Origin of the sequence: Oceanobacter sp. 3_MG-2023 (assembly GCF_030688925.1) — a bacterium.
Lineage (GTDB): Bacteria > Pseudomonadota > Gammaproteobacteria > Pseudomonadales > Oceanobacteraceae > Oceanobacter.
In genome coordinates, this window is record NZ_JAUYVX010000008.1 from 57,672 (window position 1) to 115,342 (window position 57,671).

Annotated in this window: 50 protein-coding genes and 1 CRISPR repeat array (2 of these 51 cut by a window edge); of the genes, 32 read left to right on the top strand and 18 right to left on the bottom strand. The window is 54.7% G+C overall.

Annotated elements, in window-relative coordinates; all coding sequences use genetic code 11:
• Positions 1–700 carry the 3' portion of a multidrug effflux MFS transporter gene (locus tag Q8W32_RS08955; protein ID WP_303433550.1) on the top strand. It extends 491 nt beyond the left edge of the window, so only the last 700 of its 1,191 coding nucleotides appear in the window; its start codon lies off the left edge, out of view; its stop codon occupies positions 698–700.
• A 76-nt stretch (positions 701–776) separates the two neighbouring features.
• On the opposite strand, the gene Q8W32_RS08960 is transcribed toward Q8W32_RS08955, so the two are convergent.
• The 4 genes from Q8W32_RS08960 to Q8W32_RS08975 form a co-directional block, all read right to left on the bottom strand.
• Complete coding sequence (locus tag Q8W32_RS08960) at positions 777–1,700, bottom strand: carbon-nitrogen hydrolase family protein (RefSeq protein WP_305414603.1); 924 nt, start codon at positions 1,698–1,700, stop codon at positions 777–779.
• Positions 1,697–2,302, bottom strand: coding sequence for a GNAT family N-acetyltransferase (locus Q8W32_RS08965; protein WP_303433547.1), 606 nt, complete (start codon positions 2,300–2,302; stop codon positions 1,697–1,699). The genes Q8W32_RS08960 and Q8W32_RS08965 overlap by 4 nt, the downstream gene beginning before the upstream one ends.
• A 189-nt stretch (positions 2,303–2,491) precedes the next feature.
• Positions 2,492–2,962 (bottom strand): MarR family winged helix-turn-helix transcriptional regulator, encoded by a 471-nt coding sequence (locus Q8W32_RS08970; protein ID WP_303433545.1) that lies wholly within the window; start codon positions 2,960–2,962, stop codon positions 2,492–2,494.
• A gap of 216 nt (positions 2,963–3,178) precedes the next feature.
• Positions 3,179–4,231, bottom strand: a complete 1,053-nt coding sequence (locus tag Q8W32_RS08975) for a TRAP transporter substrate-binding protein (protein WP_305414605.1) — start codon at positions 4,229–4,231, stop codon at positions 3,179–3,181.
• 285 nt (positions 4,232–4,516) lie between these two features.
• Here Q8W32_RS08975 and Q8W32_RS08980 point away from each other — a divergent pair, with 285 nt between their 5' ends.
• The 4 genes from Q8W32_RS08980 (at position 4,517) to Q8W32_RS08995 (ending at position 9,873) form a co-directional block, all read left to right on the top strand.
• Entirely contained in the window at positions 4,517–5,281 is a 765-nt protein-coding gene (locus Q8W32_RS08980; protein WP_305414607.1) for a crotonase/enoyl-CoA hydratase family protein, read from the top strand.
• 63 nt (positions 5,282–5,344) lie between these two features.
• Positions 5,345–6,124 (top strand): 3-hydroxyacyl-CoA dehydrogenase, encoded by a 780-nt coding sequence (locus Q8W32_RS08985; RefSeq protein ID WP_303433540.1) that lies wholly within the window; start codon positions 5,345–5,347, stop codon positions 6,122–6,124.
• 11 nt (positions 6,125–6,135) lie between these two features.
• Positions 6,136–7,914 carry an acyl-CoA dehydrogenase gene (locus tag Q8W32_RS08990; RefSeq protein WP_305414608.1) on the top strand — a complete coding sequence of 593 codons (1,779 nt, stop codon included), beginning with the start codon at positions 6,136–6,138 and terminating at the stop codon, positions 7,912–7,914.
• An 81-nt stretch (positions 7,915–7,995) separates the two neighbouring features.
• On the top strand, positions 7,996–9,873 hold the full coding sequence (locus Q8W32_RS08995) for a feruloyl-CoA synthase (RefSeq protein ID WP_305414609.1): 1,878 nt from the start codon (positions 7,996–7,998) through the stop codon (positions 9,871–9,873).
• A gap of 274 nt (positions 9,874–10,147) precedes the next feature.
• Here the strand turns inward: Q8W32_RS08995 and Q8W32_RS09000 are convergent, their stop codons facing one another.
• The 3 genes from Q8W32_RS09000 to Q8W32_RS09010 all read right to left on the bottom strand — a co-directional run bounded on the left by Q8W32_RS09000 (position 10,148) and on the right by Q8W32_RS09010 (position 13,245).
• On the bottom strand, positions 10,148–11,536 hold the full coding sequence (locus Q8W32_RS09000) for a TRAP transporter large permease subunit (RefSeq protein WP_303433535.1): 1,389 nt from the start codon (positions 11,534–11,536) through the stop codon (positions 10,148–10,150).
• Positions 11,526–12,077 carry a TRAP transporter small permease subunit gene (locus Q8W32_RS09005; RefSeq protein WP_303433533.1) on the bottom strand — a complete coding sequence of 184 codons (552 nt, stop codon included), beginning with the start codon at positions 12,075–12,077 and terminating at the stop codon, positions 11,526–11,528. The genes Q8W32_RS09000 and Q8W32_RS09005 overlap by 11 nt, the downstream gene beginning before the upstream one ends.
• A gap of 118 nt (positions 12,078–12,195) precedes the next feature.
• The gene (locus Q8W32_RS09010) at positions 12,196–13,245 is read right to left on the bottom strand and encodes a TRAP transporter substrate-binding protein (protein ID WP_303433530.1); all 1,050 of its coding nucleotides are present in this window, start codon (positions 13,243–13,245) and stop codon (positions 12,196–12,198) included.
• Positions 13,246–13,615: 370 nt separating this feature from the next.
• Between Q8W32_RS09010 and Q8W32_RS09015 the strand changes: the two genes are divergently transcribed.
• Positions 13,616–17,113, top strand: coding sequence for a PAS domain-containing hybrid sensor histidine kinase/response regulator (locus Q8W32_RS09015; protein WP_305414610.1), 3,498 nt, complete (start codon positions 13,616–13,618; stop codon positions 17,111–17,113).
• A 58-nt stretch (positions 17,114–17,171) separates the two neighbouring features.
• On the opposite strand, the gene Q8W32_RS09020 is transcribed toward Q8W32_RS09015, so the two are convergent.
• Positions 17,172–17,786 carry a response regulator transcription factor gene (locus Q8W32_RS09020; protein ID WP_305414611.1) on the bottom strand — a complete coding sequence of 205 codons (615 nt, stop codon included), beginning with the start codon at positions 17,784–17,786 and terminating at the stop codon, positions 17,172–17,174.
• A 439-nt stretch (positions 17,787–18,225) separates the two neighbouring features.
• On the opposite strand from Q8W32_RS09020, the gene Q8W32_RS09025 reads away from it, so the two are divergent.
• The 9 genes from Q8W32_RS09025 (at position 18,226) to cas2e (ending at position 27,949) form a co-directional block, all read left to right on the top strand.
• Positions 18,226–19,320, top strand: a complete 1,095-nt coding sequence (locus Q8W32_RS09025) for a DcaP family trimeric outer membrane transporter (protein WP_303434120.1) — start codon at positions 18,226–18,228, stop codon at positions 19,318–19,320.
• Between the two features lie 308 nt (positions 19,321–19,628).
• Positions 19,629–22,256 carry a CRISPR-associated helicase Cas3' gene (gene cas3 / locus Q8W32_RS09030; RefSeq protein WP_305414612.1) on the top strand — a complete coding sequence of 876 codons (2,628 nt, stop codon included), beginning with the start codon at positions 19,629–19,631 and terminating at the stop codon, positions 22,254–22,256.
• A gap of 2 nt (positions 22,257–22,258) precedes the next feature.
• Positions 22,259–23,782 (top strand): type I-E CRISPR-associated protein Cse1/CasA, encoded by a 1,524-nt coding sequence (gene casA, locus Q8W32_RS09035; protein ID WP_305414614.1) that lies wholly within the window; start codon positions 22,259–22,261, stop codon positions 23,780–23,782.
• 13 nt (positions 23,783–23,795) lie between these two features.
• A complete protein-coding gene (gene casB, locus Q8W32_RS09040) occupies positions 23,796–24,353 on the top strand; it encodes a type I-E CRISPR-associated protein Cse2/CasB (RefSeq protein ID WP_305414615.1) in 558 nt (185 codons plus the stop codon).
• The gene (gene cas6e / locus Q8W32_RS09045) at positions 24,346–24,993 is read left to right on the top strand and encodes a type I-E CRISPR-associated protein Cas6/Cse3/CasE (RefSeq protein WP_305414617.1); all 648 of its coding nucleotides are present in this window, start codon (positions 24,346–24,348) and stop codon (positions 24,991–24,993) included. Before casB ends, cas6e begins: the two co-directional genes overlap by 8 nt.
• A 21-nt stretch (positions 24,994–25,014) precedes the next feature.
• On the top strand, positions 25,015–26,049 hold the full coding sequence (gene cas7e, locus Q8W32_RS09050) for a type I-E CRISPR-associated protein Cas7/Cse4/CasC (RefSeq protein WP_305414618.1): 1,035 nt from the start codon (positions 25,015–25,017) through the stop codon (positions 26,047–26,049).
• 12 nt (positions 26,050–26,061) lie between these two features.
• Positions 26,062–26,811 (top strand): type I-E CRISPR-associated protein Cas5/CasD, encoded by a 750-nt coding sequence (cas5e, locus tag Q8W32_RS09055; protein WP_305414619.1) that lies wholly within the window; start codon positions 26,062–26,064, stop codon positions 26,809–26,811.
• Positions 26,812–27,687, top strand: coding sequence for a type I-E CRISPR-associated endonuclease Cas1e (gene cas1e / locus Q8W32_RS09060; RefSeq protein WP_305414620.1), 876 nt, complete (start codon positions 26,812–26,814; stop codon positions 27,685–27,687).
• A 25-nt stretch (positions 27,688–27,712) separates the two neighbouring features.
• Complete coding sequence (cas2e, locus tag Q8W32_RS09065) at positions 27,713–27,949, top strand: type I-E CRISPR-associated endoribonuclease Cas2e (protein ID WP_305414621.1); 237 nt, start codon at positions 27,713–27,715, stop codon at positions 27,947–27,949.
• Positions 27,950–28,007: 58 nt separating this feature from the next.
• Positions 28,008–31,206: a CRISPR direct-repeat array (repeat unit 28 nt; unit sequence GTCGTCCCCACGCCCGTGGGGGTGTTTC).
• Positions 31,207–31,316: 110 nt separating this feature from the next.
• Here cas2e and Q8W32_RS09070 read toward each other — a convergent pair.
• Together Q8W32_RS09070 and Q8W32_RS09075 are read right to left on the bottom strand one after the other, a co-directional pair.
• On the bottom strand, positions 31,317–32,762 hold the full coding sequence (locus Q8W32_RS09070) for a gamma-aminobutyraldehyde dehydrogenase (RefSeq protein ID WP_305414623.1): 1,446 nt from the start codon (positions 32,760–32,762) through the stop codon (positions 31,317–31,319).
• 21 nt (positions 32,763–32,783) lie between these two features.
• Positions 32,784–33,701, bottom strand: coding sequence for a LysR family transcriptional regulator (locus tag Q8W32_RS09075; RefSeq protein WP_303434122.1), 918 nt, complete (start codon positions 33,699–33,701; stop codon positions 32,784–32,786).
• Between the two features lie 432 nt (positions 33,702–34,133).
• On the opposite strand from Q8W32_RS09075, the gene Q8W32_RS09080 reads away from it, so the two are divergent.
• The 9 genes from Q8W32_RS09080 to Q8W32_RS09120 all read left to right on the top strand — a co-directional run bounded on the left by Q8W32_RS09080 (position 34,134) and on the right by Q8W32_RS09120 (position 42,309).
• A complete protein-coding gene (locus tag Q8W32_RS09080) occupies positions 34,134–35,267 on the top strand; it encodes an ABC transporter substrate-binding protein (RefSeq protein WP_303434123.1) in 1,134 nt (377 codons plus the stop codon).
• A gap of 87 nt (positions 35,268–35,354) precedes the next feature.
• The gene (locus tag Q8W32_RS09085) at positions 35,355–36,404 is read left to right on the top strand and encodes an ABC transporter ATP-binding protein (RefSeq protein ID WP_305414624.1); all 1,050 of its coding nucleotides are present in this window, start codon (positions 35,355–35,357) and stop codon (positions 36,402–36,404) included.
• A 1-nt stretch (position 36,405) separates the two neighbouring features.
• On the top strand, positions 36,406–37,374 hold the full coding sequence (locus tag Q8W32_RS09090; RefSeq protein WP_305414625.1) for an ABC transporter permease: 969 nt from the start codon (positions 36,406–36,408) through the stop codon (positions 37,372–37,374).
• Entirely contained in the window at positions 37,364–38,173 is an 810-nt protein-coding gene (locus tag Q8W32_RS09095; RefSeq protein WP_303434125.1) for an ABC transporter permease, read from the top strand. Before Q8W32_RS09090 ends, Q8W32_RS09095 begins: the two co-directional genes overlap by 11 nt.
• Before the next feature lie 84 nt (positions 38,174–38,257).
• Positions 38,258–39,694, top strand: coding sequence for a gamma-aminobutyraldehyde dehydrogenase (locus Q8W32_RS09100; RefSeq protein WP_305414627.1), 1,437 nt, complete (start codon positions 38,258–38,260; stop codon positions 39,692–39,694).
• 377 nt (positions 39,695–40,071) lie between these two features.
• Entirely contained in the window at positions 40,072–40,719 is a 648-nt protein-coding gene (locus Q8W32_RS09105; RefSeq protein ID WP_305414629.1) for a cysteine hydrolase family protein, read from the top strand.
• A gap of 45 nt (positions 40,720–40,764) precedes the next feature.
• Positions 40,765–41,667, top strand: a complete 903-nt coding sequence (gene rarD / locus Q8W32_RS09110) for an EamA family transporter RarD (protein ID WP_303434129.1) — start codon at positions 40,765–40,767, stop codon at positions 41,665–41,667.
• A 131-nt stretch (positions 41,668–41,798) separates the two neighbouring features.
• Positions 41,799–42,053 carry a type II toxin-antitoxin system Phd/YefM family antitoxin gene (locus Q8W32_RS09115; protein ID WP_303434130.1) on the top strand — a complete coding sequence of 85 codons (255 nt, stop codon included), beginning with the start codon at positions 41,799–41,801 and terminating at the stop codon, positions 42,051–42,053.
• A complete protein-coding gene (locus tag Q8W32_RS09120; protein ID WP_305414631.1) occupies positions 42,046–42,309 on the top strand; it encodes a Txe/YoeB family addiction module toxin in 264 nt (87 codons plus the stop codon). Before Q8W32_RS09115 ends, Q8W32_RS09120 begins: the two co-directional genes overlap by 8 nt.
• Before the next feature lie 156 nt (positions 42,310–42,465).
• Here the strand turns inward: Q8W32_RS09120 and Q8W32_RS09125 are convergent, their stop codons facing one another.
• Both Q8W32_RS09125 and Q8W32_RS09130 read right to left on the bottom strand, forming a co-directional pair.
• Positions 42,466–43,803, bottom strand: a complete 1,338-nt coding sequence (locus Q8W32_RS09125) for an aminotransferase (protein WP_305414633.1) — start codon at positions 43,801–43,803, stop codon at positions 42,466–42,468.
• Positions 43,804–44,003: 200 nt separating this feature from the next.
• Positions 44,004–45,464, bottom strand: a complete 1,461-nt coding sequence (locus tag Q8W32_RS09130; protein WP_303434133.1) for an NAD-dependent succinate-semialdehyde dehydrogenase — start codon at positions 45,462–45,464, stop codon at positions 44,004–44,006.
• Between the two features lie 300 nt (positions 45,465–45,764).
• Between Q8W32_RS09130 and Q8W32_RS09135 the strand changes: the two genes are divergently transcribed.
• The gene (locus Q8W32_RS09135) at positions 45,765–47,045 is read left to right on the top strand and encodes an FAD-binding oxidoreductase (protein ID WP_305414634.1); all 1,281 of its coding nucleotides are present in this window, start codon (positions 45,765–45,767) and stop codon (positions 47,043–47,045) included.
• Between the two features lie 48 nt (positions 47,046–47,093).
• Here Q8W32_RS09135 and Q8W32_RS09140 read toward each other — a convergent pair whose 3' ends face one another.
• On the bottom strand, positions 47,094–47,315 hold the full coding sequence (locus Q8W32_RS09140; protein ID WP_303434135.1) for a hypothetical protein: 222 nt from the start codon (positions 47,313–47,315) through the stop codon (positions 47,094–47,096).
• A 295-nt stretch (positions 47,316–47,610) separates the two neighbouring features.
• On the opposite strand from Q8W32_RS09140, the gene Q8W32_RS09145 reads away from it, so the two are divergent.
• From Q8W32_RS09145 to Q8W32_RS09160, 4 genes are all read left to right on the top strand, one after another.
• Complete coding sequence (locus Q8W32_RS09145; protein WP_303434136.1) at positions 47,611–48,990, top strand: NAD(P)-binding domain-containing protein; 1,380 nt, start codon at positions 47,611–47,613, stop codon at positions 48,988–48,990.
• Between the two features lie 113 nt (positions 48,991–49,103).
• Positions 49,104–49,451 carry a cupin domain-containing protein gene (locus tag Q8W32_RS09150; protein WP_303434137.1) on the top strand — a complete coding sequence of 116 codons (348 nt, stop codon included), beginning with the start codon at positions 49,104–49,106 and terminating at the stop codon, positions 49,449–49,451.
• Between the two features lie 398 nt (positions 49,452–49,849).
• Positions 49,850–50,941: a BMP family ABC transporter substrate-binding protein gene (locus Q8W32_RS09155; protein WP_370693324.1), complete on the top strand. Its 1,092-nt coding sequence runs from the start codon at positions 49,850–49,852 to the stop codon at positions 50,939–50,941.
• A 147-nt stretch (positions 50,942–51,088) separates the two neighbouring features.
• Positions 51,089–52,048, top strand: coding sequence for an isopenicillin N synthase family oxygenase (locus Q8W32_RS09160; protein ID WP_305414635.1), 960 nt, complete (start codon positions 51,089–51,091; stop codon positions 52,046–52,048).
• Between the two features lie 72 nt (positions 52,049–52,120).
• Here Q8W32_RS09160 and alc read toward each other — a convergent pair whose 3' ends face one another.
• Both alc and puuE read right to left on the bottom strand, forming a co-directional pair.
• Positions 52,121–53,110 carry an allantoicase gene (alc, locus tag Q8W32_RS09165; RefSeq protein WP_303434139.1) on the bottom strand — a complete coding sequence of 330 codons (990 nt, stop codon included), beginning with the start codon at positions 53,108–53,110 and terminating at the stop codon, positions 52,121–52,123.
• An 11-nt stretch (positions 53,111–53,121) separates the two neighbouring features.
• Positions 53,122–54,036 (bottom strand): allantoinase PuuE, encoded by a 915-nt coding sequence (gene puuE / locus Q8W32_RS09170; protein WP_303434140.1) that lies wholly within the window; start codon positions 54,034–54,036, stop codon positions 53,122–53,124.
• A gap of 245 nt (positions 54,037–54,281) precedes the next feature.
• Here puuE and Q8W32_RS09175 point away from each other — a divergent pair, with 245 nt between their 5' ends.
• A complete protein-coding gene (locus Q8W32_RS09175; RefSeq protein WP_305414637.1) occupies positions 54,282–55,004 on the top strand; it encodes a GntR family transcriptional regulator in 723 nt (240 codons plus the stop codon).
• A gap of 33 nt (positions 55,005–55,037) precedes the next feature.
• Complete coding sequence (locus tag Q8W32_RS09180) at positions 55,038–55,535, top strand: ureidoglycolate lyase (RefSeq protein WP_303434142.1); 498 nt, start codon at positions 55,038–55,040, stop codon at positions 55,533–55,535.
• 111 nt (positions 55,536–55,646) lie between these two features.
• Here Q8W32_RS09180 and Q8W32_RS09185 read toward each other — a convergent pair whose 3' ends face one another.
• On the bottom strand, positions 55,647–56,240 hold the full coding sequence (locus tag Q8W32_RS09185; protein WP_305414639.1) for a HugZ family protein: 594 nt from the start codon (positions 56,238–56,240) through the stop codon (positions 55,647–55,649).
• A 128-nt stretch (positions 56,241–56,368) separates the two neighbouring features.
• Between Q8W32_RS09185 and Q8W32_RS09190 the strand changes: the two genes are divergently transcribed.
• Positions 56,369–56,533, top strand: coding sequence for a hypothetical protein (locus tag Q8W32_RS09190; RefSeq protein ID WP_305414641.1), 165 nt, complete (start codon positions 56,369–56,371; stop codon positions 56,531–56,533).
• 6 nt (positions 56,534–56,539) lie between these two features.
• Here the strand turns inward: Q8W32_RS09190 and Q8W32_RS09195 are convergent, their stop codons facing one another.
• Positions 56,540–57,148 (bottom strand): Fic family protein, encoded by a 609-nt coding sequence (locus Q8W32_RS09195; RefSeq protein ID WP_305414642.1) that lies wholly within the window; start codon positions 57,146–57,148, stop codon positions 56,540–56,542.
• Positions 57,149–57,220: 72 nt separating this feature from the next.
• Positions 57,221–57,671, bottom strand: partial view of a prolyl aminopeptidase gene (pip, locus tag Q8W32_RS09200; protein WP_305414643.1) — the 3' end only. 518 nt of this gene lie beyond the right edge of the window; only the last 451 of its 969 coding nucleotides appear in the window; its start codon lies beyond the right edge, outside the window — the gene reads right to left on this strand; it ends in the stop codon at positions 57,221–57,223.

A 57,671-nucleotide genomic window follows, 5' to 3' on the forward strand; every position in this document is an offset into this window, starting at 1 on the left:
GCATGCCATTTTCGGCTTTTTGCTGGTGTATGCCCTGTTGTTGATTGCGCTGTTTTATTACCGCTTGCCGGAAACCCGCAAAGTCCGTACCGGAGGTAATCCGCTGCGTAACTACTGGCAGGTGCTGGGTGATCCGCGGGTCTGGGGGTTTATCGCCTCAACCTGTGGCGCATACGCTGGCATGCTGTCGTTTGTCACCTCATCCCCGGGTATTTTTATGGGCTATTTTGGTTTGACTGAAACCGTTTATCCCCTCGTATTTGGCTGTGTGGTGTTCACCATGCTGTCGATGAGCAAGGTCAATCTGCACTTGTTGAAACGGCTTGATCCACCGGTGCTGATTGGTATCGGACAGAAAATCCAGATCACCATGGCGCTGCTGATGATCGGCTATGTGTTCCTGTTCGACCAACTGTCGGTCTGGCTGTTAACCTTGATGCTGATGCTGTATGTCGGCAGTCATGGCTTTGTGGTCGCCAATGCAACCTCGTCCATCACCGAATTTTTCCCTCACCTGGCCGGTACCGCCACAGCGCTGGTGGGTGCCATGGGTTTTGCCAGTGGAGGGATTGCCGGGTCGGTGGTCAGCAGCTTCTCGGACGGCTCACCCAAGGCGATGATTTGCATGATGCTGGCGGCGGCGTTGTTCGGCTTTACCGTGCGTACCCTGGCGTCACCCAAAACATCGGTTGCCGGATAATCACCGCATCTAGCCCCAGACGAGACCCTGAAGCGGACTACGCACCAGGGTCGCAGCCGTTATCTGTCTTGCCGGCTTATTCCGTTGGCTTATCGGCAAGAGGCGGAGTCACAAACGGGTATTGCCCATCCCAGTCGCGATAGTTGAACACCTGGCCCGCCTTGCGCACATGGGCCAGTTCAGCCAGATCCAGGTCGGCATAACACCAGCCCGGCTGGTTGGTGGGTAAGCGGGTGATGATGCCGTCATCCGGAAAACCATAATCCACCGGTGAGTAAATACCGGCAGCACCGTAGTTCACATCAATTGCCGGAGACCAGGCCGCCTCACCCACCGTGGGGGACTGCAACACAAAGCACTGGTTTTCCAACGCCCGTGCCCGACAGCTCAACTGTACCCGGTGGTACCCTGCCAGTGTATCGGTGCAGGAAGGCACCAGAATCAGATCGGCCCCCTGGGCCACTTGCTGATGGGCAAACAGCGGGAATTCACTGTCGTAACAGATATTGATCGCCAGTCGGCCAAAGGGTGTATCAAAAACACGCAACTCATCCCCTGCCGAGATGCCCCATTGCTCGCGTTCAAAACGGGTCATTTGCAGCTTGTCCTGCCAGTGCACTTCACCCGAGGGGTAACACAGATAACAGCGGTTAACGTATTGTTCCCAGCCCGCCACCGTTGCCAGCCCAACCGGGAAGGTGCCAGCAGCGATCACCACCTGGTGTTGCTTTGCCAGCCGCACAAATTCGGCCACAAATGGCACTCGTAGCCCTTGCAGCTCGATCAGTTGCTGCTTCAGTGACTGGTACACCGCCGGAGGAAACAGCGAGGTCAGTTCCAGCGATACATATTCTGGCAGCAGCAGTACTTTCGCACCGTCCTCGGCGGCTTCTGCCACCAAAGCCGATATTTTTTTTTGCCAGTCGGCAAAACTGGCCAGAAAGCCAACCTCGTAGGCGGCGGTTGCAACGCGCAAGGTAGTCGCAGTGTTTGTAGTCACAGTGATTTCATCCAGAACATCATGGGGTGGGCACTGGCGGCATCCTGATCAATATCCTGCCAGTCGTAATGCGTTATCAGATCCGGGCATGGCCGGTAGCCAAAGTGCTGCCAGACCTTATCCAACGGCCGATAGTCGGCCGGTTTCAGCGGGTGCTGCGGTGGTCGTACCACGGCGCAAAAACACAGGGCATCAAAGCTGCCCTGACCTCGTGCGTGCTTTTCCCGTCCGGCAAAAAATCCGCGATAGATTCCTTGTCCACGGTAAGCGGGTAACAACACCGATTCAGCACAATAAAACAGCCGGGAGGTATTCATACCGGCCCGTTCAAACGGCTGTCGGAAGGCAGCGTCTTCATAACCCATGGGGATGCCGGTTGAAGCACCAACAACCTGTTGACCCGGCGGCAAACAATCATCAATGGCCAGGATCGCCATTGCCGCACCAGAACCGGTATAGGTCTGCAGATACTGCCGCTCGTATGCAGCAGAACCCTGGTACAGATAGGGATATTCCCGAAATACTTGTATGCGTAATCGTGCCAGATCGTCAATCCAGGCTTGCAGCTCAACGCCGCTGACGTACAACAGGGAAACGGACATGCCACCCTCTTCGTCTGTTTTGTGAGTCTGTTCAGTATCGATAACGAGAGCGCTACCCGGCTTTACAGCCATCGCCCTTCGCGGTGATGTCCAGACTGACAAAGCCGTTGGTGCATATCAATTAAAAGGTCTTTTTCATCCGCGTGCCATGACGCAAGTCCGTTCCTTTCCGCAACGATGGGATGAACATCAGGTATTGTCGTGAGAGTCCGGCTGACACAGACGGGCGAGCATATCGATCAGCAGGTCTTTTTCACCGGCTTCCAGTCGCGCTTCCAGCGCACGTTCCTGCTCTTTCACCCGGTTTTCAATGGTCTGATAAAAACGTTCGCCGTGTTCGGTCAGATAAAGTGCATAGGAACGGCGATCATTCAGGGATGGACGGCGCTCGACCAGATCCATTTTTTCCAGTTTGTCGACCGCTGCTACCATGGCCGAACGATCATTACCCAATGCCTGGGCAATGGCAGTCTGGGTGCGGCCAGGATTACGCGTTACCAGCACCAGTACTCCAAACAGGCCGGGGCTGATACCCAGATCGGTGCAGGCTTCCGCAAAGCGGTTAAAAAAAACCAGCTGGGTGCGACGCAGGCGATAACCAATCAGATCGTGCAAAATACCAAAATCGAGAGAATCAGAAGATGAGCCAGAAGTTGCCATAAGATGCCTGGTGTCGGAACAGCCCAGAGGCTGCGGAGTAAAAAATAATCACAGCCGCCAGTATAGCAAACAACAATTGTTCTCCGGGCAATTGTTGTTTGTTAAACCGTTCTCAAACCACACATCATTTACCCGAAACTGACGGCTGCCCCTGCCCCTATCCCTACCCTAAAGAGTGTGGATAGTCGAGCCGCCGGTCACAGTACCGGCAAACGCTCAGGAACCGGTTTGCTGCTGGTACTTGGTAATCAGCGCGTTGGCTTTGTTGTACAGGGCCTGGCCATTCAGGCCATCATCCGTCATATCGTTAATCCAGGCATCCGTCACCGGTTGCATCTGTTTTTTCCAGTGGGCGGCTTCCGATGCCGGCAAGGTATAGAAATGATTTCCCCCTGCAGCCGTAATGTCATACCCGGCCTGTTCGGACTGGTCAAACAAGCTGCCGATATGGCGAGACAGCTCTATTCCTGCGTTATTATCGATGACTTTTTTCAGCTCGGCAGGCAGTTTGGCATAGGTTTTTTTGTTCATACTGAACACAAAAAACTGGGTATACAGGCCACGATCACCACTGACCAGCGTATGGTTATTGGTCAATTGGTTGATTTTCATCGGGACAACCACTTCGAACGGCAAGGCGGCCACATCAAGAATACCTTTCGACAGGGCACTCGACATTTGTGTCACTGGCATAAAGACCGGTGCCGCGCCCATGATATCGAACGCTTCCGCCATGGCTTTGTTCGGCGCACGTAGTTTCAAGCCTTTGACGTCCGCCGAGGTTTTCAGCAGCTCGCCCCGGGAATGCAAGGAGCCGGGGGCATGGGTGTGCAGCGCCAGTACGTGTACATCACTCAGCTCGTCCTGCATTTCTTCTTCGCCATATTCTTGCAGCGCCATACTGGTGGCTTCGGCACTGGCTGCCATAAAGGGCAATTCAAACACACTGGCTTTCGGGAAACGGCCCGGTGTATAGCCTCCCACCGTCCAGGAAATATCCACCACCCCTTTACGGACCTGATCGAGTAGCTGCGGCGGTTTACCACCCAGTTGCATCGCCGGGAAGACGTCGATCTTGATACGTCCTCCAGATTCTTTCATCACCTTGTCGGCCCATGGTTGCAGAATTTTTTTATGAGCCATCGCCATGGGTGGCAGAAAATGATGCAGCTTGAAGGTGTATTCCGGTTCTGCCGCCTGGGCATGGAAAGCTGTCGTCAGACTGCCCAGCGTCACACCCAGTGCAACCAGCAGGTTTTTGATTTTCATGATTCATACCTTTTTATTTTTATTGGTTCGTTCAAGGCTGGCCGACACAGGCCTGTCACCTTGCGTCAATGAGTTTGTCCCGACAAATTGTTTATGTCAACAACAGTTGATTTCATACCCATTAATGACCAAGCGTGTTTTTCGCCTCTCTGACATCACCTGTTGATATGACGAAGTTATGGGTTGCAAACTGTTGTACGTATAAACTATATTTAAAAACAACAAATATCCGAATGACTGGTTTCAGCGGATAACTAACAACAATAACGCCGGAGAGGCCCGCTCATGAATAACTATCAACACCTGACGTTCCGTGTCGACAACCATATTGGCCATCTGACCCTGAACCGCCCAAACAAAAAGAACGCCATCAACGATGCCCTGTGCCTGGAGATCGAACAGGTCTTTATCAATATGCCCAAGGACGTCAGCGTCGTACTGTTCTCAGGCAACGGCCCGGAGTTCTGCTCCGGCCTCGACCTGTCGGAACATACCGCCCGAGAACCATTTGAAGTGGTTGTGCATTCGCGCATGTGGCACCGCGTCTTCAGCCATATCAGCAACAGCGGTATTCCGATTGTGGCAGCGCTGCATGGTGCCGTGATTGGTGGTGGTCTGGAGTTGGCGATTTGTGCCCACGTCCGGGTCTCCGACGAGACAACCTTCTACCGCTTGCCCGAAGGTCGCCACGGTATTTTTGTTGGTGGTGGCGCCTCTGTTCGGGTGGCGCAGACCATAGGCCATGGCCGCATGACCGAGATGATGCTGACGGGTCGCACACTCTCAGCCAGCGACGGGGAACGTCTGGGGCTGGCTCATTATGTTGTGCCGCAGGGCAGCGCCCTGGCAAAAGCCCAGGAATTGGCCGCCACCATCGCCAGCAATTCCCGTCTTTCCAACTGGGCAATGGCTTCCGGTCTGGCTCGTATCAACAATATGGCCAGCGACGACGGCCTGTTTACCGAATCGTTGCTGACCGGCATGACCCAGACCAGTGGCGAGGTCAAAGAACGGATCGACGCCTTTCTTAATCGCAAAAAATCATCCTGACACCCGTTCGATTGTTTATGAACCCGAGTCGTTGCATCCAATTTTGTGAAGAAGGAGTGATCCATGAATCTTGCCAATAAACATTGTCTGGTCACCGGTGCCGGTTCTGGCCTCGGTGAAGCCGTTGCCCGCCGTCTGCTTAGCCAGGGCGCTCGCGTGACATTGGTCGACATCAATGCCGAAACCGGTAATCGACTAGCCACCCGGCTGGCGGCGGACTTCCCGGGCAGCAGCCTGTTTTGTCACTGCGATATTACTGCAGAAGACGCCGTAGCCAGCGCCATCCATCAAGGTATTGAACGCTTCGGCAGCCTCTTCGGACTGGTTAACTGCGCTGGTATTCCGGGGGCTGAGCGTGTTATCGGCCGCGAAGGGCCTCACCGGCTGTCCTCTTTCCAGAGAGCACTGAATATTAACCTGCTCGGCACCTTCAATATGATTCGCCTGTGTGCCGACCAGATGCAACACAACGAACAGGAAGCCACCGGTGAACGTGGCGTCATTATCAATACCGCATCTGTCGCCGCTTTTGATGGCCAGATTGGCCAGGCCGGTTATGCCGCATCCAAGGCCGGAGTGGTCGCCATGACGCTACCGATTGCCCGGGAACTGGCCCGCTTCGGTATTCGGGTAATGACCATTGCCCCGGGATTGTTCAAAACCCCCATGATGGCGGTACTACCCGACGAAGTGCAGCAATCCCTCGGCGCTGCAGTCCCTTTTCCAGCACGACTGGGGGAGCCGGACGAGTTTGCCCAACTGGTGCAGCAGATTTTTGAAAACTGCATGCTGAATGGCGAAACCATCCGTCTGGATGGCGCGATCCGCATGGCGGCAAAATAGGGAGAGTGGCAATGAGTGAATATCTGGCACCCTTAAAAGACATGCAGTTTACCCTCGAACTGGTACGCCAGCACACAGGTCTGGACCAGATCGAGGTACTGGCTGAGCTGACCCCTGATTTCGCCAATACAATTCTGGCCGAAGCCGCCAAATTTGCCACTGGGGTACTGTCACCCCTCAATCAGGTGGGCGACCAGCAAGGCTGCCGCTTCGACAATGGCACCGTCATCACCCCACCGGGCTGGCAACAAGCCTATCAACAGTTCTGCGATAACGGCTGGATGGGGCTGGCCATGACAGAAGCCGCGGGAGGGCAGGCACTGCCCCGGTTTATCGCCCAGCCAGTAAACGAGATGTGGCTATCGGCCAATCTGGCTTTTGTGATGTTCCACGCCCTCAACCAGGGTGGCAGCGATATCCTGCGGCACTTTGGCAGCGCCACACAACAACAGCGTTATCTCGAACCCCTCGCCAGTGGCCAGTGGACCATCGCCATGGCGCTGACCGAACCGGGTGCTGGTTCCGACCTGGCTGCGACCACCACCAAAGCCACACCGCTGGCGAATGGCGACTATCGCATCAAGGGGCAGAAGATTTTTATCACCTATGGTGAGCACGACATGGCTGCCAATATCATCCATCTGGTGCTGGCCCGTACCCCGGATGCACCGGCAGGCAGTCGCGGTATTTCCCTGTTTGCGGTACCGAAATACCGCATCGAAGCTGATGGCTCACTGGGTGCACACAATGATGTGGTCTGTAGCGGCATTGAACACAAGATGGGTCTGCACGGCAGCCCCACCTGTTCGATAAGTTATGGCGACCACGACGACTGTATTGGCGAGCTGATCGGCGCTGAAAACCAAGGCCTGATGGCCATGTTTGTACTGATGAACGAAGCCCGTCTCAGCACCGGCATGCAAGGGGTCGGGTTTGGTGAACTCAGTTACCAGCACGCCCTGCGTTACGCCCAGGAGCGCAGTCAGGGCAGCCACTTCCAGAACGGCACCCGGGTCACCATCAACCAGCACCCGGATGTGCAGCGTATGCTGCTGACGATGCGCAGCCAGACCATGGGTCTGCGAGCACTGGGGTATCTGCTGGCAGCCTGGATTGATCTGGCTGAACACAGCAGCGATGAGCAGCAACGCCAGCAACTGCGGGGGCAAATTGCCCTGCTGACGCCGGTATTCAAAGCCTTTGGCACCGAACAGGGCAACCAGATGAGCTACACCTGTTTGCAGGTATTTGGTGGCATGGGTTTTGTTGAAGAAACCGGTATTGCCCAGTTTATGCGCGACGCCCGCATCATCACCATTTACGAAGGCACCACCGGCATTCAGGCACGCGACCTGCTATTCCGCAAAATACTGGCCGATAAGGGAACCGCCTTGCGGTGCCTGCTACGGCATATCCACCAGGATGCCGATCGACTGGCGACGCCATTGGCTGAATTACAGAGCAATCTGATTCATTCCGTCGCGGCGATGCAGAACCAGCTAGAAGCCCTGCTCGACAGCGCCAACAAGACAAGTGAGCAGACTCGATTACATGCCGGGTCTGTGCCTTTGCTCGACGCACTGGGAATACTCTGCGTTGGCTGGCAGCTGGCTTTACTGGCCGATCAGGCCTGTATACGAGGCGACAGTGATGCCGACTATCATCGCAACCTGATCGCCCAGGCCCGCTTCTATTTTGCCCATGAGATGCCCCGTATCCAGGCGCTCTTAGCCACAGTAGCTGATGCCGATAACGGCCTGAAAGATTTCGACTTTAACGCCGCCGGATAAACCCGGCAGCCAGCATGACCAACCAATAACAACTCACACTCGATGCAAATAATCATAAAAAGTGCATCATGGAGCCTCAACATGCTTGCCGATTTTCATCCTGTCCATGTCGTGACCCATCGGGTCGATGTTGAACACCGCGAAGATGGCAGTCGCATTATCCGTTCGGTCGGAGAGCTGTGCGACTATCCGGAACGTATTACCGACCGCCTGGACTACTGGGCAACACAGACCCCGGAGCGGCCGTTTGTCAGCCAGCGCCCCCAGGCCGGTACCGACCACCAGCACTGGCAAACCCTTAACTATGCCGACACCCGCTGCCGCGTACGGGCCATCGCCCAATGGTTACTGGATCTGCGCATCGACGGCGAACCCCTGAGTCAGGAGCGGCCGATTGTGATTCTGTCGGGCAACAGCAGCGAACACCTGCTGCTGGCACTGGCTGCCATGTACGTCGGTATTCCCTATGCTCCTGTTTCTACGGCCTACTCCACCATTTCTACCGATTTTGGCAAACTGCGCCATATCGTCGAAACCCTGACCCCGGGACTGGTATTTGCCGACAACCTCGGACCATACCGTGATGCCATTGATGCCGTATTACCCGGTTTGCCTGTGGTCGCGGTTGTATCTGCCCACGGCAACGACGGTCTGGAAGGAGTGCTGACCCCATTTGATACCCTGATCAACACCACAGTGACCGCTGCCGTCGATCAGGCCAACCGGGCCGTCAGTGCCAGCAGTATCGCCAAATTTCTTTTTACCTCCGGCTCCACGGGCATGCCCAAAGGGGTGATCAACACCCATAAAATGCTCTGCGCCAACCAGGCCATGCTCGCCAGCGTACTGGCCTTTGTGCAGCAACAACCACCGGTAGTGGTCGACTGGCTGCCGTGGAACCACACCTTTGGCGGCAACCACAACGTCGGCCTGGTACTGTTCAACGGTGGTTCACTGTATATCGACCAGGGCAAACCTGTCCCCAAAGCCATGCCGGTCACGCTCGACAATCTGCGCGATATTTCGCCGACGGTGTATTTTAACGTGCCCAAAGGCTTTGAATTGCTGGCCCAGGGGCTGAAAGACAACCCCGATGTCGCCGCCAACTTTTACCGCCACCTGAACGTCATGTACTTCGCCGGTGCCGGTCTGGCCCAGCATGTATGGGATGCACTGGATGAACTGGCGATTCAGCACACGGGTAGAAAAGTCCCGATGCTGACGGGCCTTGGCTCAACCGAAACCGGCCCGGCTGCGTTGTTCGCTTCAATAGAAGAGTGCGCTTCCGGTGTGGTTGGAGTACCCGCGCCGGGTACCGACATCAAACTGGTGCCCAATGGCGGCAAGCTTGAAGCCCGTATCCGTGGCCTCAGTATTACTCCGGGCTACTGGCGCGATGCAGAGAAAACCGCCACCGCTTACGATGAAGAAGGCTTTTACTGTCTCGGTGATGCCCTCAAGTTTATTGATGAACAACAGCCCGATCGGGGATTTTACTTCGATGGTCGAGTGTCGGAAGACTTCAAACTGGATACCGGCACCTGGGTCAGCGTCGGCAGTCTGCGACCGTTTGTAATCCACCATTGCGCGCCCTACGTGCAAGACCTGGTGATTGCGGGCCGCGACCGGGGCTATATTTCGATACTGGTCTTCCCCGACCTGTCGCAACTGCATCAGCTAACGGAACTGCCCGCCGACGCCAGCGCCAGCGAGTTGGTATCACACCCCCGCACCCGCGAGGTCTTCGGACGCCTGCTCACTGAAATGGCCGCCTCGTCAACCGGCAGCTCCAACCGGATTCAGCGCTTGGTCATTGAAGCCCGGCCACCACAGCTGGATGCCCATGAAATTACCGACAAAGGCTCCATCAATCAAAATGCGGTATTAACCAATCGTGCCGATACCGTTGCCGAGCTGTACGCGGCAGAGCCTGCCGCCCATATCATCTGTCTGTCCTGACTCGGTTAGCTCCCATAACCCGTGCCGCCAGCAAATTACACCAGCGGCACGGCCATTGCGGCTGCGCCAAAAATTTGCCTGGCTGCTGAGTCAGGAGCCAGGCTGATACAGAGATACAGAGATACAGAGATACAGAGATACAGAGATACAGAGATATATGGAGAATGGAGAGAGGGGGAAGTAAGAGAAGCGGATGGGAAGCAAGAGAAGCGGAAGAAAAAAAGGTAGCCTGCTATCAGATATTCACCTGACAGCAAGGCTACCCGATCAGGGGTTACGGCCCGTAGATATAAGCAGGGAACCAGTTAACCAGTCCAGGGAAAGCAATCAGCAGCGCCAGGGCTGTCAGTTGCAGCAAGATAAACGGAATAACACCTTTATAGATGGTTGTCAGGCTGACTTCGGGCGGGCACACACCCTTTAAATAAAACAGCGAGAAACCCACCGGCGGTGTCAGGAATGATGTCTGCAAGGTCAATGCAACCAGCATGACAAACCACACCAGTGTCGGGTCATCCATCACGCCATAGCCATTAATCGCGATATCCAGCGCACTGATCACCGGCGCAACCAGCGGCAGAATAATCAGCGTGATTTCGATCCAGTCGAGAATAAAGCCCAGCAAGAAAACAATACCGAGAATAAACAGGATGATGCCGTACGGGCCAAAGGGCAGAGAGGTCAGCAGCGACTCGATGTATTCATCACCGCCCAGCTCCCGCAGCACCAGCGCAAACATGGTGGCACCGATAAATATCGCAAAAATATAACCACTGACGTTCAGCGTATCGTGCAGACATTCCCGAATCACCTTGATGCTCAGGCGTTTGTTTTGCCAGGCCAGTCCCATGGCAGCAGCAGCACCCACGGCAGAAGCTTCAGTGGGCGTCGCGATGCCCGCAAAAATACTGCCGAGTACCGCCAGAATCATGGCCAGCGTTGGGGCCACGGCCTTGAACACATCGATCCAGACCTTGGCAGTCACTGGCTGGATATTGTCATCCAGCGGCATCGATTCCGGTTTGAACAGGCCCCAGCCCAGAATATAGACAATGTACAGCACGCCCAGCAGCAGACCGGGCATGACGGCCCCCATAAACAGGTCGCCAACCGATAACGCCAGCTGGTCGGCCATAATCACCAGCATGATGCTGGGCGGAATCAGGATACCCAGCGTTCCGGCACTGGCGATGGTGCCCACGGTGACGGTTTTCTCATAACCCTGACCCAGCATCGCCGGTAAGGACATAACCCCGAGCAGCACCACGGAAGCACCAACAATACCAGTGGAAGCAGCCAGAATAATCCCGATCAGCACCACGGTAATGGCCAGTCCGCCCCGCACCCGACCAAACAGCGCCTGGAAGGACTTCATCAGGTTTTCGGCCACGCCGGATTTGTCGAGCAGGTTGCCCATCAGAATAAACATCGGCAACGCGACCAGAATCCAGTTATCCATGATCTTGTAGGTGCGGTCGACCACCAGCCCGACCGAGGTAAAGTCGATGCCGATAATGGTATCGAGGTACATATCCGACAGATAAGCCAGCAACGCAAACACGGTGCCGACACCCGCCAGCACCCAGGCCACCGGAAAGCCGGTAAACAGCAGCAGGATAAAACTGGCGAACATGGCGATGATCAGGATTTCATTAATTTCCATGGCACTGACCTCCACTCCGCTGGCGCTGCAACAGCACCACTTCGCGACCGATACGATTGAGCGTCGCGATAATCATTAATCCCATGGTGACGGGAATCAGGGTTTTGATCAGCCAGCGCCAGGGCAATCCGGCAGGGGCAATCGAGCGTTCATTAATACGCCAGGACTGATAGACAAAATCCAGCCCGTGATAAAACACCAGCATCAGGAACGGTAATAACAGCAGCGTCAGCCCGAGAATTTCGACCACATGTTTGGTGGTCGGGCTGAAATGACTGTGCAGTACGTCGACCCGGACATGACTGTTGTTGGCCTGGGCATACAGCACACCGGCAAAGACACCAATGGCGTATAGATGCCATTGCAGCTCTTCCAGCGCAATCATGCCTGCGCTGAAGCCACGCCGTAACATTACCTGGGTGAGAATCACCACCATCAGGAGGGCGAAAATCCAGGCAATGGCCTGACTGAGCCGGATCAGTAGCCGGTCGATCCTATCGGCAAAAGGCACCGGAGGCGGAGTATCTGGGTGCTGGTTCATGGGAGTTCCTGAGGAGTGTTCGGATGGATAAAACCTTGCGGCCAAAAGCAAAACAGAGTGTCTGACAGACACCCTGCCGCTCGCAGCGGCAAGGTGCCTGTAACCAAATCAGACCAGATCAGTCACGCGGCAAAAAGGCGCGGCTGGACCACAGTTGATAGTTGGTACGGAAGGTTTGCAGGTCGTCGTAAACCGCTGCGAAGGTTGGGTCCTTGCGCTGCTCGGCGGCCACTTCATCCCAGGCACCCTTGAAAGCATCCAGCATTTCTTTGGGCCATTCGTGTACCGTGACGCCCCGTTCTTCCATATTGGCGCGAATCGCTTCGAACTGGATAAATTCAGACTCAGCAACCGAGTTGGTAACGGAAGCCTTACAGGTGGTAGAGACAACGGCGCGTTGCTGGTCGGACATGCTTTTCCAGGTGTCGCCATTGATCAGCAGCTCAAAGAAAGTGGCTTGCTGGTGCCAGCCCGGAAAATAGTTGTGCTTGGCAACCTTGTAGAAACCGAGTTTCTGATCAATCGCCGGTTGTGAAAATTCAGTCGCGTCGATAGCGCCTTTTTCCAGCGCACCAAAGATCTCACCACCAGGAATCAACGAGGTCGACACGCCCAGCTTGGCCAGCACTTCACCACCCAGACCATAGAAACGCATGTTCAGACCCTTCAGGTCTTCGAGCGAGTTAACAGGCTTCTTGAACCAGCCGGACGTTTCCGGGCTGATCAGCGAGCAAGGCTCGACATGGACGTTATAACCGGCATCGTCGTACATTTTCTGATACAGCTTGAGGCCGTTGCCGTAATACATCCAGGCCGCAAATTCCGGCGCTTCCGGGCCAAAGGGAATGGTTGAGAAAATGGCCGCCGCAGGCATCTTGCCGGCCCAATAACCGGCAATGGAGTAACCGGAATTGACCTTGCCCGCAGACACAGCGTCGAGGATCTGCAGCGGTGCAACCAGTTTGCCCGGCTCATACAGTTTCATTTTGACTTCGCCACCTGAGACCAGTGGTAACTGGTCGGCAACCCAGGCAATCGGGGTGCCCAGTGCTGGCAGGTTCGAACCAAAGGCAATCGGGGTTTTCAGCAAGATGGGTTTGGCTTGTACGGCGGTGCAGCAGAGCGCCAGCGCGGAGGTAGCCACCAGAGTCGAAAGAGTGCGTTTCATAGCCTGATCCTGATTATTATTTTTCAGTGACTGGAGCTGCCATCGGTTGGAGTAATGGCTCGCCAGAGTGTCTGAAAAACTATAGGGAGGCGACCTGGGGCATCCTACCCTTCTTTGGTAGGGGAATTAGCCATCACCTACCAAAGTAGGTTGAGCGCGGCCAGCAACCTGTATACAAGGTGATAAGCGTCAGAAAGAGTGACTCGGATTCACGTTTTCAGGAAAACAATAACAATGACCTCTGTACCGGCAAAACGCCTGTGGCAACCAGCGTGTGGACGTGTGTTTGAGTCTGTTTGTAGCCTGTGCCTGTGCCTGTGCCTGTGCCTGTGCCTGTGCCTGTGCCTGTGTGTGAGCGTGAGCGTTCGTTATGGATAGCCTGATCCACCAGGTCTGGTTTGTGGGTGGGCTGTCGCTGATGTACGTCGGCTTTTTGTTTGTGATCGCGATATGGGGATCACACTGGATGCGGCCTTCCTGGCAGCCGTATGTCTACAGCCTGACGCTGGCGATTTTCTGCACCAGCTGGGCATTTTACGGCACCGTACAGCAAGCGCTGACCCATGGCTGGATTCTGGCTCCGACCTACACCGGCGCCATTATTCTGATTACCATCGGCTGGAAGGTCATGGACCGCATCATCCAGATTGCCCGCCAGGAAAACAGCACCACCATTTCGGATTTTATTTCCGCCCGCTTTGGCCACAGTCGCGGCGTTGGCATTCTGGTGGCCTTGTTATGTTTGCTTGGCGTAGTGCCCTATATCGCGCTGCAGCTCAAAGCGGTGTCGGCCAGCTTCCAGCTGGTTACCCTGACCAGCTCGGTGGAGCTGCGCTGGTTCAGCGACCCGACGCTGATTATTGCGGGGATCATGGCGGTTTTCAGTATCTTGTTTGGTACCCGAACGGTCGACTCCAGCGAAAGCCATCAGGGCATGATGCTGGCCATTGCCTTTGAATCCCTGGTCAAACTGGTGGCCTTGATGGCAGTGGGATTGTTTGCCGTCTATGGCCTGTACGACGGCTTTGCGGATCTGGTCAGTACTGCGATGGCTGACCCATTGATTGCGCAGACCCTGACCGATTATGCCGATCCCAGTGTTTATCTGACCCATGCCTTGCTGGGAGCCATTGCCATTATTGCCTTGCCACGTCATTTTCACGTGGCGGTTGTCGAGTACCGTTCACAGCGGGATATCCGGGCGGCACGCTGGATGTTTCCGCTGTATTTGCTGGCAATCAACCTGTTTTTGTTACCGCTGGGGCTGGCGGCAACGCTGAACCAGGACATGCTGGAATCCTTCACCTATATCACGCTGGAATTACCGCTGGCTTTTCAGCAGGAATGGCTGGCGCTGCTGGCTTACATTGGCGGTTTGTCCGCCGGTACCTCGATGGTGATTATTTCTTCCATCACGCTGGCGACCATGGTGTGTAATGAAATTGTCTTGCCGATTCTGATCCGGCTGGGCTGGCAGGGCAACGGGACAGGCATCAAATCCCGGGTGTTGCTGATTCGTCGGGTGGCGATTGTGGGCGTGCTGGCGCTGGCGTTTGTGTATTACCGGCTGTTGTCGCAATTTCATAATCTGTCGGAAATCGGCTTGCTGGCGTTTGTGGCCATCGCCCAGTTTGCCCCCGCCATCCTGATCGGCATGATCTGGCACGGAGCCAACCGGATGGGAGCCTACTGGGGTATTGGTACCGGTTTTGCCGTCTGGTCGTACACCCTGTTTCTGCCGGTTGCATCGAGTATGGGCTGGGGCGATCCGTCCCTGCTGGATGGCCCGTGGGGGCTGGCATTTTTACAACCCCATGGCCTGTTGGGGCTGGGGGAATTAAACCCGATTGTGCATGGCACCTTCTGGAGCCTGATGCTGAATACCCTGATGCTGGTGATTGCCTCGCTCTATCACAAGCCCAGCTTTGCCGATACCGAACAGGCTCAGCGCTTTGTCTACAGTACCGCCTCGTCCGCACCGATCAATACCCGGCGTTATGCCATTCATGCCCAGGATTTGCGCGCCTTGTTGCAGCGTTTTATTAACCCGGCCAAGGTCAGTGCGTTTTTTGAAGATTTCAGCAATCCGCTGACAGGACGGATTCTGCACCGCGGCGAAGTGGATGAAGCCATGCTCAAAGAAGCCGACCGCTTGCTCAGTTCGGTGGTTGGACGCAAAGGCTCGGCGCTGCTGCTACGTAATCTGGTCGAAGATGGCACCGGCCAGTACACCACATTGAACAACCTGGTTGAGGAAGTTTCCGAGGTGGTGCTGTTTAACCGGGATCTGCTCAACTCCATTCTGCACAGCCTCAATCAGGGCATCACCGTGGTCGACGAGCATTTAACGCTGGTGGCCTGGAACCAGAGTTTTGCCAGCCTGTACGGTTTCCCTCAAGGGCACTTGTACGTTGGCCAGTCGGCGGAGGCACTGCTGGGGCATATTGCCCGTTCCGGCGGCTATGGCGACCAGGACGTTGATGCCATCGTCGCGCAACGCTTCAAGGAATTACGCCAGCGCGAGAAACTGCACTATGTACGCAAAACCCGGGACGGCCGTTCGATTGAACTGAGTGGCACCCCGATTGGCGACAGCCTCTACATCACGGTGTACAGCGACATCACCGAGTATCGTCATATTGAAGAGCAGCTGCGCAGCGCCAACGAAGTACTGGAACAACGGGTCGATGAGCGCACCCACAAGCTCACCGAGCTGAACCACGACCTGCAAAAAGCCAGCCGCAACAAAACCCGCTTTCTGGCGGCAGCCGGGCATGATCTGGTGCAACCGCTCAACTCCGCATCGCTGTTTTCAGCATCGATCCTGAACAAACTGGAACGCCGGCAACTGAGCAGCCCGGGGCTGGTGGAAGAAATCATGCCGGTGGCGCAGCATCTCGACCAGTCGCTGCATTCGGCCGAATCGCTGCTGAATGAATTATTGGAAATTTCCAAGCTCGATGCCGATATCGTCCGCCCGCGCCGTCAGGAGTTTGAACTGGATCAGATGCTGGACTCACTGGTGGAAGAATTTCGCCCGCTGGCAGCCCAGAAAGGCATTGAACTGCACTATGTTCGCAGCCGCATCGGCGTGGACTCAGACCCGGTGTTACTGCGTCGCATCATCCAGAACCTGCTGAGTAACGCCCTGCGGTATACGCGGACAGGCCGGATTCTGGTTGGCAGTCGTCGCCAGCAACAGCAGGTATTAATACAGGTGTTAGATACCGGCATTGGTATCCCGGCCCATGAACTGGATATGATTTTTGAGGAATTTCACCGGTTGGCAGCCGAACGCACAGGTGCAGACACCGACATACACACCCCCGCCAACACCAAAGGGCTAGGGCTGGGACTATCGATTGTACGGCGTTTGTGTTTACTGCTGGATCATCCGATACAGGTTATCTCAGAACCGCGCCGAGGCAGCTGTTTCAGCGTATCCATTCCGACAACCATCGCCCCATTGGCATCCATCACACCAGAAGAAAACACCCAGAATACCCGTGGCTCCGGATTGATACTGTGTGTCGATAACGAGCAGCAAATCATCGACGGCATGGCAATGCTACTGGGAGACTGGGGCTATCAGGTGGTTACAGCCAGTAGCTTTAACAGAGCACGCAAAGCGTTAGCCGGGGAAATCCCGGATCTGGTGATTATCGATTACCACCTGGACCAGGGAGTGACCGGGCTGGACGTGATGGCCGGTTTCAGCCAGGTATGGCAGCAACCAGTACCCTGTCTGGTTATTACTGCCGACTATACCGATGAAGTAAAACAGGGCATTGAGGAACTGGGCTTTATGCTATTGAGAAAACCGGTAAAACCAATGACATTACGGGCCTTGTTACATAAAATGTTGTAGCAGACTGTGGCTTTATGGTTATGGCTTATTGCCAGAACCCGTTTGCTGTCGATCTCGATCAGTCTGGTATTTCCAGCTGCTGTACAATAAGTGCTGCCTGGGTGCGATTATTGATATTAAGCTTTCGAAATATATCGCTGATATGGGATTTTACGGTTGTTTCCTTGATATTAAGAGTGTAACCAATTTGTTTGTTTAATGCCCCCTCAGCAATCAGTTGTAATACGCGCAGCTGCTGTGGTGTCATTTGGCTCAGGCGGGCCGTTGTATCATCTTGCGGTTGACCGGTAAATTCCGGAAAACTCAGTTTACCTTCCATAACCTGTGCCAGCGCCTGGCTGATACCGGCGATGGTTGACGACTTCTGGATATAACCCAGTGCCCCCAGCTGGCGTACCTGCTCGATCACCATCCGGTCCTCGCTGGCACTGACAATCACAATCGCCAGTTGTGGAAACTCCGCCCGCAGCCGCATCAAGCCCATCAGACCGGTATTTCCCGGCATTCGCAGATCCAGCAACAGAAGATCAATGGCTTGCTGCCCTGCGGTCTGCAGCACCTGGTAAAAGTCCTCGCATTCACTGCTGCTACAGGCAATGCCGGTTTCATCCAGAGCATCGCTCAGCGCTCGACGGAAGAGCGGGTGATCATCGGCAATCAGAACCTGATACATGGGTTTATCCCTGTTTTTATCGTTATGCGCTCGAATCTACTCCCGGCTTTCCAGATCAAGCAAGTGTTTACCGCCTCAAAGTGCCCCTTCACCTACTAAAGTAGGGCGACTATAGCAGGACGACCATTGCAGGATAAACTCAGAAACTATTCATATTAACAAATCAACCACCGGGCTATTAATAAACAAAACCAAACAATATACCAGCAATCAGTACTTTGGCAGGGGATTTGATTATCCAGCAACTGCCATCGCAGCCACTATCGCAGCCACCAATACAAACAGATCATATTCCTGGTTTTATTCCTACTATTTTACGGGATACCCATTGCAAGCCCTTGGATATAGTTTTTTAACCCTTGTAGCGCTGGCATGGCCAGAACGACCAATATCTGCAACGGCAATAAAAAATATAAAATAACCAACAGCAGGACATATCATGCACAAACACAACAAGAGTGGATGGCTCCCGGTAACCGTCTTGGCCACAGCCGCCATGGCAGTATCACCCCTGACTCAGGCTGATATCGACAGTAGCAACAGTTTCAGCGGCTATGTCAAAACCGATATTTTGTTTGATGCAGAAAACGATGCGTCTGCCAGCCACACCCGTAACCAATCACTGATTACCCTGAACGAAAACGAGGCAGAAAACGAAGAAGGCGACCTGAATATGTCATCGCTGGAATCCCGCCTCAAATTTGCCCACACCAGCACAGGTACACCCGTTGGGAATCTTAAAGCCGTCATCGAGGGCGATTTTTTCTCTGGGTCCTCCAGTGTTTTTAACCTGCGCCACGCTTATCTGCAGCAGGATAATCTGACCATTGGCCGCACCTGGAGCACCTTTATGGATCTTGGTGCCCTGGCCGAAACCGCCGACTTTGGTGGCCCGGCCGCACGGATCTTCTCGCGTAAATCACTGGTTCGATACGCCATCCCCATGGGCAACAACACGCTGGAACTGGCCGCTGAACAGCCAATAAACTCCGAAGACCCGGATGTTCCGGACCTGGTCGCAAAATACACCACCAAAACCGGGTTTGGGCACCTGAGTGCTGGCGTTCTGATGCAGAAAATCAATGTTGGTGACGAAGTCAAGGACGACAGCGCCATGGCATTTGCTGGCCGATTCTCTGGCCGCATCAATATCGCCGACGATAACCTCAAGTTTTCCCTGATTTCAGGTAGCGGCCTTGGTGGCTATATGAACTTTGGCGACGTGGCCGCCTACGATTTCAGTGGCGACAGCCTGGAGTTATCCAAACAGACCGGCGTCAAACTGGCCTATCAGCATGTATTCTCTCCTTCTCTGCGCTCAACACTGCGGCTAGCCAAAACCACAGCAAGCCTCGATGGCAACGACATGGGCGACTTCTCATCCATGCACCTGAATCTGGTTTACAACGCCTACCAGCCGCTGAAGTACGGTGTTGAACTCATCAAGGCGACCAAGAAACAGGCAGAAGGGAATACCTTTACTGAAGACCTGAAACTGAATCGCTTGCATATGTTTGCCAAACTGGCGTTCTGAAGCCTGCCGGAAATAACCGCGATATAGCCCCCACGCCCGTGGGGGTGTTACTTTTTTCTCTTATGCCCCAAAAATTGGCTGGTCTACGATGTCATCCACACCAGTCCGATACCATCGACCTGAACAAGATCGTCTCCAGCCACCAGCAAATTACACCAGCGGCCTGCTATTACCGGACCTGCTGCGACAAAAACCCGCCTGAGCCGGACTGATGTAGGGGAAGAAGCAAGCCAAAAGCAGGATGCTGTGTTGGCAACCACCCCAAAAACACTCACACTGCGAGCAGTGGTAATCAAGGACGAAACACAATGCGCCTCAGAAAACCGGCAAGCCATTCCGCGAATATTGCAGCTATTCCATTTCAGCAATGCCCCGCAAAAACCTGGACTCGCCCAGACGGCGCCGTTGTTAAAGGCCGCAGTGTTCTGAATCACTGCCAGATTGTTGGAGAAACAGCCCGCTGCCTGATTGAACGTTTCCCGGAACCCATGCGTTCACACTTGTTTCCCGCTGACAGTGAAATGGCAGCCGCTAGCCATGACATTGGTAAAGTAAGCCCATCGTTTGTCGCAAAGATTCTGCGAGCTTGCGATATTGATTTCAAAAACCTGCCTGAACTGGCGCAAGCAAAGCCAGACATTGAATCCCAATGGGGCGGACATGCTGGTGTCAGCCAAGCAACAGCTAATGCCCTGGGCACACCGAAATACGTAGCTGAAATTCTCGGGCAGCACCATGGTTTTAATCCGAACGTTGATGACAAACGCGGCAATGCCGAAGTCTTTGGTGGTGATGTCTGGCTTGATGAGCGCAAGAAGCTGGTCGCTGCGCTAAAAGACAGTCTGAACTCAGATTGGCCAGTATTCGAGCAAGCATCACAAGCTCGTATTGTCGCAGGATTAACCTCAGTTGCCGATTGGATAGGCTCAGGCAAATTCTTTGAAGACCCCACACAAGACTGGCAGCCAAATATCAGCGCCGCTCTTAATGACGCTGGGTTTATTAAACCCACGATCAGACCGGGACTGTCATTTACCAATGTATTTGATCCGATCCAACAGCAGATGCAACCACGCAAAGCCCAATCGCTATTCCTTGAACAAATAACCGGCCCAGGCATTTATATCCTCGAGGCCCAGATGGGTATAGGTAAAACCGAAGCAGCTTTATACGCCGCTTACCGTCTGCTGGCAGAAGAAAAAGCAACCGGCATTTATTTTGCCCTGCCCACTCAGCTGACCTCCAACAAAATATACGATCGGTTTAATGCGTTTCTGGAACAGATTCTTGGCCCTGACACACCCAATAGGGCCTTGTTGCTGCATTCTGGCGCCTGGTTATTAGAGCAATCCGACATGGGGGAAGATGGCGCACCGGGTGGTGCCTGGTTTAATCATAACAAACGTGGATTATTGGCTCCCTTTGCAGTTGGCACCATTGACCAGGCGTTGATGGCAGTGATGAACGTCAAACACGGTTTTGTCAGAGCATTCGGCCTTGCAGGCAAGGTAGTCATCCTAGATGAAGTCCATAGTTACGATCTTTACACCGGAACAATTCTAAATGAACTGGTGGCTTTTCTGCGCCAGATTGAATGTACTGTAATTATTCTCAGCGCCACATTGAATCAATCCCGTCGCGCGGCCCTGTTACAGCACACAACGACCAGTTCAGCCTATCCACTGATCACTGCCGCAAACACCATTGGTAACATTAACAACTACACCGCAACTGACATCACTGAAGTAACCGTTCCAACAGAAGATAACCAGCCCATTACCCTGACCCTTTGTGAAGATGATCACAGGGCAGTGGAAGAAGCACTGCTCAGAGCCGATCAAGGGCAACAGGTGTTATGGATCGAAAATACCGTCGCAGAGGCACAACAACGCTATCTCGACCTTGCCAGTCGTGCCATTCAATCAGGTTGTGAGATTGGTTTATTGCACTCCCGTTTCACGCCACAAGACCGACAAGCCAACGAATCCCGCTGGGTAAACCTGTTTGGACATACTGGCTGGCCACAACGTTCGAGCTGTGGGCGGATTCTGGTCGGCACCCAGGTGCTGGAGCAGTCGCTCGATATTGATGCAGATTTTCTGGTTAGCCGGTTTGCCCCTACCGACATGTTACTGCAAAGAATTGGCCGGTTGTGGCGCCATTCAGACACCCCGCGTCATGCTTCGGCCTTGCCTGAGTGTTGGCTGCTAACACCGACAATGGAGCAAGCATTAACCAATCCGCGCTCAGCATTTGGACTAAGCGCAATGGTGTATGCCCCCTATGTACTGTGTCGCAGTCTGGAAGTCTGGCAGCAACAACAGCAACTGCGTTTACCTTCCGGTATTCGCCCCCTAATTGACCAAACCTATACCGAACGCTCTGAAACCGCACCGTGGGCCACTCTGCTACATGAACTAAAGCAAGGCTCTCGTTTCCGTACCGGAGAAGAAGCACAACAAGCACTGGCAAAACTCACACTATCCAAAGGTGGCAAAACCTTGCCAGAACACAAGGCAGAAACACGTTACAGCGATCAGGATAATCACGATGTTTTACTGCTGCGCAGTGTGCGTATCGGCTCTGGTGAAACCCGTATGCGCCTGCTGGATGGACGCGAATTGAGTATTCCTCATGGTCGTCGGCAACTAAACAACGCGGGCTGGCGCACTCTCGCAGTTGCATTGCACCAGCAACTGGTCAGAGTCAGTCCGGCGAATTGCCCAGACAGTATTGCCAAACGCACGCTGGAGAAACTGCACTTCCACAAAGTTTTCTATCTTGGCAATCAGGAAAATGAAGAAGCGTTGCTGCGGGTTGCGCTGGTCAGCCCAAGTGGCGAACTGCAAACACTGGATAGCCGCCCAGCAGGGGAAAAATATACGCTGGAATACCGTAATGACCTGGGTTACCGGGCGCTTACCAACAAGGAATAACGATGGAAAACCGTTTTAACCTGATAGATGAACCCTGGATTCCAGTTGCCGACGTTGGCCGGGTCAGTCTGAAAGACATTTTCAAACGTCCGGATTTACGGGCACTGGGTGGCAACCCGGTACAAAAAATCGCACTCACCAAACTGTTACTGGCAATCGTCCAGGCTGCTGCAACACCCGAAGACGATGACGAATGGAAGCAAATGGGGTGGCAAGGCATGGCGGACAAATGCCTAGCGTACCTGCAACAGTGGCACGACCGGTTTTATTTGTATGGCGACAAACCGTTTTTACAGATGCCGATGATTCAGTCAGCCGCCATTAAATCACTAGGAGTCTTGTCTCCCGAGGTGAGTACAGGCAATACCACCGTATTAACCGAATCCCAGCAAGAGCAGCCTGTCAGCCATGCCGACCAGGCAATTACCATTGTTGTGCAAATGGGGTTTGGCCTCAGTGGTAAAAAGACTGACAACTCAGTCGTTTTATCCAATGGCTACAAAGGTAAACAAAACGACAAAGGGAAACCGGCCAGCGGCAAGTCTGGTATTGCCGTCGGACACATGGGACTTCTTCACTCATATTGGCTGGGTCAATCAATACTTCATTCCCTATGGTTCAACCTCTTTACCCAAGAAGACATTACCGATATGGCCATGTATCCAGCATTAGGTACCGCCCCTTGGGAACAGATGCCTACCGGTGAAGATGATGATATTGCCCGATCATTAAAATCATCCCTGATCGGGCGACTGGTACCCGTTGGGAAGTTTTGTTTACTGGCCGAAACCGGAATTCATTATACCGATGGCATTGCACATGCGGGTTATCTGGAAGGCAAAGCAGACCCAACCGCCTCCATCGACTTCGCCCAGAAAAAGCCAAAAGCTTTATGGGTCAACCCAGACAAACGCCCTTGGCGTGAACTGACATCACTACTGCAATTTATAGAACAAGGCAAAACCAGTGGCTTCGACACACCACAGCTCAAACTCACACTAAAACGAGTCTCCCGCTCTGCTCAGCACTTTGCACTTTGGTCTGGTGGATTACGCGTCAGTAGCAATGCAGGTGAACAGTATGCATCAGGTACAGATGATTATGTTCAATCCGAAATATGGTTATCCTCTGAGTTACTGGGAAGCATCTTCCTTGAGCAACTCAAGCACGAAATGGCACAACTGGAATCAGCTCAAAAGCTGTTATGGGGAGCGGTAGTTCGTTATTTCCGTCAGCTATCTGATATCGACAAATCCGGTTCCGGCAAAGCACAGCCATTTGTTACCAATTTGGCAGCCAAAGCGACTGGCATCTTCTGGCAGCTATGTGAACGACAAGCCCAAGCGCTTATCGATGTATGCGATACCTCGGAGGACGCTACGCAGCAACGCCTGCAACTGCGTCAGACCTTCGCCAATTACGCGCTACAAACCTTTGACCAGCTGTGTCCCAACGACAGTGCTCGCCAAATGGACGCCTGGGCCCAATCCCGTCCGAATTTTTCCAAATACTTAAAAGCCGAATAAGGAGCATATCCGTATGGATCAGAATCCGGTAGAAGCCAGAACTGGCAAGGTTTCAAAAGCGGAACGGTTTATCGCCTACCTCATCGACCGCATTAATAAAGACAACGGCTTTGCTGCGCGTTTAAAACGTGCTGATAACCCAGCCACTGAGTATCAAAGCTGGGAGTTATTGGCAGAATTCGGTGTTGATCTTGAAAAAGACCAGGAGCGTTTGCCCTACTGTACAGTTGCTGCCGCACTGGCTCGCGCCAAACCTGGTGCCGATGGCAAGCTGACACTGGGAGCGGCCATTGCCGCCTGTTATACAGATAACAACCAGTCAGACCAGGCCAAAGCCCGTTTACGCCGCCTACTGGCTTGCACCAGCACAGCCGAAGCCTGCCGCATCCTGAGACCACTGCTGACGTTAATGGCCAGTCGTGGAGTAACACCAGATTTCAGCCAACTACTGAAACAACTCTTGTGGTTTGCCGGCCAAGGACAGGAACGTGTCCGAATTCGCTGGGCACAGGACTTTTACCACAAGGTTGTGGAGACCGACGCAGCCACGGTGGAGGCTCCCCATGACTGAGCTATACGCCAGCGCCCTGCATCTCGACCGCAAAGCAGTAAAAGCCTTGAAAATAACCGATCCGTACTCCCTGCATCGCGTGGTTTACAGCCTGTTTCCCGACATACGTACCGAAGCCGAAAAGCACAGTCACATTCAAAGTGGCATTGTATATGCTGACCAGGGTGGTGATTTCCACGGCCGCAAAGTATTAATGGTATCGGATCGCCCCCCCATGGAACGAGTTGACGGGCAGTATGGTGACGTCATCAGCAAACCCATTGCTGCTTCCTTTCTGGACTATCCACGCTACCGATTCAAAGTACAAGTCAATCCCGTGCGCAAAGACAAACAGACAGGTAAACGCGTTGCCATTAAGGGACGCGCCGATACTGCCGACTGGTTTATACAGCGCGCACTGAACAGCTGGGGCTTTGAAGTAGACCCACTGCATTTGCAAATTGATGCCATCGAGGTACAGCAGTTCAACGGCCAAAACAATCGTCGAATCACCTTGGGGAAAGCGCATATTCAAGGCCAACTCACGGTCACCGACCCACAGCAGTTTCAGAACAGCTTCAAGAACGGCATCGGCAAAGGGCGAGCGTTTGGCTGTGGCTTACTGCAAATCGTACCAATCATCGACAACCCATTTGTTTAACTCTCTTTCAGGGACAAGAAAATGACCAACGCTTTCAAAAATACCCGTATTGAATTCCATATCCTGCAATCTTTCCCTGTCACCTGCTTGAATCGTGATGACGTTGGCGCTCCGAAATCCGCCATCATTGGCGGTGTGCCACGAGCGCGAGTGTCCTCGCAATGCTGGAAACGTCAAGTGCGCCTGGCAATGCCGGATTTCGGTATTCGCCTGGGTGTACGCAGCAAGAAAATAGCCACCCTCCTGGCTACAGAATGTCTGGCACTGGGGGCCAGCGAGGAGCAAGCCAACGACTGTGGCGAAGCCATGGCAGGCTTTTTTGCCGACGATACCTTGCTGTTTTTAAGTGAAACTGAAGCCAAAGCCTTTGCTGCCTACGCCCAGGAAAAAAACTTCGACGCCAAAGCCCTGAAAGACAAGGAACTGGTGAAAGTATCCAAAAAAGTCGTGAACACAAATCTGGATGCGCTGGATATCGCACTGTTCGGACGAATGGTGGCCAAGGCACCTGATATGAATGTCGAGGCGGCAGCCGCTTTTGCCCACGCCATCTCCACCCATAAAGTCAGCAATGAAGTAGAGTTTTTCACTGCTGTTGATGATTGCAAGGCTGAAGATGAAAGTGGTTCCGCCCATATGGGCAGCCTCGAATACAACTCGGCCACTTATTACCGTTACGTCAGCCTTGACCTGGGGCAGCTTGAACACACTCTGGGAGAAGGAGCAGACCTGAAAACGGCCATTGAAGCCTTCGTAAAAGCCTTATATGTAGCAGTACCGGACGCCCGTCAGACGACTCAGTCTGGAGCCTGCCCATGGGATTATGCTCGTGTTCTGGTGCGTAAAGGACAACGCCTGCAAGCTTCGTTTGAACAACCAGTAAAAGCCAAAGGCGATGGTTTCCTTAGTCCCAGCAAAGAGGAACTGAAAACCTGGTTGGATAAAAAAGAGAAAATCTCCGGCTCTTTGTTTGGCAAACAAGGAGCCTACGAGTGGGGCGACAACCTTGAATACAGCATTGACCACCTGATTACCGATCTGCAATCTCACCTGTAACGGAGATACGCAATGAGCGAACAGACACATTATTTGCTGCTATGGCTGGAAGGCCCATTACAAGCTTGGGGACACGACTCCAAGTTTGGCGTGCGCGACACCCTGAACTTTCCGACCCGTTCCGGTGTGCTTGGCTTACTGTGCTGCGCCCGTGGTGCCGGAGGGCCTGAAGTGGAATGGCTACAACAGATGAGCACCATGGCGATGGAGGTTCGGGCCTATGCCCGCACCGACCGCAATGGTAGCCCTGTTATGCAAGAACTACCATTGCGAGACTTCCAAATGGTAGGCAGTGGCTACGACAACAGCGACCCTTGGCAAAGCCTGCTGATCCCTAAAACAGCTGAAGGAAAAAAAGCAGTTGGAGGTGGCACCAAAATGACCTATCGCTACTACCTCCAAGACTCGGCATTTGCCGTGGTATTAGAAGTGCCTGAAAAGCAGGCACAAGCACTGGCCGAAGCACTACAAAACCCAGTATGGGACTTGTATCTAGGACGCAAGACTTGTGCTCCAACAGAACTGATCTATCAAGGACTGTATGAAAATACAGCAGCAGCCTGGCAACAGGCAGATACCATAGCCGAGAGTAAACAACGCCAGGCCAGTTATGCAGTGATGGACGCTGGAGCTGATAGCAAAAGTGACAAAGAGAGCGAAGCAAATGGCGGCGAGATCCTCACTCTTAACGATGTTCCTATACAGTTCGGAACCAACAAACGTTATCGAGACCGCCAAGTTACCTTGCTGGAGTTAACCTGAATGGCTAAAGGCGAGCGTCTGTTTGTCAAAGTGACCCGCGAGTCCCTCCCCAGAGTCAAAGACAAATATCCATTTTTGTACCTGGAGCGGGGGCGACTCGAGATCGATGACAGTAGCGTCAAATGGATTGATGCCGACGCCAATGTAGTGCCCATACCAGTAGCAACCATTAATTGCCTGTTACTAGGGCCGGGTACCTCCGTAACCCACGAAGCCATCAAGGTCGCCACCGCTGCAAACTGCTCGGTAAGCTGGGTAGGAGAAGACAGCCTATTGTTTTATGCGGCAGGTTTCTTGCCAACGTCTGATACCCGTAACCTGAAACGACAAATGGCGTTAGCCTCTGATGAAGAAAAAGCACTGGACGTTGCTCGGGCCATGTATACCCAACGCTTCCCAGATGCCGATTTAACTGGCATGACCATGCCCGCCATGATGGGCATGGAAGGCAACCGGGTCAGAGCACTTTACCAACAAAAAGCCGAACAATATGGAGTGGGCTGGAAAGGCCGACAATTCACACCCGGAAAATTTGAATTAAGCGACCTCACCAACCAGATACTCACAGCCACCAATGCGGCCTTGTACGGCATTCTGTCTTCTGTGGTGCATGCCATGGGCTACTCACCTCATATCGGCTTTATACACTCGGGCAGCCCTCTACCTTTTGTGTACGACCTGGCCGACCTATACAAAGAACCACTTTGTATAGACTTGGCGTTCTTTCTAAGCCGCGAAATGGCCGGACGGTATGACAAACACAAAGTATCGGACGAATTTCGAAAGCGTGTTATCAAAATGAAACTATTGGATCAAGCCAGCAATGACATTAACGAATTAATGGGGGTCAGCCGTGCTCGTCGTGCTCGCCAATGACCTACCACCCGCCGTACGTGGGCGAATGAAACTCTGGTTTGTAGAGCCTCGTCCCAACGTATTTGTATCTGGTGTGAAGGATTCGGTAGCGCAAACCGTCATCGATTACCTGATGCAACACTGCCCGATAGAATCGGGTTTGATGTTGTTTCGCAGTATTCCTGCACCTCCAGGCTACGAAATTCGCTACAAAGGCAAGCCTCGAAAACCCGTGGTCGACATATCGGGATTACAGCTGATTATTGAAAGCTTGAATTCGTAACACCACGCTCTTTAATAAACAGGTGAAAATCAAATAAAACACTGTTTAAATGTTCAGGGTCGTCCCCACGCCCGTGGGGGTGTTTCCGTCTGCAGGTGCTGTGTGCGACTCAGGGACGGGTCGTCCCCACGCCCGTGGGGGTGTTTCTTTGTATACACCGACGCCTGATGAGAACGGATTGTCGTCCCCACGCCCGTGGGGGTGTTTCCCCAGCCGCTGCACATCGACGAAACCGATATGGGTCGTCCCCACGCCCGTGGGGGTGTTTCTGAGGATGTGTTTCTCGAGGCCATTGGATTGGCGTCGTCCCCACGCCCGTGGGGGTGTTTCTATATCTGTTGAGGATGTGGGACTGTTTGTTAAGTCGTCCCCACGCCCGTGGGGGTGTTTCTCATTTTTAACCGCCTTTTTCTTGCCTGGCTTTGTCGTCCCCACGCCCGTGGGGGTGTTTCCCGGTTCGGTGTTCGATTGGGATCATCTGCAACGTCGTCCCCACGCCCGTGGGGGTGTTTCTTGGCTAAATCAACTTTTTTCGCCAAGGCTTTTGTCGTCCCCACGCCCGTGGGGGTGTTTCTACGCATGGAACTGGCACAGAAAAGATCCAGAGGTCGTCCCCACGCCCGTGGGGGTGTTTCCGTGGCGGAAATTGCCGGCACTGTCGAAGCAGCGTCGTCCCCACGCCCGTGGGGGTGTTTCTGGCATTGCTGTTGGCGGTACCGGCGGCTCATTGTCGTCCCCACGCCCGTGGGGGTGTTTCTATTGAAGCGGTGAACCATTTCACCGGTGAAAAGTCGTCCCCACGCCCGTGGGGGTGTTTCTGAACGCCATTTTATCATCTCAGGGGTACGACCGTCGTCCCCACGCCCGTGGGGGTGTTTCTTGTCCCGGTATTCATAGCCCAGACAGAACCCAGTCGTCCCCACGCCCGTGGGGGTGTTTCTGACAGCGAGCCGGACGACACTACCGACAGCGAGTCGTCCCCACGCCCGTGGGGGTGTTTCTCAGTTGGGTTTGAAGGCCTTGAGGCGTTCACAGTCGTCCCCACGCCCGTGGGGGTGTTTCTTCTGTTTTTTTAGCACCATATTCAAGTGCGTTGTCGTCCCCACGCCCGTGGGGGTGTTTCTATCGCCGGTTTCTGGGTCTTCCGCCAGCTCTGGTCGTCCCCACGCCCGTGGGGGTGTTTCTATTCACGCCCGCTGGCAGAGGCGTATTGCGTTGTCGTCCCCACGCCCGTGGGGGTGTTTCTAGACGTCGTCCCGGTAGGAGGAACCGCGCCCGGTCGTCCCCACGCCCGTGGGGGTGTTTCTATTGGACTCATCAAATCGCGCCAGCTCATCAAGTCGTCCCCACGCCCGTGGGGGTGTTTCTTTCAGTCGGGTGCTGATTGTCTGGGCAATCTCGTCGTCCCCACGCCCGTGGGGGTGTTTCCCTGACCCATCACACCGCGTGGGGACGGATTGCGTCGTCCCCACGCCCGTGGGGGTGTTTCCCCACTACGAGCAGCCATGGGCGTTGTTCTGATGTCGTCCCCACGCCCGTGGGGGTGTTTCCAAATACCAGCCTGCTGAACCTTAAAATTGATAGTCGTCCCCACGCCCGTGGGGGTGTTTCCTCAGGTGTTGGCCATGGGTGGCAGTCAGTCGGGTCGTCCCCACGCCCGTGGGGGTGTTTCTGCAGAGCGCGAACGCATTGCAGCAGAAGAGTCGTCGTCCCCACGCCCGTGGGGGTGTTTCTTCTGAACCCCTCCCGGTTGGTTGACCACAAATGTCGTCCCCACGCCCGTGGGGGTGTTTCTCATGCCTTGCCAGTACGGCGTCATATTAACCCGTCGTCCCCACGCCCGTGGGGGTGTTTCCCACACTGTGGCCATGGATATAGCCTGTGAGCTGTCGTCCCCACGCCCGTGGGGGTGTTTCTCCAGAGACCAACGACAACGCCCCACTCTGCCTGTCGTCCCCACGCCCGTGGGGGTGTTTCTAACTCGACATCCGTCGAGTGTAGTGTTTCCGTGTCGTCCCCACGCCCGTGGGGGTGTTTCCAAACCGGTACCCGGCGCCGTGGCCTGCTGCTTGTCGTCCCCACGCCCGTGGGGGTGTTTCCGAGGTGCCGCAGTGAGCGATGACATTGTAGCCGTCGTCCCCACGCCCGTGGGGGTGTTTCTTTTGCACGCCCGCTTGTTGGTATTGCTGTTGGGTCGTCCCCACGCCCGTGGGGGTGTTTCTCCAGGCGGCAGAAGATGCGCGACTGCGGGAGAGTCGTCCCCACGCCCGTGGGGGTGTTTCGGAGAGATCGGCGGCGTCCAATAATCCGCCTCAGTCGTCCCCACGCCCGTGGGGGTGTTTCCAGAACTAATGCCGTCCGTGCTGGCTTTGACCGGTCGTCCCCACGCCCGTGGGGGTGTTTCCAAAATCATTACCCGCGAAGTAATCCGGTATGCGTCGTCCCCACGCCCGTGGGGGTGTTGGTTACCCGATTCGTTGTCATTTCGTACTGCGCGCGTCGTCCCCACGCCCGTGGGGGTGTTTCTAAAAAGCATCTCCATCAGATCCAGATGTTGTAGTCGTCCCCACGCCCGTGGGGGTGTTTCTTGACGGCGGTGGACTGGACGACCTTCTTGGCCGTCGTCCCCACGCCCGTGGGGGTGTTTCTATACATTGAATTACCAGCCGCATCACCAGATAGTCGTCCCCACGCCCGTGGGGGTGTTTCCAAGGGGAAAAATAATGACAGCAGTAAAGCGCAGTCGTCCCCACGCCCGTGGGGGTGTTTCTGGCGTAGCTATGCACAGGGTTGTGATATGTATGTCGTCCCCACGCCCGTGGGGGTGTTTCCAATTATCCAAAAACCCAACCCCGTTGATGAATGTCGTCCCCACGCCCGTGGGGGTGTTTCCGACAACGGCATAACATAACGGCGTGGTTGAAGTCGTCCCCACGCCCGTGGGGGTGTTTCCAGCCTACTAGATAGTATAAGTCCCCATTGTCCGTCGTCCCCACGCCCGTGGGGGTGTTTCTCAGCTTTGGGAGTTCGACAGTACGCCTGCCGAGTCGTCCCCACGCCCGTGGGGGTGTTTCTAAGGGGATATTGCTGTGAGTGATGATTTTGGAGTCGTCCCCACGCCCGTGGGGGTGTTTCTGTATTCATCATTTTTCCCCTTGATGTTTTAGAGTCGTCCCCACGCCCGTGGGGGTGTTTCGGAAATTGGCCGAGTGTTTGAAATCAACGGCTCGTCGTCCCCACGCCCGTGGGGGTGTTTCTAGCTATGCACGCTGGCATCAGGCACGGTTTGTGTCGTCCCGGGTGCTGCCAATATACCAACCCTTTTGCCGTCACCACACGGCTTGTCGCAGAGTAGCCAACCCATCCATCACGACCGATGACTCAGCATGATATGGCGGGCCACGGAAAACTCTTCCAGTGCGCTGGCGGAGAGGTCTTTGCCATAACCGGAGCTTTTCAGGCCGCCGTGGGGCATTTCGCTGGGGAGTATAAAGTGGTTATTGATCCAGGTGGTGCCGTATTCGAGCTGACTGGCGGTGGCCATGGCGCGGCCGATATGCCCGGACCAGACCGATGAGGCCAGGGCGTATTCGGAATCGTTGGCCCAGTCGATGGCTTGTTGTGTGGTTGGGCAAGAGGTGACGGAGACCACTGGGCCGAAGACTTCCCGGCGGACTATTTCATCGTCGTGGCGAGCACCGGCCAGCAAGGTCGGCTGGTAATAAAAGCCGGGGCCTTCGGGTATCTGCCCACCTGCCAGCAGCTGGATATGGGGTTGTTCGAGCGCCCGTTCGACAAAACTGGCGACGCTGTTGCGCTGGCGCTGGCTGATCAGCGGGCCAAGATCATTGCAACGGTCGTCGGCCTGGTTAAAGGTCAGCGAGGCGACTTTCTCTGCCAGTGCTTCAATCAGCGGCTGATAAATACGGGCGTCAGCGTAAATATGGCAAGCGGCGGTGCAGTCTTGCCCGGCGTTGTAGTAGCCATAGCGCCCCACCCCTTCAACCACCGCATCGAGGTTGGCGTCTGCCAGCACAATCACCGGGGCTTTGCCGCCCAGTTCCAGATGCGTACGTTTGATTGAGCGCCGCGCCGCCTGCAAGACTTTTTGTCCGGTAGAGATATCACCGGTCAGAGATACCATGCGGACATGTCGGTGGTTGATCAGCTGGCTGCCGACGCTGTCGCCGCGCCCCAACACTATATTGACGACACCGGGCGGCAGTACCGCATCCAGAATATCGGCCAGGACCAGCGCCGTCAGTGGCGTTTGTTCCGACGGTTTGAATACCATGGTGTTGCCTGCGGCGATCACCGGGGCAATTTTCCAGGCGGCCATCATCAGCGGGTAGTTCCAGGGGGCGATGGCCGCCACCACACCAATCGGGTCGCGGCGAATCATGCTGGTGTGGCCGGGCAGGTATTCACCGGCAGCCGGGGCGGACTGGCAACGTACTGCCGCGGCAAAAAAGCGGAACACATCGGCAGTGGCCAGTACGTCGTCTTCGGCCACCTGATGCAAGGGTTTGCCACAATTCAGCGCTTCCAGTTGCACCAGTTCCGTGGCGCGGGCATCGATACCGGCGGCGATGGCCAGCAACATGGCCGCCCGTTCGCCGGGGCTGGTCTGGCGCCATATCCTGGCAGCCTGACGGGCAGCGGCTACAGCAGCATCAACCTGCTCGGCAGATGCCTGTGGCAAGTTGATCAATAACTCACCGCTACGCGGGTTGATGACGGCTTCAGCCTCTCCATCTCCGGCCATACGCTGGCCCTGTATCAGGATATTGGTCGGCAGCTTGTTGGCATTCATGGCTTCTCTCCCGGCTGGTCGTCAGCTGTTGGCGTGGTTATGGCGTACCGGCAGGGATTCCCGGGCCACTGGCAGGAACAGGTCAATCAGTGGATTACGGGCACCTCCGCGCCGCCAGGCCAGTCCGATATCGAGGGTTTCTGATACTTCGGTGATACGACGGGCCTCGACGGTATCACCTTCGACTGACCACGGCCGGTAGGTCATATCAGGCATCAGCGCCACTCCCATACCCGCAGATACCAGACTGCGCACCGCTTCTACCGAGGCGCTGCGCAGGCTGACGGTGGGCTTGCTGTCGGCCTGCGCCCAGAGGTTACGAATACGTTGTTCCATCTCATCGACGTTAAGCAGAATCAGCGGCTCATGCAGTAAATCCTTGAAGCCAATGCTGTCGAGCTGCAGCAGTTCGTGATCGGGCGGTAACCAGAGACGGTAATGGGAAAAGGTCAGTACTTCGGTATTCAGGGCGCTGAGGTATTTGAGATTCGACAGGATCAACACCCCGACATCGATCTCACCACTGACTAACAGATGCTCGATATAGTCCCGGTCATCTTCAACCACCCGTAATTTGACGCGGTGATAAATGCGCTGGAAACGCGCCAGCAGATCAGCCAGATAATATCCGGCGACCAGACTGGTCACGCCGATGGTCAATTCACCGGTTACGGTTTCGGTACTTTGTTGCAGGCTGCGCCGGGCGTTGTCTACCGATGCCAGCACCAGATGTGCCTGACGCAAAAACTGGTGCCCCTGGTGCGTCAGCTCCATGCCCTTGGCGTGCCGACTGAACAGGGTGACGCCGAGGTCATCTTCCAGCTGTTTGATGGCGGTGGTGAGGGTCGACTGGGAAATCGGCACCGCCTGGGCCGCCGCCGATACCGACCCGGTTTCGGCAATGGCTATAAAGTATCGGATCTGGCGCAGGCTCATCATGGTAAAACAGGTGCTCCGCGAGGTGTTGTCCAAGGGCGGTCATGGTTGCGTTGGGCATATTTTCTGTACATGTCTTCCGGGCATATATTCATTGTTAGCAATGTCACTCACACCCGCGGTAGCTGCCGGGTCCTGATGGCGGTGACTAACGTCCGTCCGTCATCTGCGCCAGACAAGGGTTTTCCTGTAAATACCGGGGCTTACGCCAGTATTAACAATCTGTTTTGGATATACCACTGCTAAGTTTTTCGTAGCTATCGTTTTTTCAGAAGGCTTCTTTCTTAATTAACAATTGGAGCCAGATAAACCCCTCGCTTTAGCCTGAGGCTCTCGTTGCATCCCGTTCCACAGCTTCCGCCATCCGTAGCGGCGCTCGGGACACGACGCTAAACCGGCGCAAGCCTTCCATACGTTCAGGCAGAGGAAAACCCCATGGCAACACGTCATCTGATACTCAGCACCTTGTTGGCTGGCAGCGCACTGACTGCGCTGGCTGGCTCCCAGGGAGAAGGCCGCGTCGATATTATCGCCTGGCCCGGCTACATTGAACGCGGCGATACCGACCCCGCCTATGACTGGGTCAGCGGCTTTGAGCAGTCCACCGGTTGTTCCGTCAATGTCAAAACCGCAGCGACCTCGGACGAAATGGTCAGCCTGATGGCCAAGGGCGGTTACGATCTGGTAACGGCATCCGGTGATGCTTCGTTACGACTGATTTACGGCAAGCGGGTACAACCAATCGATACCAGCAAGATCAAGGCCTGGAGCAGTATCGACCCACGGCTGCAAAACGCGCCCTGGTTTACCCTTGATGGCAAACACTACGGCGTGCCCTTCCAGTGGGGTCCCAACCTGATGATGTACAACACCGATGTATTCAAACAGGCACCGGACAGCTGGAGTGTGGTGTTTGAAGCCACAACCCTGCCCGATGGCCAGTCCAACAAGGGGCGGGTGCAGGCCTATGACGGTGCCATCTATCTGGCCGATGCCGCGCTGTACCTGAAGTCTGCCCGCCCGGAACTGGGTATCAAGGACCCGTACGAACTGAACGAAACCCAGTACAGCGCGGTACTGGCGCTATTACGCACGCAACACAGCCTGATCCATCGTTACTGGCACGACTACAACGTGCAGATGAGCGATTTCAAGAACGAAGGCGTTGTGGCCTCCAGCAGCTGGCCTTTTATGGCCAATATCCTGATCGCAGAAGGTGCCCCGGTAGCCACGGCGTTTCCGCAGGAAGGGGTAACTGGCTGGGCTGACACCACCATGTTGGCTACGGATGCGGCCCATCCGAACTGTGCTTACGAGTGGCTCAACTGGTCGATCACCCCCAAGTTGCAAGGTGACCTGGCGTCCTGGTTTGGTTCCGTTCCGGCGGTGCCCGCCGCCTGTGATAACAATGCACTGCTGGGTGCCGAAGGTTGCACAACCAATGGGATGGATAACTTCGACCAGGTGTTTTTCTGGAAAACGCCAACCTCTAACTGCAGCAGTCAGGGCAGCTGTGTTTCCTACAGCCGCTGGACCCGGGATTACATCGCCATTATGGGCGGCCGCTGAGCCTGCGCAGTACAAGCGCTGTATGAATACAGGTTGACTGCCGGGCCTGCTGGCCCGGCAATGCGTTCACAGGACACGATATATTTTATGAATACCGCTGTTGAGTTTTGCCAAACCAGCCGCTGCTTCGGCGATGTCCGGGCAGTTGATCAGGTCTCGCTGAAAATTGCAGAAGGCGAGTTTTTTTCCATGCTGGGGCCTTCGGGTTCCGGCAAAACCACCTGCCTGCGGCTGATTGCCGGGTTCGAGCAACCGGACGATGGCCATGTCATCATTCATGGCCGCGACGCTACCGGGCTTCCGCCGTACCAGCGTAACGTCAATACGGTGTTTCAGGACTACGCCCTGTTTCCCCATATGAACGTGCTCGACAACATTGCCTATGGGCTGATGGTCAAGGGCGTCAATAAAAAAGAGCGCCAGCATCGCGCCGCCGAAGCGCTGGATATGGTGGCGCTGGGGCAGTATGGCCAACGCAAGCCGGCGCAACTGTCTGGTGGTCAGCGTCAGCGGATTGCATTGGCCCGGGCATTGGTCAATCGCCCCAGGGTGCTGCTGCTGGACGAGCCGCTGGGGGCACTGGATCTGAAATTACGCGAGCAAATGCAAGGGGAACTGAAACGGCTGCAACGCCAGCTCGGTATCACTTTTGTGTTTGTTACCCACGACCAGACCGAGGCGCTGTCGATGTCGGATCGCGTGGCGGTGTTTAACCAGGGCCGGATTGAGCAACTGGATTCACCCCGCAACCTGTACAACCAGCCGCAAACGGCGTTTGTGGCCGGTTTTGTCGGTTCTTCCAATGTCTTGCACGGTGCACTGGCGCAGCAATTGTCGGGAAAATCCGCCGCGCTGGCGATTCGACCGGAATATATTTCGATCAGGCACTCCGGCTCCGCTGTTCCATCGGACACGGCATCCACCGAGCTCATCAACCTGCCCGGGGTGATTAAAGACGTGCAATATCAGGGCTCAAACACCCGTATTGAAGTGGAGCTGGAACCCGGTGTCAGCATCGCCGCCTCCGAGGCCAACAGCCTGTTGTCGAACCACACCGCACGGTTGCCGGGGCAATCGGTTCAGGTCAGCTGGAGCCGTCAGGCCATGGTGTCTTTGCGGGATAACGCGAGTGTCTGACATGACTTCAAGATCGTCACTGCCAGCGGCTGACAACAGCCCTGTTTTCACGCCGCCATCCGGGCTGCTGTATCGGGCGGCGGATCGGCTTTATCGTCGCCCCAATCTGCTGCTGGCCTTACTGCTGCTACCGCCGCTGCTGTGGTTTGGCTCGGTGTATATTGCCTCGCTGCTGGCGCTGTTATGGCAAGGGCTGTACACCTTCGACGACTTCACCATGCTGGTGAACCATACCCTGACGCTGGAAAACTATGCCCGGCTGTTTGATCCCGCCAACTTCGACATCATCCTGCGTACCCTGCTGATGGCGCTGGCGGTCTCGGCGTTCAGTGCGATATTGGCTTTCCCGGTGGCGTATTATATGGCGCGTTACGCCAGTGGTCGTATCAAGGCCTTTTTCTATCTTGCCGTGATGCTGCCGATGTGGACCAGTTACATCGTCAAGGCTTATGCCTGGACGCTGCTGCTGGCACAGGAAGGGGTGTCGCAGTGGTTTGTTCATCTGCTCGGTCTGACACCGTTGCTGGATGCGCTACTGGCGCTTCCCGGTGTGGGAGGCAATACGCTATCGACTTCCAGTCTCGGGCGTTTTCTGGTGTTCACCTACATCTGGTTGCCTTTTATGATTCTGCCGATTCAGGCATCGCTGGAACGCCTGCCACCGTCGCTGTTGCAGGCCTCTTCCGACCTCGGCGCTACTCCGTTCAGAACCTTCCGCCACGTTATTCTGCCGTTGTCGGTACCGGGGATTGCCGCCGGTTCCATCTTTACCTTTTCTCTGACTCTGGGGGATTACATTGTGCCGCAACTGGTGGGACCGCCGGGCCTGTTCCTTGGCAGTATGGTGTACGTACAACAAGGGTCGATTGGCAACATGCCAATGGCCGCCGCATTTACGCTGGTGCCGATTGTGCTGATTGCGATTTATCTGTCGATTGTGAAACGTATGGGAGCTTTTGATGCACTCTGATCAACACGCCAGTGTGTGGCTGAAATGCGCCGCCTGGGGCGGTCTGGTGTTCCTGCACTTCCCCATTGTGATTATTGCGATGTATGCCTTTAACACCGAGGAGTCGGCTTTCAGCTTCCCACCCAAGGGATTTACCCTGCACTGGTTCAGCGTCGCCTTCGGACGGGCTGATGTGCTGGAGTCGATTGGCCTGTCGCTGAAAATTGCCAGCCTTGCCACTGCGATTGCCATGGTGCTGGGCACGCTGGCAGCGGCGGCCATGTATCGCCGTTCGTTTTTCGGTAAAGACAGCATCACCCTGATGTTGATTCTGCCCATTGCCCTGCCCGGTATTATCACCGGTCTGGCACTGTTGCAGGCCTTCCAGGCCATGGATATCCAGCCCGGTATCCTTACCATTGTTGTCGGCCATGCCACCTTTTGTGTGGTGATTGTTTACAACAATGTGGTGGCGCGTTTTCGGCGCACTTCCGGCAGCCTGATCGAAGCCTCGATGGATCTTGGCGCGGATGGCTGGCAGACCTTTCGCTATATCCTGTTGCCAAATCTGGGCACCGCCATGCTGGCCGGGGGCATGCTGGCGTTTGCGCTGTCGTTTGATGAACTGATTGTCACCACCTTTACTGCCGGTCACGAAAAACCTCTGCCGATCTGGCTGCTGAACCAGCTGACCCGACCACGGGATGTGCCAGTCACCAACGTGGTTGCCCTGATGGTAATGCTCGCCACCATGGTGCCGGTTTTTCTGGCGTACCTCCTTACCAAGGGTGGCGATGACGTTGCCGGTAGCGGTAAATAACGAGGCAATCTTTCATGAGCACTGACCTATCCACTTTATCTGACACCTGTCCGACCTATCGTCTGAACCAAGAGGCCCAATACCATGCCCACTACCATGCTTAATAAAATGCTGATCAACGGCGAACTGATTGCTGGCGAAGGCAAGCAACTGGAAGTATTTAATCCGGCCACTGGCGAGGTACTGTGCCGGATTGCCGAAGCCACCGACGCCCAGGTCAACACCGCCGTCAGTGCCGCTGATGACGCTTTCGACAGCTGGAGCCAGCAAGCGCCCAAAGACCGCGCTTACCTGCTGCTGCAATTGGCCGATCGTATTGAAGCCATGGGCGAAGAGCTTGCCCGCCTCGAATGTAACGACACCGGCAAACCCTTTGCCGCCATGCAGGACGACGAAATCCCGGCTGTTGCGGATGTCTTCCGCTTTTTTGCCGGTGCCTCCCGTTGTCTCAGTGGTTCCGCAGCGGCCGAATACCTGCCCGGTTTTACTTCCATGATTCGCCGTGATCCGCTCGGTGTTGTGGCTTCCATCGCGCCCTGGAATTACCCCTTGATGATGGCTTCCTGGAAGCTGGCACCCGCGCTCGCCGCCGGTAACTGTGTGGTACTCAAGCCATCGGAGCTAACCCCGCTGACCACTCTCAAGCTGGGTGAAATCATGCAGGAGATTTTCCCGGCGGGCGTCGTCAACACGGTGTTTGGCGGCGGTGCCAGCGTCGGAGCCACGCTGACCACTCACCCGGGAGTGCGTATGGTGTCGCTGACCGGCTCGATCGCCACCGGCCAGAAAATCGTGCAATCCAGCACCGAAGATATGAAACGCACCCATATGGAACTGGGTGGCAAGGCACCGGTACTGATTTTTGATGATGCGGATATCGACGACGCCGTCGAAAGTTTGCGGGCCTTCGGCTACTACAACGCCGGACAGGACTGTACCGCCGCCTGTCGCATCTACGCCCAGAAAGGTGTGTACCAGCAGCTGGTCGATAAACTGACCGCGGCCGTCTCCACCATCAAAATCGGCAGCCAGTACGAAGACGGCACGGAAATGGGGCCGCTGGTTTCCCAGGCTCACCTCGAACGGGTGGCCGGTTTTGTGGATCGCGCCCGCGAACAACCGCATATCACCATCGCCACCGGTGGCAAGATTGCCGATCGCGCAGGCTATTTCTACGAGCCGACCCTGATTGTTGGTGCCCGGCAGGAAGATGAAATCGTCCGCCGTGAAGTCTTTGGCCCGGTGGTCTCGATCACCGAATTCGACACCGAAGCCCAGGCTCTGGCCTGGGCCAACGACTCCGATTACGGCCTCGCCTCGTCCCTCTGGACCGCTGACACCGGTCGTGCAGCCCGCCTCAGCGCCCGCTTGCAATACGGCTGCACCTGGGTCAATACCCACTTTATGCTGACCAGCGAAATGCCCCATGGCGGCATGAAAATGTCGGGTTATGGCAAGGATATGTCGATGTACGGCCTGGAAGACTACACCACCGTCCGTCATGTAATGATCAAGCATTGAGTTGACCAACATCCGCAGGGTTGTCCGGTGTGATGCCCTGCAAGCATTCCGATACGATCACTCCTGCCTGGCAGCGGAGGATTGATGCGAGGTTCGGCCGCGGTCACGGCATCACCTTCCCTGCCGCCATTATGCCACCACCAGAACCCGCAGGCGGTCTGCCAACACGCCTGCCACACCCGCCTTGCCACACACCCTGCCTTACCGCATCACCAGCGCGGATCAGCACCCAGAGATGGCCGGTTAGTACGCCCTTGCTGTCAAAGCGGATGCCAACCCGGTTCGTTTTCATGTCATGGTAGCCATCGCCGTCGTGGTAAACATGGCTGCAATGCCGAATACCAGTAATCAGTAACATAGAAAGAGGTCAGCGAACCATGTTGAAAAAAGTTGAATGGGCCATTAACCCCCGGCGCACAGCGCTGATTATTGTTGATATGCAAAAGATTTTTTGCGAGCAGGACGGTGCCTTGTTTGTGCCGTCAAGCAGGGCCATTATTGCGCCCATCAAACGCCTGTCCGAATACATGCGTGCCGCGGCCATGCCAGTAATTTATTTACGCCATGTAGTGCGGGGAGATGGCTCTGACACCGGGCGTTTCCGCGACTTGTATCCGGATGCCGATGCCCAGTTTGCGCGTTCCAACCCGGCCATTGAAGTGATCGATGAGCTGCAGCCACAAGACGGTGACATTGTCGTCGACAAGTTGTTTTACAGTGGTTTTCATAACACCGATCTCGACATGATCCTGCGGATGAAAGACATCGATACCCTGATTGTCTGCGGCACGGTGACCAATGTCTGCTGTGAAACGACCATGCGAGATGGTGTACACCGCGAATACCGGATGATTGCGCTAAGCGATGCCAATGCAGCCATGCCCTATCCGGATATGGGGTTTGGTGAGGTATCGGCAGACGAGGTACAACGCATTGCCCTGACGGCGATGGCCTACGAATTTGGTGAAGTCACCAATACTGCCGATCTGATGCAGCGCATCCATAGCGCGCTGCAAAACGAATGATTAACGTCTGATACGCCCTCTGCCGACAGCGGGCATGGGAGTTTTATGTTGTTTACAGGCGTTCTGCTGTCCATTGCGGCCTCCGTGTTGTTTGGCCTGCTGTCGTATTACAGTGTGTTGTTATCGCCTCTGGATGGGCCGTCGGTCTTCGGCTGGCGGATCATTTTTTCACTGCTGATCTTTGCTTTGCTAGTGCTGTTTAGCCGCAGCAGCCAGCGTGTTTGGACCGATATCCGACGTTTGTTTGGCCGCCCCGGCAATGGCTTCTCGACCTTGCTCTGTAGCGGCCTGATTGCAATGCAACTCGCGCTGTTTGGCTGGGCACCGATGAACGGTGAAGGTCAGGCGCTGGCGATGGGGTATTTTCTGCTGCCTCTGCTTATGGTGGTGATCGGGCGCTTTCTGTATCACGAAACCATCCGTCCATTACAAGCACTGGCGGTGACTCTGGCGCTGGCCGGGGTGCTGGCCGGATTGATATTGCATGGCCACTTTTCACCGGTATCCCTGATTGTAATGCTGGGTTTTCCACCCTATTTCATGCTCAGGAAACGGCTGGCCCTGAAAGGGTTGAGTGGTATTTTTATCGAGCATCTGGTGATGCTGCCCCCGGCCCTGATCATATTGTTTATGTGGGACTTTAATGCCGATTTTTTTGTGGCGCGGGAGGCGTCATCCTGGCCGGTACTGATCGGGCTTGGTCTACTCAGCAGTACGGCGCTGTTTTGTTATCTGGGAGCCGGGCAACGCCTGCCTTTTGCTCTGTTTGGTATGTTGGGTTATGTCGAACCGCTGTTGCTGTTTGTGGTGGCCTTGCTGTTGGGTGAGCCCTTTGTTGCAGCGGATCTGTGGATGTATGTCCCTATCTGGCTGGCGGTGCTGTTGCTGGTGCTTCATGGCGTCCGGCAGCTGGGCCGACAGCCACGGCCTGCACTACCTCGCTTCTGAAAAGCTGGATCTTTACAAAGCCGCGCGGACTGAGGGCGTTAACTGCCAAGACGAAGTTATGCACAACATTCTGTACATGTATTTATCTTCAAGCTAGACTTGTGCTATATCCTGTACAAGTGAGATACACAATGAGAATTGTCTCTTTTACTGAAGCCCGAAATGGTCTAAAAGCCGTCTTGGACAATGTTATTAACGATGCGGATACTACTGTAATCACTCGTCGTGACTCTGAAGATGCTGTTGTAATGTCATTGGATTACTACAACAGCCTTATGGAAACTGTACATTTACTTCGCTCACCAGCGAACGCCGAACACTTAAATCGTTCAATTACGCAGTTTAAAACGGGTAAAACGACTCAGCGAGATCTTATTGATGAGTGACAGGTTATTATCATGGACTGATGAAGCCTGGAATAGTTACGTTTATTGGCAGACTCAAGACAAGAAAACCTTGAAACGCATCGATACCTTGATTACCGATGTTCAGCGTTCTCCGTTTGATGGAATTGGAAAACCGGAAGCCCTTAAAGAAAACCTTTCAGGCTTCTGGTCTCGCAGAATAGATGATACCAATCGTTTGGTATACGCCGTGGATGATACGGCAATTATTGTTATCTCGTGTCGCTACCATTACTAATAAGTGGCAGCTAACAATCAAATGTTGGGGACACAAACACGTGGGCTGCTTCGCAGGATACCCCACGCAGCCACAAAAAAGCCCCCGCAAGCGGAGGCAAATGCTTCTGCCAGATGCCGGAGCATTGGCAACCAGGCAAGGGAATCGATGAACGATTCAGCCCTGTTTTTGTACAAACGCCAGCGTGTCGTCCAGAGCCCGGCCCATTTTGTCGATGATTTCGTCGATCTGGGCTTCGGTCGTGATCAGTGGCGGACACAGCGCCAGTGATGACCCTGCCACCGGGCGACTGATCAACCCATGCTCCTGACAGGCGTTAGCTCCAAAGTAACCAACCTTGCCATCCGGGAAAGCAGCCTTGGTTTCCTTGTCCGCCACCATTTCAATGGCAGCGATCATGCCGGTACCACGCACTTCGCCCACTAACGGGTGGTCGTTGAATTCACGCAGCCGGGTTTGCAGGTAGTCACCGGTGGCTGCGGCTTTGGCAAAGAGGTTGTCGCGCTGATAGATTTCCAGGGTTTTTAATGCCACGGCACAGGCCAGCGGGTGGGCGGAATAGGTGTAGCCATGGCCAAATACACCCAGCTTGTTGCAAGGGTCGATCATGGCTTCGTACATATCACCCCGGATCACGGAAGCTGAAATCGGCACATAAGCGGATGACAGCTGTTTGGCAAAACTCATCATATCGGGCTTGATACCCATGGTGGTGGAGCCAAAGTCGTTGCCGGTACGGCCAAAGCCGGTGATCACTTCGTCGGCCCAGAACAGGATGTCGTATTTGTTCAGGGTGGCCTGTACTTTTTCATAATAACCGGCAGGCGGTACGATCACGCCGGAGGCACCGGTAATCGGTTCAGCAATAAAGGCAGCGATGGTTTCCGGGCCTTCACGCACAATCATGGCTTCCAGATTGGCGACTATACGGTCAACAAACTGGCTTTCGCTTTCGCCGTCCAGCTTGCCGCGCAGGTAATGCGGTGCATCGGTGCGCAGAATCCCCATGGCCTCGACCGGCAGGTCAAAGTTGGCCTGGTTGATGGGCAACCCGGTCAGACAGGCGGCCGCAACGGTGACACCATGGTAAGAACGTTCACGGGCGATGATCTTGCGTTTTTCCGGCTTGCCGATGGCAGCAAAGTAGTAACGCAGCAGCTTGATCTGGGTGTCGTTGGCATCGGAACCGGAGCTGCCAAAAAAGACGCGGGCATTGTCGACCGGCACCATGGCGGTCAGTGTGTCTGCCAGCTGCATGCCGACATCGTGGGTTTTGCCGCTGAACATATGGGCAAACGACAGGGTTTCCATCTGTTTGACAGCGGCTTCGATCAGTTCGGCATTATTGTAACCCAGTGAAGCGCACCACAATCCCGACATACCTTCGAGGTATTGCTTGCCCTGGTCGTCGTACACGTAGATACCGTCACCCCGAGCGATGTTCATCGTTTCGGTAGCGGCGAAGTTGGTGGTGGGGTAAATCATGTGAGACATAGCAACCTCGATATTCGTCACCCGGCTTGGCGGGATGGATGGGTAATAAGGGCGAGTTCTGCGGCAGGGCTCGTCCGCTGGTATATTGTTGTGCCTGGTTTATTGTGCCTGGTTGGATAACCGGGTCAGTGCTGGTGCTGATCCAGCGCCGGTATGGCGACGGCTGGATAACCGTCGCCAATCGGGTCTTCAATCCGCTGTTACAGCCCGCCGAGGCAGATCAGTTTGGTTTCGAGATAATCATCCAGCCCATACTTCGAGCCTTCGCGGCCCTGGCCGGATTCTTTCACGCCGCCAAAAGGAATGGCTTCTGAGCTGATGGCGGTTTCGTTGACACCCACCATGCCAAAATCAATGGCTTCTGAAACCCGCCAGATACGGCTCAGGTTCTGGGTAAACACATACGCTGCCAGGCCATATTCGGTGCTGTTGGCCAATGCAATCGCTTCGTCATCGGTTTCAAAGCGGAAAACGGGGGCAACCGGGCCAAAGATTTCTTCGCGGAAAACACGCATATCCGGCGTGGCATCGGCCAGAATGGTCGGTTGATAGAAGCGGCTTCCCTGCTCCGCAGGCGCACCACCAATCACTACCCGTGCCCCTTGGGCTACGGCGTCTTTGACTTTTTCATCCACCCCCTGGGCGGCCTTGTCGGTAATCAACGGGCCATGGGTGGTATTGCTATCCTGACCGGCACCCAGACGGAATTCACTCACGGCCTCTGACAGACGTTCGATAAAACGGTCGTAAATACCGGACTGTACCAACAGGCGATTGGAACAGATGCAGGTCTGACCGGAATTGCGGAATTTGGAAATCAACGCGCCGTTAATGGCCTGATCCAGATCGGCATCATCAAAGATGATAATAGGGGCATTACCCCCCAGCTCCATGGAAGTGCGCTTGACGGTATCGGCGCATTGTTTCATCAGCAGCTTGCCCACCGGGGTTGAGCCGGTAAAGGTTACCTTGCGCACCAGAGGGCTACTGGTCAGTTCGTTCCCAATGGCGGGGGCATCGGAGCCGACAACCATATTGATCACCCCGGCCGGGACGCCGGCCTGTTGCGCCAGCACGCCCAGCGCCAATGCCGACAACGGGGTTTCCGCTGCCGGTTTGCAGACGATGGTACAACCCGCGGCCAAGGCCGGAGCCATTTTGCGTGCCAGCATGGCGCTGGGGAAATTCCACGGTGTAATGGCGGCCACAACACCCACCGGTTGCTTGATCACGATATTGCGGCGATCGGCTTGTGCCGCCGGAATCACATCACCATAAATACGTCGTGCTTCTTCTGCGAACCACTTGATATAGGAAGCACCATAAAGCACCTCGCCCTTGGCTTCTGCCAGCGGTTTGCCTTGTTCTGCAGTCAGGATCGACGCCAGTTCATCCACATGCTGAACCACCAGGTCGTACCAGGCTTCCAGAATCCGGCTGCGTTTGGTGGCACTGGTGGCCGACCAGCCGGGTAAAGCGGTATGAGCTGCATCGATGGCGCGGCGGGTTTCTGCCGCGCCCATATCCGCTACCGAGACCAGCGCGTCACCGGTTGCCGGGTTATCGACCACCAGCGTCGTGTGCTGGTCGGCATCGACCCATGCGCCATTAATCAGTCCCTGTGTTTTTACCAGCAGGCTGTTTTGGAGTAACACATTCATAGTTTCTCGACCTGTTATTCGACTTTACGTTGTTATAGCGTGCAGAAATCTGCCAATAAATACAGCCAGATCATCGCTTATGTTGATAAAACCTTACGTATTATCGTCGCTGGGGAGTCCGGCCAGAAGCTGAGCCGCAAACCAGACCGCTCTGAAAGCTCCGGCCCATGCCTGTGGTGCTATCAAATCACTCTGGCTAACAGCAGGATATATCCCCCGGTGGGTATGGCGACCAGACAGCCGTCGCCCTATCTTGGGAGCATCGGGCCAGCCCCTCAATCCGCCCCAGAGAGACCTACGATGACAGCCACCTATCCTTCTTCATATTATGCTGCCTCGGCCAATCCACAGCCGCAACGTCCAGCCCTGCATGACCATATCACCGCCGATGTCTGCGTCATTGGTGCGGGTTACACCGGCCTGTCGACAGCGTTACATCTGGCTGAGCGCGGCTTTTCCGTTGTGGTTCTGGAAGCCAGCCGTATCGGCTTTGGGGCCTCCGGTCGTAACGGCGGCCAGATTGTTCACAGCTATAGCCGCGACATGGATTTTATTGCCCAGCATTACGGCCAGAAAACGGCCAATGCCATGGGCAAGATGGCGTTTGAGGGTGGGCAGATTATTCGCCGTCTGGTCAAGCAGTACGATATTCAGTGTGATCTCAAGGACGGCGGTATTTTTGCGGCCTGCAACCCGAAACAACTGCGCGAACTGGAAGCCAAAAAAGCCCTCTGGGAGCAGCACGGTCATCAACAGATGGAGATGCTCGATGCGCACCAGGTGCAGGAATATGTTGGTACCGAGCGCTACACCGGGGCCTTGCTGGATCATAGTGGTGGCCATATTCATCCGCTGAATCTGGCGCTGGGTGAGGCGGCGGCGATTGAATCAATGGGGGGCCGGCTCTTTGAAGACTCGCCAGTGATTGATGTCCAGCAAGGCAACCCGGCGGTGGTCAAAACCGCACAAGGGCAGGTAACGGCCAATTTTGTGATGGTGGCAGGCAATGCCTATCTCAATGGCCTGCTGCCGAAGCTGCAACAAAAAGCCATGCCCTGTGGCACCCAGGTGATTACCACAGCACCACTCAGTCTGGCGTTGCAGCGTCAGCTGTTGCCAGGGGATCACTGTGTTGAAGACTGTAATTATCTGCTGGATTATTTCCGCCTCAGTGGTGATGGCCGACTGATTTATGGCGGTGGTGTCACCTATGGCGCGCGGGAGCCTGACAAGGTGGAAGCGTTGATTCGCCCCAAAATGCTGAAAACCTTTCCGATGTTGAAAGACGTCAAGATTGACTATGCCTGGACCGGTAACTTCCTGTTGACGCTGATGCGGCTGCCGCAATTTGGTCGAATTGGCGACAATGTCTATTACGCTCAAGGCTACAGCGGCCATGGCGTTACCTCGACACACCTTGCCGGAGAATTGATCGCCAGTGCGATTCAGGGTCAGGCAGAACGTTTTGATGTGATGGCCAGCTTGCCGCAATACCCGTTCCCGGGCGGCCGTCTGATGCGTATTCCTTACACTGCCATGGGCGCCTTTTATTACGACATGCGAGACAAACTGGGCATCTAGCGACTCCAAACCACTGCCGCCCTTTAAGCGGCAGTGGGCGGGTGATGCTTAATAACTTGAATTAGGCGCAGAGTCCGGATTGATTTCCCCATCCACTTCGTCTGGATCCACTCCGTTTTCCAGCAATATCTCCCTGACAGCCGCGATTTGATCCAGCACTATCTGGTAGCGATCGCCGTATTCATACTTTGTAACCTCTATGGCTTTTGGCATATAGGTAAAGGCTATCTTGAACGCATACAGTGCCGGTTCACTCATTTTATCGCTCATACAACATACCTCTTCAAATCCATTTTCATGTCTGCGGCTACCCGTATTGCCGCTGCAGACGTTACCTGGCACGGTCAGTCTGCTACCCTGAACGCCTGTTAATAACAATACGCTCAAAATACTAAGGCAATATCATCAGCAACTACAACAGCAAAACGGCGACTTTTGCCCGTCACTTACCCCAACCTAACCCTGACCTAACCCCTTTTGCGTACCCTCACGGGGGAATACCCCTGATGCATCAATCGTCATAAATTTTTCCCCACAATAATTTTTCTGTAGCAGGAGAAAAGACATGACTCAACGCGTTGCGATTATTGGCGCTGGCCCAAGCGGCCTGGCCCAACTCCGAGCCTTTCAGTCCGCCCAGTCCAAAGGTGCCGACATCCCTGAACTGGTTTGTTTCGAAAAACAATCCGACTGGGGCGGCCAGTGGAACTACACCTGGCGCACCGGTCTGGATGAGAACGGCGAACCCGTGCCCAGCTCCATGTACCGCTATCTGTGGTCTAATGGCCCGAAAGAAGCACTGGAATTTGCCGACTACAGCTTTGATGAACATTTCGGCAAACCCATTGCCTCCTACCCACCACGTGAAGTGCTGTGGGACTACATCAAGGGTCGAGTGGAAAAAGCCGATGTCCGCAAGTACATCCGTTTCAACTCCCCGGTTCGTCATATTGAATACAACAAAGCCGACGACAACTTCACTGTCTCGGTTCACGACCACAATAACGACACCGTATACGAAGAAGTTTTTGACTTTGTGGTAGTGGCCAGCGGTCACTTCTCAACCCCATTTGTACCGGAATACCCAGGCTTCGAAAGTTTTGGCGGCCGTATTCTGCACGCTCATGACTTCCGCGATGCACTGGAATTCAAAGACAAGGACATCCTTGTTGTTGGCTCCAGCTACTCTGCTGAAGACATCGGTTCCCAGTGTTACAAATACGGCGCTCGCTCTATTACTTCCTGCTACCGCAGTGCGCCGATGGGTTACAAATGGCCAGCCAACTGGGAAGAAAAACCGGCCATGACCCACGTTGAAGGCAACACCGTGTTCTTTTCTGATGGCAGCAGCAAACAGGTCGATGCCATTATTCTGTGTACCGGTTACCTGCACTCGTTCCCGTTCCTGCCAGAAGAGCTGCGCCTGAAAACCAACAACCGCCTGTGGCCTCTGGGTCTCTACAAAGGCGTCGTCTGGGAAGAAAACACCAAGTTGTTCTACCTCGGCATGCAAGACCAGTGGTACAGCTTCAATATGTTTGATGCCCAGGCCTGGTACACCCGTGACGTCATCATGGGCCGTATTCCTTTACCATCGAAAGCAGAGATGGAAGCACACAGTGCCCAGTGGCGTGAAAACGAGCTCAAGCTGGAAACCGACAAGGAAAACTACGAGTTCCAGGGTGCCTATATTCAGGATCTGATCGACGATACCGATTACCCGAGCTTTGATATTCCGGCGGTGAACGAGACGTTCCTGATCTGGAAGAAACACAAGAAGCAAGACATCATGACCTTCCGTGATTATTCCTTCCCGTCAGTAATGACCGGTACGCCGTCTCCGGCTCACCACACGCCGTGGTTGTATGCCCTGGACGACTCCCTTGAGGCTTACCTCAACGACGAACCCAAGCCCGAAGAAATCAAGCGCGCCGCTGGGGAATAATTCCTCAGTTTGCCCTCTCTGGCACCACGGTGGCAGAGAGGATTTGCCCAAGCTGTTTGTTCTATCCCTGCGCGCCATGCGCATCTTTGTCAGATTCCATCGAGGCCCATACCATGACTGTTACCAAGATTCCTGCACCTTCCGTTGAGGTAATCACCGACGACCTGGCCGGTTGGTCCAAGGTCGAAGGCAATCCCACCATGAAAACCTGGATTGAATACACCTCCCCGGATGAATCCATGATCGCCGGTTGGTGGGAAGCCACCCCGGGCACCTATTACGCTGAATACGCTGGCTGGGAATTTATCCACGTCATTGAAGGCAAGGCCATCATCACCCCGGATGGCGGTGAAGCGGTTGAAATCGGCGCTGGTGATGCCGTGACTCTGGAGGCCAACTTCAAAGGCCATTGGAAAATCATTGAGCCGATCAAGAAGCACTTCACCATCAAACTGAAGTAACGCCCCGCCGTACGTATCCCCGCCAATCCGGCCCTCTGGCCCGATATGGATTAGCGGGGATCGCCAGCCCATCCCGCTTTCCTGTCTCTTGCCTGCCTCTTGCCTGATTATTCCCTGCCTCTTCCCACCCTCGGATCGTCTCTGCTACATTTGAGTGCCTGATCAATAACCCTATGCACCACTGCCAAGCATGCTCGACCGAACCCGGTTCCACCCTGGCGCTTTTGCATCCCGAACGACCTGATATTCCACACTCAAACGCCCATAATACCGGGGAATAAAATAAAACCGGGTTATCTCTCTCAGTTGGTCAGGATTTTGCTTATCTAAAATACTGTCCAAACGGTCAATTTTTTTTTAAACCGGCAATGTCACTTGCCACTACAGGAGAAGGACGGATGAAACGACGTCAATTTCACAAGCTGATCAGCGGTCTGGCCGCCGGAACCCTGATGGCTGCTCTTTCTATTCCCGCCGCGATGGCAGCTGATCCGTTTAAGGTTGGTTTTGTGTATGTCGGCCCAATCGGCGACCACGGCTGGTCTTATCAGCACGATCAGGGCCGCCTGTCGGTTGAAGAGTATTATGGTGACAAGGTTGAAACCACTTACGTTGAAAACGTAGCCGAAGGTGCGGACGCCGAGCGTGTGATTCGCAACCTCGCCAAAACCGGCCATGACCTGATCTTCACCACCTCGTTCGGCTTTATGAACCCGACCCTCAAAGTCGCCAAACAATTTCCCAAAGTAAAGTTTGAACACGCTACCGGTTACAAGACGTCCAAAAACATGGGCACTTACGTTTCCACCACTTACGAAGGCCGTTACATTGCTGGCTACGTGGCATCCCAGGTCACCAAGTCCAACAAGGTCGGCTACATTGCCTCGTTCCCGATTCCGGAAGTCATCCGTGATATCAACACCGTGCAACTCGCACTGAGCAAATACAACCCGGAAGCCGAGTTGAAAATCATCTGGGTCAACAGCTGGTTCGATCCGGGTAAAGAAGCGGATGCTGCCAACGCCATGATGGACCAGGGTGTGGATGTCATTCTGCAGCACACCGATTCACCTGCCGCCATGCAGGCTGCTGAACGTCGCGGCAAATACGCCGTTGGCCAGGCATCCGATATGTCCTCGTTTGGACCTAAGGCTCACCTGATGTCGGTCGTTGACGAATGGGGCCCGCACTACATCAATACCGTTAAAGCCGTTATGGATGGCACCTGGACAGCTTCTGCCCACGTCGAAGGCATGAAAGAAGGCGCGATTGTGGTACCTGGCTTCAACAAAAGCATTCCTGCCGATGTCGTCACTCATGCTGAAGAACTGATCGCAGGCATCAAGGATGGCAGTGTTTATCCTTTCACTGGCCCTCTGAAAGACAACAAGGGCGAATTGAAAGTACCGGCTGGTACCAAAATGACCTTCGCCGATCTGGAAAAAATGAACTGGTATGTTGAAGGCATCAAAGCCGACATTCCGAAGTAATACACCGGGTAACGGCCATCATGACACCTTCACCATGATGGCCGGTCAGGCCCAACCGCAAAGAATACCGCTCGGTTAGCTGGTATTACCTGTCCTCTCTTATCGCCAGACAAGAGGCGGACAGGTTTTTTTATTGGATCTCCGCTTATGAATATTCCCCTGATTGATATCTCCCCTCTGTACCAGCAAGACCATGACGGCAAGGAACAGGTTGCCAACGCCATCGACCATGCCTGCCAGCACAGCGGTTTTTTCTATATCACCGGCCACCCCATCAGCCGTGAACGTATGGCTGACATGCGCCAACTGGCGGAAGAATTCTTCGCTCTCCCCGCCGCAGAAAAACTCAAGATCAATATTCGCTTGTCCGCCAACCACCGTGGTTATGGCGAAACCGCCGCCGAACAGCTTGATCCAAGCCATCCCGGCGACTGGAAAGAATCCTTTGATATGGGCCTCAACCTGCCCGCCGATCACCCCCTGATCGGCCCGGAACGCCCCTTGTATGGCCCCAACCAATACCCGGATGCCATTGAAGGTTTTCAGGCCAAAATGGAAACTCATTACTGGGATATGCTGGCGCTGGGCAAAAATATTCTCAGTGCCCTCGCCATCGCACTGGAGCTGGATGAAACGTTTTTCGACGACAAGTTCGACCACCCGCTCAGCGTGCTGCGTTTTTTACACTACCCTGAACGGCCAGACACAACAGCACAAGCAGCCATGGGCGCAGGTGCCCACAGCGACTACGGCTGTATTACCATTCTTTGGCAAGATGAGATTGGCGGCTTACAGGTGCAGGACGTCAACGGCCACTGGGTTGATGCCCCACCGATTGCAGATACCTTTGTGATCAACATCGGCAATATGATGGCGCGCTGGAGTAACGACCGTTACAAATCGACGCCACACCGGGTATACAGTCCATCCGGAGCCGAGCGTTATTCCATGCCGTTTTTTGTTGAACCGGATTTTGATACCGACGTCAGCTGCCTGCCAAACTGCTGCAGCGAAGGCGAAACGCCCAAATACGAGCCGATTTCTGCCGGAGACTGGATGATTTATTGCTTCAACAGCACCTACGCCTATCGAGCGGAAGAAAGCTGAGTCCGTCCGCCCGTATCCGCCCGGAGCAGTTATCCGGGTGGATACGTCTTGCGGGCGGGATTGACGACGTTATTACTGACTGATTTTACCGAATGCCCGCACGCGGCTGATGCCACCATCCGGGAAGATATTGACCCGGATATGTGTCACGGCTCCCAGCCCCTGCAACTGTTCCTTGAACGTATGTTCCTGGTTCATCTGCAATTTCTGCGATGGCAACAGCTCCTGCCAGTACAGGCTTTGTGCTTCGATCTGGTCATCAGAACCACCGGTGACACAGGCAGCCTGAATCGAGCAGCTATCCGGGTAGTTACCCTTGAAGTGCAGGGTATCGATGATCAATTCCTCGATTGTGCCCTTGTGGCCCAGGGCCAGAATCACCCAGTCAAAACCCGGAGTACGGCGACGAGCCGTTTCCCAGCCATCCCCCATATTGATACCACGGCCCGGTGCAATCAGATTGCTCATATGGCCAAAGTGCTGGTCATTACACGCCAGCGCCCGCCCTCCGTTAAGAGCTGCAGCAAGATCGATCGATTCATCCGCAGACTGGGTCGACCAGTCCCGGTACGGCACACCGTAAACCTTCAAACGCGCCACACCACCATCAGGAAAGATATTCAGGCGCAAATGCGTCCAGGGTTGGTCGGACGCAATCGGGTGCACATGCTGGCTGTTGCCCTGCAATGACACCGACGGCAACACCTCTTGCCAGACCGTATCGTTATTCGGGTCCCCTTCGGGACAAAAACAACCCTCCAAAGACGCCGACGGCGGATAGTTGCCGGTAAAGTAACGGGTATCGATATCCACCGCCTTGATCACGCCCGCCACCCCCAGGCGCACAACCGCATGGTCATAACCCGGCCCGCGTTTCCGGCGTGACTCCCAGCCGTCCATCCATTTGCCGTTGTCGTCATAGACACCTTCCTGCCAGACCGGCTCTTCCGGGTTCAGCATCCGATCGGCGGCGGCAAACCAATCGTCGGTCACGGCGATTACTTTGGCACCCAGGCGGGCGCTGGCGAGGTTAACGTATTGACGCAGTTGTTCTGTATTCATGCTGTTGGGGCCTACTTGGAATGGGGAGGGAAGTGTTCATGCCAATGCCGGGCGATATCGACCCGACGGCAGAACCAGACGTCTTCGTGGCTGCTGGCGTATTCAATAAAACGCTGCAGCGATGCCAATCGGCCAGGTCGGCCAATCAGGCGGCAGTGCAATCCGATCGACAGCATTTTGGGTGCGCTTTCGCCTTCGGCGTACAGCACATCAAAGCTGTCTTTCAGGTACTGATAAAACTGCTCTCCGCAGTTAAATCCTTGTGGAGTGGCAAACCGCATATCGTTACTGTCGAGGGTGTAAGGAATCACCAGATGCGGTTTTTCCGGGCCATCGACCCAATACGGCAGGTCGTCGTCGTACGCGTCGGAGTCGTACAGAAAGCCACCTTCTTCCATCACGACGTCGCGGCTGTTGGGGCCGGTACGCCCGGTGTACCAGCCTAACGGCCGTTCGCCGGTAATATTGGTCAGAATCTCGATGGCTTTTTGCAGGTGCTCGGCCTCTTCGGTCTTGTCCATGTACTGATAATCGATCCAGCGGTAGCCATGGCTACAAATCTCATGACCGGCTGCCACCATCGCCTTGATGACTTCAGGGTGACGCTCAGCGGCCATCGCCACGGCAAAAATCGTCAGCGGAATATTATTCCGTTCAAACAGTTTCAATACCCGCCAGACACCGGCCCGGCTGCCGTATTCATAGATCGATTCCATGCTCATGTGTCGTACCCCGGCTAACGCCTGGGCACCGGGCATTTCCGACAGAAAGGCTTCGGACTCTTTATCGCCATGCAAGACACAGCGCTCGCCACCTTCTTCGTAGTTGAGCACAAACGACAACGCCAGGCGGGCCTTGTTGGGCCACTGTGGATGGGGTGGCTGGTCGCCATAACCGATCAGGTCGCGGGGATAATCCGAATTCATGATGCCTCCTGAGTGCCGCCGCCGGTGGCTGCGACAGGTGTAAACTGAACACAATAATCAAAAACATTGTATACAATATTTTCATCAAGACTAGCTTAATTAGCCGTAAATAAACACTATAGAATCAAAAAATTGCTCTAAAAAAGCCAACAATTGGTTTATAACCCATCATCTTTGTATACAATTTATTGAAATGTTAGTATCCAGTCTCAGCGATTTGCCAGCAGTGGAATTCAAAACATCTCATGATCACCGAACAACAGCCTCAGACCAGTCACCGCGGGGTACAGGATGCCCGGATTTACCAATCCATCTTTGAAGCCATCCTCGAACAACGTTTGCTGCCTGGCACCAAGCTGAACGAAGCAGCACTGGCCGAGGTATTCAGCGTCAGCCGCACGATTATCCGCCGCGCCCTGGCCCGACTGGCACAAGACGGCGTGATTGAGCTGATTCCGAACAAAGGGGCGACCGTTGCCAGCCCGACCCCCGAACAGGCTAACGACACCCTGGTGGCCCGCCAACTGGTCGAAGAAGCGGTCTTGAAACTGGTGTTGGCTATCCCGCCATCCCCGGCCAAAAGCAAGGGGATTAAACAGCTGCGCAAGCTGATAGCACAGGAACAACGTGCCTTTGAAACCGGCGACAAAGGCAACGGCCTGCGGTTGTCTGGGGAGTTTCACCTGCTGTTGGCCGAGATGGCCAACAATCAGGCACTGGCCGGATTCCTGTCACGCCTGGTATCACAAACCTCTCTGATCATTGCCACCTACGAATCACCACACCAGCACCGCCATTGCTCATACGAAGAACATATGTCATTAGTAGATGCCATTGAGTCCGGTCAGACTGCCGAGGCTATCCAGCTGATGAATCATCATATGGAACATATTCAGCTCAAGTTGCAGTTAAGCCGCGATCTGAGCACCCCAGACCTGCACCGGATATTTGCCAGCCAGACCAGCTGACGTATTCACCTGCCCCTAGCCAGAGGAATTGCCATGCCCGTCACACTTGAGCCGATCCCCCTCACCCGAGCAGCCTTCCAGGCCTTTGGTGATGTAATTGAAACCGCCGATCGCGACCATTTTGCTATTAACGATGGGTATGCCGACCGTTTTCATAACCTCGCAGATCTCGATCTGACCGAGCAACAGGGCAAACCGTTGGTGAGTATCTTCCGGGCGCGGCCCCGACCACGACCGATTGCAGTGGATATGATGGAACGCCACCCACTCTCCAGCCAGGCTTTTATTCCGCTATGTCAAACGCCGTTTCTGGTCCTGGTGGCACCTGCGGGAGAGCCACCCCATCCCGACAACCTGACGCTGTTTAGAACCAATGGGGCTCAGGGGGTGAATTTTCATCGCGGGGTCTGGCACTTTCCATTACTGGTGGAAAAAGAAAATCAGCAATTTCTGATTATTGACCGTGGCGGCGAGGAGAAAAACTGCGACCTGCATTATTTTGCCGACGATATCCGCGGTGAAATTGCATAACCGCTGTGTGTTTGCGCCAGGTAACCAGTAGCCAGCCGGGTAAAACAAACAGCTGGAGCAGCACCAGATGTCTTCCAACACTGGAACACGGTGCTGATCCAACCTGCCCAATCACCCTTGTTTATCCACACGGGGCTTGCCCTGATGCACCACTTGCCGTAATCCATCGCCCTCCAGTCGATAGGCCTTGGCAAAGCCAGTGATATAACTTCCATGCTGCGGCATCAGCCGGAACAGATGAAAGTCTCCCAGTCCGCGTAACACCTGCAAGGTCGGGCCGAGATGTTGCGCCATGGCATCCAGAATGATGTTCCGCTCACTGGAGGCAAGGTCGGCATCCCCACGATCAGCCTGTTCCACCACCTCGGCACAGGCATATACCGTGGCCCTGGTACGGGCAAAGATATTACGGGCGCGCTCTTCCGGCTCGATCCAGAACAGACTGACGTTCGGGTTGGCTTGCAGATTCCGGGTGTGGCTGGCCAACTCGGACAGAAAGACGTAAAAACAGCCGTCCTGCTGGATAAACGGCGCATAACTGGTTTCCGGCTCGCCGCTGGCGTTAACCGTCGCCATGGTCAGGCTGTTAAAACCGGCAATAAAGGCGTGGAAATCATCGCTGATTGACACCAGCGTTTCTTCCCCAGAGTCTTCCGGGTTAGCCGTGGTGGGACTATTGCTCGCGGTGGGATTATTGTTGTTCATTGTGCTTTTCCTGACGTCAAAGTGGTCATCTTCAGGTTTATCCTGTATCCATTGTCAGCTGGCTCCCAGGCATGCAATATCATCCGGGAAGCAGCTGAGCTATAATTAAAAAAATCAGGAGATTGATGATGCAAAAACGATCCAAAGATAATCGTCCACCGTTAAACAAAGATGCTGTACGTCGTTCAGTGGCCAGTTCCACCGCGATTGAGACAGGTGAAAGTAGCTTCAAGATTGAAGCCAGACTGAAATCAGGTGAACGCCGCTTTCCAGACCTGACGCTGGCCAACTGATCTTTTTCAGGAGGTCAGACTGTCGCTGACAAGCCGTTTGATGTGTTGGTAGTCTCCACCAACACTTGCCTGTATTGATTTAAAATAAAACTTCTTGTGTTCATCCCAAAGCTGAAAATCCATTGGTTGCCGGCCGGCCTGCACCAGCTGGGCACTCATCAACAATCGAGACAAACGACCATTTCCTTCCCTGAAAGGATGTATCAGGATGAATTCGGCATGAGTACGAGCCAGATGTTCTATCAATGGTTCACTTTCCATTTCAAACAAGAATTTAAACTCACTCAAATACTCTGCATCAAATTGCTGACACTGTGCAGGTAACTGAGTAACGGCTGCAAAATGGAAGTCTCCCTTCGACATATTTACCGTGCGTAACTTTCCTGCCCAATCATACAAGTTCCCGAGCCAGCGCCGATGCCACCGACAAATATCATCGAAGGTCAATACATCGGGAAGATTACCCAACACTTCAAAATACAAATCCTCCAACAACTTTGTTTCCGCAGCATCAATATCATCTTTAAGCGTCAGGCCACGAAGATTCTTTAATACGCCAGCCTCTGCACCAGGCTGCCATACACCTTCATCGGTGCTGATTTCATATTTACTCATTAAGCCGCTACTCCCGATATATAACGGAGTTAATCATGGTGTTACGGGCGGCGCAGGCCCGCCCGTATTCTGCTATTCGGCAAACCGGTCCGTGGCCTGAATCAGCTGATCCAGAATACCGGGTTCCGTCATGGCATGTCCGGCAGCTTCCACAATATGTAATTCCGCCTCCGGCCAGGCCTTCGCCAGCTGCCAGGCATATTTCAATGGGCATGGCATATCAAAGCGGCCATGGACAATAACGCCGGGAATGCCGTGGAGTTTGTCGGCATCACGCAGCAGCTGGCCGTCGTCCAGCCAGCCTTTGTTGCTAAAGAAGTGATTTTCAATGCGGGCAAAAGCCAGCGCAAACTGGTCGCCGCCGAAGTCATCGACCAAATCTGCGTCGGGCCGCAGGGTAACGGTGCCGCCTTCCCATTGGCTCCAGGCTTTGGCGCAGGCAATTTTTTCGGCGGCGTTGTCGCCGGTCAGGCGCTGGTGATACGCCAGCATCATATTGCTGCGTTCCGCTTCCGGAATGGGG

Bases quoted from the DNA above. Each gene is read 5' to 3' on its own strand.
- Q8W32_RS08965 (WP_303433547.1), bottom strand. From the start codon at position 2,302: ATGTCCGTTTCCCTGTTGTACGTCAGCGGCGTTGAGCTGCAAGCCTGG.
- Q8W32_RS08970 (WP_303433545.1), bottom strand. From the start codon at position 2,962: ATGGCAACTTCTGGCTCATCTTCTGATTCTCTCGATTTTGGTATTTTG.
- Q8W32_RS08975 (WP_305414605.1), bottom strand. From the start codon at position 4,231: ATGAAAATCAAAAACCTGCTGGTTGCACTGGGTGTGACGCTGGGCAGT.
- Q8W32_RS08980 (WP_305414607.1), top strand. From the start codon at position 4,517: ATGAATAACTATCAACACCTGACGTTCCGTGTCGACAACCATATTGGC.
- Q8W32_RS08985 (WP_303433540.1), top strand. From the start codon at position 5,345: ATGAATCTTGCCAATAAACATTGTCTGGTCACCGGTGCCGGTTCTGGC.
- Q8W32_RS08990 (WP_305414608.1), top strand. From the start codon at position 6,136: ATGAGTGAATATCTGGCACCCTTAAAAGACATGCAGTTTACCCTCGAA.
- Q8W32_RS08995 (WP_305414609.1), top strand. From the start codon at position 7,996: ATGCTTGCCGATTTTCATCCTGTCCATGTCGTGACCCATCGGGTCGAT.
- Q8W32_RS09000 (WP_303433535.1), bottom strand. From the start codon at position 11,536: ATGGAAATTAATGAAATCCTGATCATCGCCATGTTCGCCAGTTTTATC.
- Q8W32_RS09005 (WP_303433533.1), bottom strand. From the start codon at position 12,077: ATGAACCAGCACCCAGATACTCCGCCTCCGGTGCCTTTTGCCGATAGG.
- Q8W32_RS09010 (WP_303433530.1), bottom strand. From the start codon at position 13,245: ATGAAACGCACTCTTTCGACTCTGGTGGCTACCTCCGCGCTGGCGCTC.
- Q8W32_RS09015 (WP_305414610.1), top strand. From the start codon at position 13,616: ATGGATAGCCTGATCCACCAGGTCTGGTTTGTGGGTGGGCTGTCGCTG.
- Q8W32_RS09020 (WP_305414611.1), bottom strand. From the start codon at position 17,786: ATGTATCAGGTTCTGATTGCCGATGATCACCCGCTCTTCCGTCGAGCG.
- Q8W32_RS09025 (WP_303434120.1), top strand. From the start codon at position 18,226: ATGCACAAACACAACAAGAGTGGATGGCTCCCGGTAACCGTCTTGGCC.
- cas3 (WP_305414612.1), top strand. From the start codon at position 19,629: ATGCGCCTCAGAAAACCGGCAAGCCATTCCGCGAATATTGCAGCTATT.
- casA (WP_305414614.1), top strand. From the start codon at position 22,259: ATGGAAAACCGTTTTAACCTGATAGATGAACCCTGGATTCCAGTTGCC.
- casB (WP_305414615.1), top strand. From the start codon at position 23,796: ATGGATCAGAATCCGGTAGAAGCCAGAACTGGCAAGGTTTCAAAAGCG.
- cas6e (WP_305414617.1), top strand. From the start codon at position 24,346: ATGACTGAGCTATACGCCAGCGCCCTGCATCTCGACCGCAAAGCAGTA.
- cas7e (WP_305414618.1), top strand. From the start codon at position 25,015: ATGACCAACGCTTTCAAAAATACCCGTATTGAATTCCATATCCTGCAA.
- cas5e (WP_305414619.1), top strand. From the start codon at position 26,062: ATGAGCGAACAGACACATTATTTGCTGCTATGGCTGGAAGGCCCATTA.
- cas1e (WP_305414620.1), top strand. From the start codon at position 26,812: ATGGCTAAAGGCGAGCGTCTGTTTGTCAAAGTGACCCGCGAGTCCCTC.
- cas2e (WP_305414621.1), top strand. From the start codon at position 27,713: ATGAAACTCTGGTTTGTAGAGCCTCGTCCCAACGTATTTGTATCTGGT.
- Q8W32_RS09070 (WP_305414623.1), bottom strand. From the start codon at position 32,762: ATGAATGCCAACAAGCTGCCGACCAATATCCTGATACAGGGCCAGCGT.
- Q8W32_RS09075 (WP_303434122.1), bottom strand. From the start codon at position 33,701: ATGATGAGCCTGCGCCAGATCCGATACTTTATAGCCATTGCCGAAACC.
- Q8W32_RS09080 (WP_303434123.1), top strand. From the start codon at position 34,134: ATGGCAACACGTCATCTGATACTCAGCACCTTGTTGGCTGGCAGCGCA.
- Q8W32_RS09085 (WP_305414624.1), top strand. From the start codon at position 35,355: ATGAATACCGCTGTTGAGTTTTGCCAAACCAGCCGCTGCTTCGGCGAT.
- Q8W32_RS09090 (WP_305414625.1), top strand. From the start codon at position 36,406: ATGACTTCAAGATCGTCACTGCCAGCGGCTGACAACAGCCCTGTTTTC.
- Q8W32_RS09095 (WP_303434125.1), top strand. From the start codon at position 37,364: ATGCACTCTGATCAACACGCCAGTGTGTGGCTGAAATGCGCCGCCTGG.
- Q8W32_RS09100 (WP_305414627.1), top strand. From the start codon at position 38,258: ATGCCCACTACCATGCTTAATAAAATGCTGATCAACGGCGAACTGATT.
- Q8W32_RS09105 (WP_305414629.1), top strand. From the start codon at position 40,072: ATGTTGAAAAAAGTTGAATGGGCCATTAACCCCCGGCGCACAGCGCTG.
- rarD (WP_303434129.1), top strand. From the start codon at position 40,765: ATGTTGTTTACAGGCGTTCTGCTGTCCATTGCGGCCTCCGTGTTGTTT.
- Q8W32_RS09115 (WP_303434130.1), top strand. From the start codon at position 41,799: ATGAGAATTGTCTCTTTTACTGAAGCCCGAAATGGTCTAAAAGCCGTC.
- Q8W32_RS09120 (WP_305414631.1), top strand. From the start codon at position 42,046: ATGAGTGACAGGTTATTATCATGGACTGATGAAGCCTGGAATAGTTAC.
- Q8W32_RS09125 (WP_305414633.1), bottom strand. From the start codon at position 43,803: ATGTCTCACATGATTTACCCCACCACCAACTTCGCCGCTACCGAAACG.
- Q8W32_RS09130 (WP_303434133.1), bottom strand. From the start codon at position 45,464: ATGAATGTGTTACTCCAAAACAGCCTGCTGGTAAAAACACAGGGACTG.
- Q8W32_RS09135 (WP_305414634.1), top strand. From the start codon at position 45,765: ATGACAGCCACCTATCCTTCTTCATATTATGCTGCCTCGGCCAATCCA.
- Q8W32_RS09140 (WP_303434135.1), bottom strand. From the start codon at position 47,315: ATGAGCGATAAAATGAGTGAACCGGCACTGTATGCGTTCAAGATAGCC.
- Q8W32_RS09145 (WP_303434136.1), top strand. From the start codon at position 47,611: ATGACTCAACGCGTTGCGATTATTGGCGCTGGCCCAAGCGGCCTGGCC.
- Q8W32_RS09150 (WP_303434137.1), top strand. From the start codon at position 49,104: ATGACTGTTACCAAGATTCCTGCACCTTCCGTTGAGGTAATCACCGAC.
- Q8W32_RS09155 (WP_370693324.1), top strand. From the start codon at position 49,850: ATGAAACGACGTCAATTTCACAAGCTGATCAGCGGTCTGGCCGCCGGA.
- Q8W32_RS09160 (WP_305414635.1), top strand. From the start codon at position 51,089: ATGAATATTCCCCTGATTGATATCTCCCCTCTGTACCAGCAAGACCAT.
- alc (WP_303434139.1), bottom strand. From the start codon at position 53,110: ATGAATACAGAACAACTGCGTCAATACGTTAACCTCGCCAGCGCCCGC.
- puuE (WP_303434140.1), bottom strand. From the start codon at position 54,036: ATGAATTCGGATTATCCCCGCGACCTGATCGGTTATGGCGACCAGCCA.
- Q8W32_RS09175 (WP_305414637.1), top strand. From the start codon at position 54,282: ATGATCACCGAACAACAGCCTCAGACCAGTCACCGCGGGGTACAGGAT.
- Q8W32_RS09180 (WP_303434142.1), top strand. From the start codon at position 55,038: ATGCCCGTCACACTTGAGCCGATCCCCCTCACCCGAGCAGCCTTCCAG.
- Q8W32_RS09185 (WP_305414639.1), bottom strand. From the start codon at position 56,240: ATGAACAACAATAATCCCACCGCGAGCAATAGTCCCACCACGGCTAAC.
- Q8W32_RS09190 (WP_305414641.1), top strand. From the start codon at position 56,369: ATGCAAAAACGATCCAAAGATAATCGTCCACCGTTAAACAAAGATGCT.
- Q8W32_RS09195 (WP_305414642.1), bottom strand. From the start codon at position 57,148: ATGAGTAAATATGAAATCAGCACCGATGAAGGTGTATGGCAGCCTGGT.